This is a genomic window from Actinotalea caeni (genome assembly GCF_009733795.1).
GTDB lineage: Bacteria > Actinomycetota > Actinomycetes > Actinomycetales > Beutenbergiaceae > Pseudactinotalea > Pseudactinotalea caeni.
Genome location: NZ_WNXX01000005.1, coordinates 171,176 through 228,209 on the forward strand (window position 1 = coordinate 171,176; position 57,034 = coordinate 228,209).

The following is a 57,034-nucleotide window of genomic DNA, read 5'->3' on the forward strand; positions in this document are numbered from 1 at the left end:
CCCCGCGGTGCTGGCGCTCAGGTACTGCACGCCGAGGCCGGCCTGCCACGGTCCGATGCGGCGGTGCAGGTGGCCGTTGAGGACCAGCGGCACGCACCCGCCCGCGAGGGTCGCCTGCGCGGCGCGCGGGTTGTGGACCAGCAGGATGTCGACCGGGGTCTCGGTCCCCGCGGCCTCGCACGCGACGTCGGCGAGCCGTTGGCTCATCACGTCGAAGCCCTCGTCGCGCTCGGGGTGCGTCGGGGCACCGAGCGAGGTGAGCATGGGGTCGCGGTCGCCGAGGATCGACAGCCCGGCGACCTCGACGCGCTCGCCGCGCAGCACCTGCCAGCCGCGGTCGGCCTCCTGGCCCGCGGTGGTCTCGGAGTCGTGGTTGCCGTCGGCCACCACGACCGGGATCCCGGTGGGGATGCCGTCGGCGAAGGCGTTGACGCACACCGACTCCACCGACGTGCCGCCCATGACGGTGTCGCCCGCGTTGAGGACGAGCTCGCTGCCGGACAGCTCGACGACGGCGCCCACCACGGGTGCCATGCCGACGTTGCAGTGCAGGTCGGTCACGAGCGTGAACGTCACCGGGTCGGGCTCCAGCACCGCGGCGCCCGCGTCGGCGGGCTCGCCGTCGGTGGGGCTCGCGGTCTCCTCGGCCTGCTCCGCCCCCGGCTGGTCGGCGTCGTCGTCCGTCTCGGTCCCGTCGCCGGCCGGGTCGTCGGTGGTGACCGAGGCCGGGTCGATCGTCGGGACCATCGGCGGGTCGCCGAGCGGTGCGAGCGGCTCGGGGTCCTGCTCGTACGCGGTGCGCACGTTGGCCTCGACATCGGCGTAGAAGGTCTCGTTCTCCTGGATCGCGTCGACGACGTAGCCGCCGTAGAAGTCGACCAGGCCGCCGAGCCGGCCGGTGATCCGGGCGTCGGCGAGCGGCGTGCCGGCGAGCACCTCCGAGGTGCGCCCGACGCCGCCGGAGTCGCGCGTGGCCGAGACGATCACCGGTGCCAGCAGCGCGACGACGACACCGATCGTCATCGCCGGCACGCCCTGCTGCCGCCACGCGCTGCGCGCCGCCTCGCGGAGCACACCGTGGGAGGCGAGCCGGCCCAGCGCCGCCAGGCACAGCATGATCGACCACGCCAGGACCGCCCGTCCGACGGCGTCGCGCACCAGGCCGTTCGCGGCGTCCCTGATCGCCGCCTCCGGGTTGGCGAGGAACTGGCTGTAGCCCGAGAGGTCGGCGGTGAGCCCCGCGACGGGGTTGCTCGAGCCGGACGCGAGCTCGTCGGGGATCTCCTTGACGACGACGTCGGCACCGAGCCGCAACGGCAGCGGCGAGTCGATGATCAGCTGGCCGAGCGGTCCCATGTCGACGGTGACCTCGCCGTCGAGCGTCGTCGAGTACTCCGCGACGTGAGGGCCGAGCGAGCCGGTGAACTGCGCCGTCGTGACGCCGAAGACCAGCGCGAGCACGCCGGAGCCGAGGACCGCGACCGTCGCGCGCACGGTGCGGCGGAACGCCGTCGTGCGCTGGTGCCACCACTCCCAGCGGCGGCGCGGCGCAACCGCCTGCCCGGACGACGGCGCGTCGTCCGGGGCGGGATCGGTGCGGGGCTCCTCGGGGTCGGTCACGGACGGCTCACTGGTAGGAGACGAAGTCGGGCACCGGGTCGACCCCACGGTAGGTCTGCTCGGGCGTGAGCATCGGCGAGTCCTCGTCGACGAAGTTCTTCCAGCCCCACATCACGCCCTCGGGCGCGTCCTCGTGCAGCGTGCGCCACGTCGCCTGCTTGGCGCCCTGCGAGCCCTGCCCGTCGGCGTGGATGAGCAGCGCGACCTCGCTGCGGGTCATGTCGAGGTCCTGGCGGTCGGTGATCATCCGCAGCTGGAACTGGTGCAGCACGACGAGCTTCTGCGGCAGCCGGTTCTCGCGCACGTAGTCGGCGACGTACTCGATCACCTCGTTGACCTCGCTGGTGGCGACCGAGCCGATCTGCTGGAGGTGCACCTGGTCGGGCTTCAGCCGCCACTCGGGGTCGAGCGCGATACCGACGTGCGGGTAGGCGAGCAGCTCCTCGTACTCGCGCACCTGCTCGAGGAAGGAGCTGCGGCCGGGCTGGAAGTCGAGCACGACGTACTGCCCGGCGTCGGCCGCGGCCTCGACCAGCGGCACGAACGTCTCGGGGTCCCACTCGTTGGAGTAGTCGCCGTCGTCGCCCGCCGAGCTGCTGGCGACGGTCACGATGATCTCGAGCGCCGGCACGACGGTGTCCTCGGTCAGCGACCGGTAGCGCGCCGCGTAACGCTCGGCGCGGTCGATCGTCTCGTCGACCCCCTGCTCGCCGAGCAGGCCGAGCGACGGCGTCACCGGGCTGCCGTACAGCGCGACGTACCTCTTGCCGGTGACGAGCTGTGCGCCGCCGGGCAGCTGGGTGCCGGTCGCGGCGGTCTGCGCGCGCCAGGTGAACGTCTCCTCGTCGCCCATCGCAGTGCCGAGCCCGACCACCGAGCTGGGGTCCGAAGCGCCGAGGCTCTCCACGAGCGCCTCGTCGGCGCGCGGGTCGCCGGCCGTGCGCAGCACGTCCGCACCCACGGCGAGCGCGGTGCCGATCGCCGTCAGCTGGGCCTGGTCACGACCGGCGATGACGACGCTGTCCTCGACCGGCTCGGCGGCCGTCAGCGCCGGCAGCTCGCCGACCGCGGTCGGCTCCTGCGCGGGGCTCGTGCCGGTGACCGGCTCGGTCGAGGCGGCGGAGGCGTCGTCCGCGGGCTCGGTGGCGTCGGTCGCCTCCGAGGTCTCGGCGTCCTCGGTGCCCTCGGCGTCGGAGCCCTCCGTGCCCGCCTGGTCCTCGGTGCTCTCGCCCTCCGAGCCGTCCGAGCCGCCGGAGGCACCGGGAGCGAAGACCTCGCCATCGGCGAGGTCGAGCAGCGCTGCGACGTCGTCACCACCTGGCTCGGGCAGCGGCACGCCGGTCAGCGGGGTGCCGAGCATCTCGCCGAGCTCGGCGGCGTCGTCGGGCGCGGGCGCCACGATCAGGGAGGTGGTGTCGATCGCGTCGAGGTCGACGGCGCCGACCGTGACGACCCCGACGACCCCGAGCCGCAACAGCTCGACGTCGAGGGTGGCGTCGTCGGGGCTGCTGAGCAGCGCCGGGGCGCCGCTCGCCGCGGCGATCGAGGCCGCGCGCAGCACCGCGTCGCGGTCGTCCCGCGGCGCCAGCACCGCCACCTGCGCCCCGACGAGGTAGGCCCGGCTCAGACCGATCGCGAGCTCGGCGGGGTCGGTCGCGGGGATCAGCGAGTACGCGGCGTCGGGCGCACGGGCGTCGGCGATCGGTCGCGCCGGCTCCTCCGTCGGGGTGGGGCTGACGACGGGGTCCTCGGTGTCGAGGTCCACCGTGCCCGAGCAGCCGGCCACCAGCAGGACCAGTGCGAGGAGCGCTGCGAGCAGGGACACCGGTCCCCTCCGCGCGCGCGAGCCCACGGCCGCCGGGTCAGCAAGCATCGATCCACTCTAGACCGCGACGGCGGGCACGCCCGTCGTCAGCGCGCGCGGCCGGGGTCCTCGGTCGGCGCGGTCTCGGCGGTCGGCTGCACCTCGCCGGCTGCGGTCGTCTCGCCGGCCGCCGCCCGCTCCCGGCCGAGGGCGACGGCGCGCTCCTGCGCCGTCGCCAGCGCCCTCCGGTGGCGGCGGGTGAAGGCCCGGGCACCGAGGGGCGCCGCGACGAGCACCAGTGCCACGACGACGCCCACGACCGTCGCGCCGCGCAGGCCGGGCGCCTCGATCGCGAGCACGTGCCGGGCGTCGGAGGAACCGGCCGCCGTCGCGAGCGTCAGCACGGTCGGCAGCAGGAGCAGCAGCGCCACGACGACGAGCGCCACCCGGGCACGGACGGTCAGCCCGCTGCGCATCGCGAGCGCGGCGACGCCCAGCGGCAGCAGCGTGAACACCGCGCCGAGCACCAGTCCCAGCACGATGCCGCGGCCGTCCACCCCCTGCACGACGCTGCCGACGAGGTCGGCCCACCAGCCGGGCAGCACCGCGACCCCGAGCAGCACGACCAGCGCGAGCGCGAGGGCTCCGCCCACCCAGAGCGTGAGGGTGCCGAGCCACGCGGGCAGCCCCGAGGCCGTCCCGCGCCGCGGCTCCGGCACCCGGGTCGTCTCGCTCGGACCTGCCATCGTGCTCCCTCCCCCGGGCTCATCGAACCACGACGGACCGGGGCGCGCGGGTCAGACCAGCGAGTCCCGCCACGCGGCGTGCAGCGCCGAGAACCGGCCGTCGCCGCTGATGAGGTCCTCGGGCGTGCCGTCCTCGACGATCCGACCGTCCGCCATGACGAGCACGCGGTCGGCGATCGCGACCGTCGAGAGCCGGTGGGCGATGATCATCGCCGTGCGGTCGTGCAGCAGCGACTCCAGACCGCGCTGCACCAGCCGCTCGCCGGGGATGTCGAGCGAGCTCGTCGCCTCGTCGAGGATGAGCACCGCCGGGTCGGCGAGGAAGGCGCGCGCGAACGAGATCAGCTGCCGCTGGCCCGCGGAGACCCGCCCGCCACGCTTGTTGACGTCGGTGTCGTAGCCGTCGGGCATCGCCACGATGAAGTCGTGCGCGCCGACCGCCTGGGCGGCACGCTCGATCTCCTCGTCGGTGGCGTCCGGGCGCCCGAGCGCGATGTTGTCGCGCACGGTGCCGCTGAACAGGTACGCCTCCTGGGTGACCATGACGACCGCGCGCCGCAGGTCGGTGCGCGACAGGTCGCGCAGGTCGACGCCGTCGAGCCGGATCGCGCCGGTGCTGACGTCGTAGAAACGTGCGATGAGCTTCGCGAGCGTCGACTTGCCGGCACCGGTCGCGCCGACGAGCGCGACCGTCTGACCGGACGGCACGTGCAGGTCGAAGCGCGGCAGCACCAGCGGTCCGGAGCCGTACCCGAAGGTGACGCCCTCGAAGACGAGGTCGCCCTTCGGGTCCGGCAGCGGCACCGGGTCCTCGGCCGGGCGCACGGTCAACCGCTCCTCGAGCAGACCGGAGATCTTCTCCAGGGCTGCGGAGGCGGACTGGAACGAGTTGTAGAACATCGCCATCTGCTGCACCGGCTGGAAGAAGCGCTTGGTGTAGAGCAGCGTGGCGACGAGCACGCCGACCTCGAGGTCGCCGTGCAGCACGCGGTAGCCGCCGATCGCGAGCGCGATGACGACGGTCAGGTTGCCGATGAGCTGCAGCGCCGGGTCGAACACGCCGTTGAGGTTGAACGTGCGCATGTTGTTGCGCCGGTAGTCCTCGGCGAGGCCGGCGTACCGCTCGTCGTTGGCGCGCTCGCGCCGGAAGGCCTGCACGGCGCGCATGCCGGTCATCGTCTCGACGAAGTTGACGATCAGCCGGGCCGAGGCGACGCGGGACTCGCGGTAGAGCACCCGCGACCGGGTCGCGAACCAGCGCACGACGAGGAACACCGGCACGACGGCGACCGCGAGCACGGCGCCCGCCTGCACGTCGAGCAGGAACAGCGAGGTGCCGGTGAACAGCATGAACAGCATGCCCGAGGCCAGCGAGGTGATGCCGTTGTCGAGCAGCTCCCGCAGCGCCTCCAGGTCGGAGGTCTGCCGCGCGATGATGCGGCCCGAGGTGTAGGACTCGTGGAACTCCAGCGACAGCCGCTGGGTCTTGGCGAACACCCGCTGCCGCAGGTCGAGCAGCACCGCCTGGCTGACGCGCGCGGCGAGCCGGATGTAGGCGGCCGAGCCTGCGCCGGCGAGCACCGCGGCGGCGAGATAGGCGCCGCCGATCAGCCACACGCGGGTCCAGTCGCCCGCCTGCGCGGCCGGGATGCCGGTGTCGATCGCCGTCGCGATGATCGCCGGCCCCGCGACACGGGAGGCCTGCGCGACGACGACGAGCACGACGCACCACCAGAACGCCACCCGCTGCGGGCGCAGCAGGTCGACGAGCAGCACGCGCGAGCGCCGTCGGACCGCGCGGGAGGTCTCGCGGTCGAGGTCGATGCGCTCCTCGTCCTCGACGCCCCTGGGCCGGTCGAGCGCCGGCGCCGTCCCTCTCGTGCTCATGCGCGGACCCCCCGGGCGCGGTCGAACTCCTCGTCCTCGATGAGGCTCGAGATGACGAAGCGGTAGTGCAGGTGATCGGCGAGCAGCTCCGAGTGGGTGCCGACGCCGGTGACCTTGCCGTCCTGCAGCACGGCGACCCGGTCGGCCAGCGCGACCGTGGACGGACGGTGCGCGACCACGATGACCGTGGTGTCGGCGAGCTCCTCGCGGAGCCGTGCGGTCACCGCCTCCTCGGTCTCGACGTCGAGCGCCGAGAGCGGGTCGTCGAGCACGAGCACGCGCGGCCGGGCCGCGATCGCCCGGGCGAGCGCGAGCCGCTGCCGCTGCCCGCCGGAGAGGCTGAGCCCCTCCTCGCCGATCGTGGTCTCGACGCCGTCGGGCAGGTTGTGCACGAAGCCCGCCTGCGCGATCTCGAGGGCGCGCTCCAGGTCGTCGTCGCCGCTCGCGTCGGGCGGTGCGCCGAGCAGCACGTTCTCGCGCACCGACGCCGAGAACAGGGTCGCGTCCTCGAACGCGATCGCCACGTGCGTGCGCAGGTGGTGCCGAGTCATGCGGCGCACGTCGACGCCGTCGAGCAGCACCGCGCCCGCGGTGACGTCGAAGAGCCGCGGCACGAGGGCCGCCATCGTCGTCTTGCCCGACCCGGTGAGCCCGACGAGGGCGAGCGTCTCACCGGGACGCACGGTGAGGTCGACGCCGCACAGCACCTCGGCGCGCGGGGCCTCGTGCGGCACCTGGGAGTGCGCGCGGACGAGGTCCGCGGGCGGGGCGTCCGGGTAGTGGAAGCGGACGCCCTCGAACCGCACCTCGCCCCGCGGCTCGGCGATCTCGACGGGCTCCTCGGGGTCGGCGACGAGGTTGGGGCTGTCGAGCACCTCGAAGTAGCGGTCGACGGCGGTCTTGGCGTTGAGGCTCATCGACAGCAGGTGGCCCAGCTGCTCGACCGGCCCGTTGATGACGGCGGCGGTCGCGAAGAACGCGACGATCGCGCCGACCGTCAGGTCGCCCTGCGTGACCAGCCAGATGCCCCACAGCACGCAGGCGCCGAGCACGAGCTCCGGGATCGTGATGATCGAGAACGTGAAGGCCGACATCTGCCGGGCCTTGTTCATCTCGGTGCGGCGCAGCTGGTCCGCCTGCGCCGAGAAGCTGCGGTACGCCTCGGGCCCGCGGCCGTAGGCCTTGAGGACGCGGATGCCGTGCACCGACTCCTCGACCGTCGTCGCGAGGTCGCCCGCCTGGTCCTGGGACTGCCGCGAGATGCGCCGGAACCGGCGCGAGAAGCGGAAGCTGAGGAACGACATCGGGATCGCTCCCGCGAGGTAGACCCAGCCGAGCGGTCCGGCGGTGGCGACCATGAGACCGACACCGACGCTGACCGTCACGAGGTTGACGACGAGCATGACGATGCCGAACGCCATCCAGCGACGGAGCATGCTGAGGTCCGACATCGACCGCGACAGCAGCTGGCCGCCGGGCCACTGGTCGTGGAACGCGAGCGGCAGGTCCTGCAGGTGCCGGAACAGCGAGGTGCGCATCTGCGCCTCGACGTGCGTCGTCGGCGTCAGGATGAACCGGCGGCGGGCGAACACGAACAGGGCCTCCAGCAGCCCGAGCCCCAGCACCGCACCGACCGCCGTCCACAGACCGCGTGCGTCGCCCGACTCCGCGGCACCTGCGAGCGGCCCGTTGACGAGCGACTCCAGCACCTGCGGGATCGCCAGCGCGCACAGGCCGGCGCCCAGCGCGGCGAGCATGCCGGCGCCCATGCGCGGCAGGGCCGGCCGGACGAACGGCAGCAGCCGCGCGAGGGTAGCGATGGTGGGGGTGTCCGAGGTTGGCTGCCGCTGTGCGGAGGCCGTGGACACGCGCATCCCTCCTTTGCGATGCGACCCCTCGTCCGACAAGATCCGAAACGATTCGACCGGGCCGCTGTGGTCAGTCTACTCCTGTCCGGTAAGCGGTATCCAGGTCTCGCCCCTCGGACGGCGTCCCAGGAGCACCGCACCTGAGGCGGCAGGCGGGCGGGACGGACGTCGATCGCGCGTGTGCGACGGCGTGTCGCGCGGTGCGCTCCCCCGCTGTCCGGAGCGCCGGACGAGGCCCGGTTTCACCGCAGTTTGCAACACGGCCCGGTTTCACCGCAGTTTGCAACACGGCTCGGTTTCACCGCACTTTGCAACACAGCTCGGTCTCACCGCACTGTGCAACAAGGCTTGCATTCACCGCACCTCGTGCCGATCTGGGTTCGCCGTCGGTCGGGATCGTCGGGGTCGACGAGGGCACGGCAGGCGCGGCGGGCACGGCGGGCACGGCCCAGAGGACCACGCCCCGGAGGACACAGCGGGGGTGTCCCGCCTCAGGCCGACTTCTTGGTCTTCGTCGACTTCTTGCTCGTCGACTTCTTGGCGGTGCTCTTCTTGCCGGAGCCCGAGCCGGACTCCTTCGACGAGCTGCCGCCGGACCGCTTCGCACGGGTCTCCTCGACCGAGCGGCGCAGCGCCTCCATGAGGTCGAGCACCTCGGCCGGCTCCTCCTCGGTGGTGCCGAAGGTGGCCTCGGTGTCGATGGCGTCGCCCTGCTCGATCTTGGCCTCGATGAGCGTGCGGAGCTGCTCCTGGTACTCGTCGTGGTGCGCGTCGGGGTCGAAGTCGGCCTCGAAGCTCGACACCAGCGCGGAGCTCATCTCGAGCTCCTTGGCGCTGATGCGCACCTTCTCGTCGAGCTCGGGGAACTCGGCGGCGCGGACCTCGTCGGGCCACAGCATCGTCTGCAGGACGAGCACGTCGTCCTTGACGCGGAGCGCACCCAGCCGGGTCTTCTGCCGCAGGGCGAACGACACGATCGCGGTGCGGTCGGTCTCCTCGAGCGTGCGTCGCAGCAGAACGTAGGACTTCGTCGACGCCGAGTTCGGCGCCAGGTAGTAGGCGCCCTCGAACATCAGCGGGTCGATCTGCTCGCTCGGCACGAACTCGATGACGTCGATCTCGCGGCTCTTCTCCGCGGGCAGCGACTCCAGGTCCTCCTCGGTGAGCACGACCGTGGTCTCGCCCTCGGTGTAGGCCTTGTCGATGTGCTCGTAGGGCACGATCTCGCCGCAGACCTCGCACTTGCGCTGGTACCGGATCCGGCCGCCGTCGGCGTCGTGGACCTGGTGCAGCTTGACGTCGTGGCTCTCGGTCGCGCTGTACAGCGACACCGGGACGTTGACCAGCCCGAAGGTGATCGCGCCCTTCCAGATCGCACGCATGCGGCTCTCCTCTCCGCCGGGCGACGCCGGCGCGGACACTAGTCAAGCATCACCGTCCGACGCGCACGAGTGCTGCCGCAGGTAACGGCCTCGCGCGGGGATGTCCTCGACGATCTGTCCCCCGCGGGTGCGGGCGGGTGGGTAGCGTGCGAGACGTCGGCGCCCAGCCGCGGCGGGTGGCACACGTCGACGTCCGACGAGGAGGGCGGAGCATGAGCCTGCAGGTGTGGCACGTCGTCGCTCTCCTGGCCGCCGTCGCGGTCGTGGTCGCGGCAGTGCTGCTGCTGCGCGCCATGGTGCGCGGCTACCGCGAGGGCCGGCACGGGGACGAGCCGACCTCGGGTGCCGCGCTGCCCGACGAGCGCGACTAGCCCCGCCCCGGGCACCCGCACCCGCACCCGCACCGCACGCACGGCACCGGTGAACCCCAGCACCGCGCCCGCACGCTCGCCGAGTTCGCACCTTCGTGCCGAGTTCGCACGGTGCGCGGTACGAACTCGGCGCAACGGCGCGAACTCGACGTTGGGCGGGTTGCGGCGAGGCCGGCGCGGCGGGTCCAGGCGGGGTGACCGCCGCGACCCGATCCGGCGCGGCGCCACCTCGGCATGCGCGGTGCCCCACCAGCCCTCCGCGGCACCCGCCCCCACCAGTCCTCCGCGGCACCCGCCCCCACCAACCCGCCGCCGAGTTCGCACCGTCCCGCCGAGTTCGCACCGTGCGCAGTGCGAACTCGGCGCTCAGGTGCGAACTCGGCGCTGGGCCGGCCGTGGCGAGGCCGGCGCGGCGTGGCACCGCCACGCCACCAGCCCGCCCGCGAGACGGATCCGCGAGGATGGTGCCGTGGCAGCCGAGCAGACCGTCGCCGTCGACGGCATCCAGATGCGGGTGAGCAACCTCGACAAGGTGCTCTACCCCGCCACCGGCACCACCAAGGCCGACGTGCTGCGCTACTACGCGCAGATCGCCGACGTCATGGTCCCCCACTGCGCGGACCGGCCGGTCACGCGCAAGCGGTGGCCGAACGGCGTCGAGTCGGAGATGTTCTTCCAGAAGAACCTCGGCGGCGGCACGCCGCAGTGGGTGCACCGCGCGACGCTGCAGCACAGCGACGGCGACGTCACCTACCCGATCGCCAACGACCGCCCGACGCTGGCGTGGCTCGCCCAGATCGCGGCGCTCGAGATCCACGTCCCGCAGTGGCGGTTCGACGCCGATCTGCAGCCGATGAACCCCGACCGCATCGTGTTCGACCTCGACCCGGGGCCGGGGGTCGCGCTGCAGGAGGTCGCGCACGTCGCGCACCTGGTCAAGGAGATCCTCGACCAGATGGGCCTGCCCAGCTACCCGGTGACCAGCGGCAGCAAGGGCATCCATCTCTACGCGCCGGTCGACGGCAGCTACACCGCGGCGCAGACCTCGGCGCTCGCGAAGGAGCTCGCGCGCAGCCTCGAGGCCGACCACCCCGACCTCGTGGTCTCGGAGATGGCGAAGACCCTGCGCGCGGGCAAGGTGTTCCTCGACTGGTCGCAGAACAGCGCCAGCAAGACGACGATCTGCCCGTACTCGCTGCGCGGCACCGAGCGCCCACGCGTCGCCGCGCCGCGCACGTGGGAGGAGCTCACCGACCCCGAGCTGCGCCACCTCGAGCTCGACGAGGTGCTCGACCTCGTCGCCGAGCGCGGCGACCCGATGGGACCGATCGGCCGGCCACCGGGCATGGGTCCGGCCGGCGGTGACCGGCTCGCGACCTACCGCGCCAAGCGCGACCCGTCCCGCACGCCCGAGCCGGTGCCCGACGGCCACGGCCCGGACACCGCCGAGGAGACCCCGGACGGCGCCGCGCGCGAGTTCGTCATCCAGGAGCACCACGCCAGCCGGCTGCACTGGGACCTGCGGCTGGCCCGTCACGGGGTGCTGGTCAGCTGGGCGCTGCCCAAGGGTGTCCCCGACGACCCCGAGACCAACCACCTCGCGGTCCAGACCGAGGACCACCCGATGGAGTACGCGACGTTCTCCGGCACCATCCCGGCGGGCGAGTACGGCGCCGGCGAGATGACGATCTGGGACTCCGGCACCTACACGACCAGCAAGTGGCGCGACGGCAAGGAGGTCATCGTCACGCTGACCGGGCGCCCGGACGGCGGTCTCGCCTCCGGCCCGGGCCGCACCTCGACGTTCGCGCTCATCCGCACCGGTGAGAACTGGCTCATCCACCTCATGGACCCGGACAGGCCGAAGCGGCGTACGGCGGCCGGCGCGGCGGCACGCCCGGCCCGCGCGACCACGGGCACCCGTGCGCGGGGCCGGCTCCCGGCCCCGATGATGGCGACGCCGGCCGAGCAGGTCCCGGACGAGCCGGGCTGGGCGTTCGAGATGAAGTGGGACGGCGTGCGGTCGATCGTCGAGGTCGACGGCGACCAGGTGCGGCTGATGTCGCGCAGCGGCCGCGACCAGACCCAGCAGTACCCCGAGCTGGCGGCGGTCGCCGATCTCGTCGCCGCGCACCACGTGGTGCTCGACGGCGAGATCGTCGCGCTCGACGACGACGGCAAGCCGAGCTTCTCGCTGCTGCAGCCGCGCATGCAGGCGACCCGTGACGCCGAGATCGCGCGCGCCGCCCGGCGGCGCCCGGTCCACCTCATGCTGTTCGACGTGCTGCAGATCGAGGACACGTCGCTGGTCGAGGAGCCCTACGTCGACCGCCGCGAGGCGCTCGAGGCGCTGGTGAGCGAGCAGGGCATCGTGCACGTGCCGCCGTCGACCGACGACGGTGCTGCCGCGATGGCCACCAGTGCCGAGCTCGGGCTCGAGGGCGTGGTCGCCAAGCGGCGGGACTCCCGCTACCAGCCGGGCCGCCGCTCCCCCGCCTGGCGCAAGCTCAAGCACACCGCGACCCAGGAGGTCGTCGTGGTCGGCTGGCGCGAGGGCGGCGGCAGCCGCGCCGGCAGGGTCGGGTCGCTGCTGCTGGCGGTGCCCGACGACGACGGCGAGCTCCGCTACGTCGGCCGCGTCGGCTCGGGCTTCACCGAGAAGGAGACGGCGCAGTGGCTCGACCGGTTCGAGCCGCTGCGGCGGGAGGACCCACCGGTCGACGACGTGCCTGCGCTGGACCGGCGCGGCGCCGTCTGGCTGGAGCCGGTGCAGGTCGGCGAGGTCGCGTTCGGCGAGTGGTCGCCGGCGGGCCGGCTGCGCCACCCCCGCTGGCGGGGGTGGCGGCCGGACAAGTCGCCGGACGACGTCGTGCGCGAGTCCTGAGGTGGGTCAGTCCGTGGCGCCGCGCTGCTCGCGGTCCTTGTGCGCCCAGACGGCGTGCTCGACGGCGAGCCTGCCGAGCGTGAGGACGACGAACCCGGCAGCCGGGTACAGGAGGAGTTGCCCGATGCCGCCGAGCACCGCGCTGGTGCTGCTGCCGCCGAGGCCCGCGAGCGTCGCGGCGCTCGCGAACGACGCGATCGCCGACAGCAGACCGACCAGCGTGAGCGCGCCGGCGAGCACGGCGAGCGCGACGACGGCGAGGCGGGCGACCCTGGGCGTCGTCGGCGCGGCGAACGAGGTGTCGAGCAGCCCGCGAGCGGCCGGCCGCGGCGCGACGACACCCTGCTGGGGGTAGCCCGGCTGCTGACCCGGCTGCCCGAACGGCTGGCCGGCGCTCGCCTGACCGAACGGCTGCTGACCGACCGGCGCGGCCTGGCCCTGCTGTCCGTAGCCCTGCTGCCCGTGGCCCTGCTGCCCGTAGCCCTGCGGCGGCGGCCCGAACGGGCTCGGCTGCGGGGCGGGCTGCTGCCCCGGTGGCGGCGGCTGGTACTGGCTCATCGTGTGCTCCTCGCGGGCCCGGCGGGCGGGTCCCGGCGGGGCGCGTCGAGCCTAGGGCAGCCGCCGCGGCGCAGGCCGGGCGGGTCGGGGCAGATCTGCCCGGCCGTCCGCGGCGGGGCCGGACGCCACGAGCGTGCGCGAGGCGCCGCGGGTCGCTAGCGTCGTCGTCGACGACAGGACGTGAGAGAGGACCACGATGGCCGAGGGCACGGGTTTCCTGCGGACGACCGGTGACGGGCTCGAGCTCGTGCTGGTCCGGGAGTTCACCGCACCGCGCGAGGAGATCTGGGCGTGGGTGACCGAGTCGGAGAAGCTCGAGACGTGGTTCGGGCGCTGGACCGGTGAGGGCGGCACCGGCAACGTCGTCGAGCTGACGCTGATCGCCGAGGACAGCGACGAGCCCGAGCAGGTGACGATCATCGACTGCCAGCCGCCGAGTCGGCTGCAGGTCGTGATGAGCAGCGAGTCCGGCTCGTGGCAGCTGCAGGTCGACCTCCGGCCGCGTGCCGACCGCACGGTGCTGGAGTTCAACCAGCTGATCGAGCAGGGCGACGACATCAGCACGATCGGGCCGGGCTGGGAGTACTACCTCGACCGGCTCGTCGCGGCCCGGGCCGGCCTGGTGCCGCCGTCCTTCGACGAGTACTACCCCGCCCTCGTGGAGTACTACGCCGAGCTGGGCTGAGCCGGCCGGCTCAGCCGGTGATCTCGCCGTCCGCGGACACCTCGACGCTCACCTCGGGCAGCGGCTCGGACGCCGGGCCGCTCAGCACCTCGCCGGTCGAGAGGTCGAACCGCGAGCCGTGGCAGGGGCACTCCAGCTCCCCGGAACCCGGCTCGACGGCGCACCCCTGGTGGGTGCACACCGACGAGAACGCGCGGATCTCGTTCTCGGTGGGACGGGTCAGCAGGATGGCCTCGCCCGCCGCGGTGGTCGCGGCGATCGCGCCGCCGACGGGCACGTCGTCGAGGGAGGCGATCGCCCCGCCGCCGGCGCCGCCGTCCGTGCCGTCGGTGCCGCCCGAGGTGCCGTTGTCGGTGGCGGGCGGTGCCCCGCCGTCGTCGGGCCCGCACGCGGCGAGGGTGAGCGCGCCTGCGGTCGCGCCGCCGGCCGCGAGCACGGCGCGTCGGGTGAGGCAGGTGTGCGCTGACGAGGAGCATCGGTGCTGGGTGGTCGCCATACCCGAGAACTCAAGCGCAGTTTCCTGAGAACTGCCTGGCAGCTCACAGGCGGCTCCCAGGTAGCGTCGCCACCATGGTGACGTCCGCCGCCGCGCGAAGGGACCGGCCATGACTGGCACGTCGACCCGTACCGACCCCGCGACCGGGCTGCGCCGGGTCGCCGCCCTGGGCACGGCGGTCTCCGCCGTCGTGCACGGCTACCTGTTCCTGGACGGCTGGTCGGCCGTGGCGGTCACCGGCCCGCTGTTCGCGCTCAACGCCGTCGCCGGTGTGGTGATCGCCGTCGGGCTGCTCGTCAGCGCCCACTGGGTGTGGCGGTTCCTCGCGGTCGGCTTCAACGGCCTGTCGCTGCTCGCGCTGCTGATCTCGCACACGCCGAGCGGGTTCTTCGGCACCCGCGAGATGTTCTGGGACAGCTGGCAGATCACCGCGCTCGTGAGCGAGGCGGTCGCGCTCGTCGCCGCCGGGCTCGCGCTGCTGGCGTGGTGGCGGACCCGGCGATGACGACGCCGAACGCGCTGCCGAGCGGCATCGGCCGCCCGGCCGCGCGCACCCTGGAGCAGGCGGGACTGACGACGCTCGACGACGTCGCGCGGCTGAGCGACGACGAGCTCGCCGCGCTGCACGGGGTGTGGGCCCGCGGGCGATCCGCGTCCTTCGGGAGGCGATCGCCGCACGCGGGTGACGCCCCTGCGGCACAGTGGTCGGATGGACCGTGCCGACGAGCTGCCGCTGCCCGACCACACCGCGCCCGAGGGCGTGCCCGACGCGATCGTCGACGCCGTCGGCAAGGTGACGGAGGCGCTGGAGACGTGCGAGCGGGCCCGCGGCCACCTGTACTCGTTCCACCAGCTGACCGGCAGCGCGGACATCGAGCTGGGCGAGGCCGCCCGGATGCTGCGCGAGGCCGGCCGTGACGACGTCGCCGAGCGGATCGAGCGCGACCTGATCGGCCGCAACGTCATCGCCGGCCGCTGGACGTTCCAGATCGTCGAGGACTACGACGACGGCTACTGGAGCCTGTTCCGCCAGGTCGAGCGCGAGGTCCGCGAGCAGCTGGTCGGCGGCCGCCGCCACATCTTCGAGGCCCGCATGAAGCAGGACGAGCGCACCGAGGGCGAGCCGGGCCACGAGGCGACGCCCGGCCACCTCGGCGAGGAGACCTGAGCGGTCGGCGCCTGGGTCTCAGACCCGCTCGGGGAACTGCCCCTCGGCGCGGATGCGGGCGTTGAGCTCGCGCAGGTAGGTCTCGTCCTCGCCGTCGACGGCGACCTCGCGACCGAGCCACGCCGACAGGTGCGCGGCGTTGGCGAGCTTGACGCCGTTGATGCCGTCGGACCCGGGCGCGATGAGCGGCTCGCCGGTGCGGATGTTCGCGGCGAAGTTGCGCAGCACCTCCACGTGCTGCCCGCCCCACTGGGACGCGAACTCCAGCGTCTCGGTGCTGCTCTCGTAGAGCTGCTCGCCGCCGGTGACGACGCTGAACACCTGCTCCAGCGGCACCGAGGCCGAGATCTCCTGCTCGGTCCGGTCGAGTCGCGTGACCGTGGCGCGCGCGGAGCCGTCGACGACGATCTTGCCCTTGTCGCCCAGGATCTCGAAGCGGTCGGTGCCGACGATGTCGTGGGTGGCGGTGATGAAGGTGCCGGTGACGCCGTCGCCGTAGTCGGCGAGGATCGTCGCCTCGTCCTCGACGGCGATGTCGCGGCGGAAGCCGAAGCCGAGCTTCGCCGTCACGGTCGTCGGCATCCCGCAGATCCACTGCCACAGGTCGAGCTGGTGGGGCGACTGGTTGACCAGCACGCCGCCGCCCTCGCCGCCCCAGGTCGCGCGCCAGGCGCTCTGCTCGTAGTAGACCTGCGGCCGGTACCAGGTGGTGATCAGCCAGCTGGAGCGGCGGATCGCCCCGATCTCGCCGGCGTCGACGATCTCCTTGATGCGCCTGTAGAGCGGGTTCGTCCGCTGGTTGAACATGATCGCGTAGGTGAGCTCCGGGTGCGCGGCCGCGACCTCGTTGAGCTCACGGACCTGCGCCGCGTAGACGCCCGCGGGCTTCTCGACGAGCGCGTGCACGCCCGACTCCAGCGCGGCGATCGCCATCTCGGGGTGCAGGTAGTGCGGCACGGTCGTCACGATCGCGTCGACCTCGCCCGAGGCGAGCATCGCCCGGTAGTCGTCGTGGACGGGCACGCCGAGGTCGCGCGCCGCCTCGCGCCGCTGCGGGTCGATGTCGCAGACCGCCCCGAGGACCATGCCCTCGACGTCGCCCGCCTGGATGCGGCTCGCGTAGCTGCCGCCCTGCACACCGAACCCGATGATCCCGAGTCGTACCGGTCCCTGCTCCGTCATGTCTGACCTCCCGCGGTCAGGCTAGGGGGACGACGCGAGTCCCCCGCAGCCGTTGCCAGACCTTGCTGCGGCGCGTCCCTGCGGCACCGGGCGGGCGGGTGCAAGGATGTCGCCCATGATCGTCGTGACCACCAACGAGGTCCCCGGATACCGCATCGACGCCGTGCTCGGCGAGGTGATGGGGATGACCGTCCGCAGCGCCAACATCGGCCAGAACTTCGTCGCGAGCTTCCGGGCGGTCGGGGGCGGCGAGGTCAAGGAGTACACCCAGCTCGTCTACGCCTCCCGCGAGGAGGTGATGGCGCGGATGGTGGGGCAGGCGCAGCAGCGCGGCGCGAACGCCGTCATCGGCATGCGGTTCGACACCGGCGACATCGCGCAGGCCTTCAGCGAGGTCTGCGCCTACGGCACCGCCGTCGTCGTCAGCCCGCTCGGCGAGGGCGAGGAGGGCGCGACCAAGCAGTCGATCGAGCAGGCGCGCCAGCCGCAGCAGCCGCCCGCGCCGCAGCCCCAGCAGGGCTTCGGCGGTCAGGCGTCGTTCCCGCAGCAGCAGCCGCCGCCGGCCGCCGGGTACGGTGCGCAGCCGTTCCCGCCGCAGCAGCCGCCGACCGGCTACGGCCAGCAGCCGGGGTACCCGCAGCAGTAGGTCGCGCCCGCGCTCAGGCGTGCGGGCGCGGGTCGCCCGGCCGCACCATCCCGTGGTCGAACGCGAAGATGACGGCGGCCGCCCGGTCGCGCAGGTGCAGCTTGGTGAAGATGTGCCCGACGTGCGTCGTCACGGTGCCCTCGCCGAGCACCAGCGTGGCCGCGATCTCGGCGTTGGACAGCCCTGCTCCGACGAGCGCCAGCACCTCCTTCTCGCGGGGCGTCAGCCGGTCGACCTGCTCTCCTGGGGAGGCCGGCGGCACGCCTGCGCGGTAGCCGTCGAGCACGCGTGCGGTCACCGCCGGGTCGAGCCAGGCGCCGCCGTCGGCCAGGGTGCGCACGGCGCGCTGCAGCTCCTCGGCCGGGGCACCCTTGAGCAGGAACCCGGCCGCGCCGGCCCGCAGCGACCCGGCGAGCGCGTGGTCGTCGTCGAAGGTGGTGAGCACCAGCACGGGTGGGGCGCCCGGGCGCTCGGCGAGCGCGCGCGTGGCCGCGACGCCGTCGATGCCGGGCATCCGGACGTCCATCACGACGACGTCCGGCGCGGTCCGCTCGACCGCCGCGACGACGTCGGCGCCCGACGCCAGCTCGTCCACGACCGTGAAGCCGTAGCGCTCGCGCAGGATCCCGCGCACCCCTGTCCGGACCACCTCCTGGTCGTCGACGACGAGCACGCGCACCGGGTCCGCGCTCACGCGGGCACCACGGCCTCGACGCGCCAGCCGCCGTCGTCGGGTCCTGCCGTGAGCCGGCCGCCCTGCGCCTGCACGCGCGCCCCATCGCCACCAGCCCGGTGCCGGTGCCGGGCGCGTCGGAGCGCTGCGCCGCGTTGCGGACGACGACCCGCGCACGCCCGTGCGCGACCTCGACCTCGACGCGCACGGGCCCGCCGTCTCCGTGCCGCACCGCGTTGGTCAAGGACTCCTGCACCACCCGGTAGAGGGCGACGCGGCGCGCGGGCGGCAGGTCGGCGAGCTCGCCGCCCCGCACCCGCAGGTCCACCGGTGCGCCCGCGAGCCGGTAGGTCGCCACGAGCGAGGGCATGTCGGCGCCGGCGGCCGGGGTGTGTCGCCGTCCTCCGCACGCAGGGTCGCGACGGCGTCGCGCACGTCCTCGAGGCTGCCGCGCGCCGCACGCTCGGCCTCGGCGAGCGAGGCACCGACGGCGGCCGGGTCGTCCTCGAGGGCGAGCCGCGCGCTGCCCAGGTGCAGCAGCGTGACGGTCAGGCCGTGGCCGACGAGGTCGTGCATCTCGCGGGCGATCCGGTGCCGCTCGTCGGTGCGCGCCCACTCGGCGAGCTCGGCCTGGGCCGAGCGGAGCTCGTCGACGAGCTGCCGCTGGCGGCGCGCGAAGGCGCACGCCCCGGCCATGAACGCCGTGCCGACGGCCCAGGTGACCCACCCCGGCGCCGGCCCGAGCAGCAGCAGCTGTGCGACCAGCGTCGCCGCGACCAGGGCGACGACGCCCCCGACGACCGCCGGGCCGGACGTGAGGGCGACCCATCCGACGGCGACCAGCAGCCCGAACCAGCCCACGTTCCGTGGGTCGCCCGCGCACGCCACGATCGTCGCCGCCGCCGGCGCCAGCAGGGTCGCGAGCAGTCGCCAGCCCACCAGCCGATGTCGTGACGCGAGCGCACCGCCCGTCGCCGCGACGACGACGAGCGCCGCCGACGCCAGGACCGCCCGGGACGCCGTCGTCGCCCCGACCCAGGTGAGCAGGGCGAGTGCCGCCGGCGGCAGCGGCCACGGCACCCGGGGCGCGGACGGCTCGCTCACAGTCGGGTGCGTCGCACCGCGAGGACGAGCGCCACCACGGCCAGACCGGTCACGAGCAGCAGCGGCTCGGTGCCCGGCCCCAGCCCGAGCCACGGGTCCCGGATCGCGCGGTTCACGAGCGCGAGCGGGAGGTGCTCGACGACGGTGCGCAGCCCCGGCGGCATGATGAACGTCGGCGGCCCGCCGACGCCGAGCAGCAGCGACGGCACGTAGAGCAGCAGGCCCACCGCCTGCGCCGCGCGCGCCGAGGGCAGCAGCGTGCCGAGCAGCACCCCGATGCTGACGAAGGCGAGCGAGCCCGCCAGCAGCGCCACCGCGACGGGGAGCGGCGCACGGACGGCGGGGACGCCGTAGACCGGGGCCGCCACCACCAGCAGCACCGCGACGCCCGCCGCGATGCCGGCGAGCCCGAGGCCGATCTCGGCGACCGCGAACGACCACCGCGGGAACCCGGCCGCGGCGAAGCGGCGCAGCACGCCGCGCTCCCGGTAGGAGGCGACGTGCACGGGCAGCATGACCAGCCCGGTGGCACCGATCATCACCGTGACGTAGGACGCGATGTACCAGTGCGACGGGTTGATCGGGAAGCCGTGCGCGGGCTCGCTGCCGAACGCCCCACCGACGACGAGCATCGCGACGACCGGGAACGCGAGCGTGAAGCCCAGCGTGAACGGGTCCCGACCGACCAGACGCAGCTCCTCCGCGAGCAGCCGCCGGGTCACCGAGCGCACCGAGCGGCGACGACGCCCGGTCGGGCGCAGGGTCGCGGCGGTCACAACGCCTCCTCCTCGTCGTTGTCGTCGAGCAGCCTGAGCATGGCCGCCTCGAGATCGGGCAGGACGACGTCGAGGTCGTGCGGGACCGGGGCGGGCCGCGCGGTGAGCCATGCGCCGACGTGGGCGATGACGGCACGGTTGCCTCGCACGGTCACGGTGCGCCCGGAGCTGCTGAGCGCGCGGACCTCCGGCAACCGGTTGAGCTCCTGGAGCGCCGCGGCGGTGGTCGCGTCGTCGGCGGGCGGCAGGCTGAACCGCACCACGGCCTCTCCCGCGTGCCGCGCCACCAGCTCGGTGGGCGTGCCCTGGTCGACGACCCGACCCGACCGCATGACGAGGACGCGGTCGCAGAGCGCCTCGGCCTCGGTGACCTCGTGGGTGACGAGCAGCACGGTGACCCCGGTTCGACGCAGCCGGTCGACCGCACGCCAGACGTCGCGTCGCGCGGCCGGGTCGAGCCCCTGCGTCAGCTCGTCGAGGATCACCAGCCGCGGGCGGTTGAGCAGCGCGAGCACGAGGAACAGCCGTTGCCGCTCGCCACCGCTGAGCGACCCGAACGCGGCACGCCTGCGGTGGGCGATGCCGAACTGCTCCAGCAGCTTGGCGGGGTCGGCGGTGCGGGTGCCCGCGAACAGCTCGATCGCCTCCTGCACGCGCATCCGGTCGGGCAGGCCGGACTCCTGCAGCTGGCTGCCGACCTGCTCGCGCACCTTCTGGGCGTGGCGCCGCGGGTCGAGCCCGAGCACCTCGATGCTGCCCGCGTCGGGTCGGCGCAGGCCCTGCAGGCACTCGACGGCCGTCGTCTTCCCTGCGCCGTTCGCGCCGAGGATGCCGACCACCTCACCGGCGTGCACGTCGAGATCGAGGCCGTCGACGACGCGCCGGCCGCCGTAGGACTTCGTCAGGCCACGGACGGTGACGACCGGGTCGCCCATGAGGGAAGCGGTGGTGGGGCTCATGCGTCCCAGGGAACCCGGCGCCGGTGCGGGCACGCATCCGCTCAGCGGGAGATCCGTGCCTCCCCCCGGGGCAGGAGGTCGTGCGGTGACGTCGGCGTGCACAGGCGCCTCTTCCTCGCATCTCGAACATTCATGTACGAGATACGGTAGACGCCGTCACGCGAGCGCACAAGGCTCGCAGGCCTCGCGTTCGTCCGGGTCGCCCGTCGCACCGCACCCGGCGGCGCCACGCGAGCACGTGCACCGTGCGCACCACCCGATCACGACGGCGGCCCAGCAGGTCACGAGCATCATGCCGCCGGCGGTGTCGAGGTCCGGCGCCCGGACCGTGCCCCGGGCGAGGAGCATCGCCGCGGTGATGCCTGGGTGTGGCGGCGGGCTAGGCGGGGACGCCCGCCGCGGCGATGATCGACGCGAGAGCGGTCCGCGCCGACTCCAGCTCGGCGATGCGGGCGCCGATGCGGGCCTCCTCCTGCGCCAGCGCGTCGACCAGCTCGTCGCACTCCGGCACCAGCGCGTCGCCGTCGTCGCGCACGCACGGCAGCACCTCGCGGGCCATCTCGGTACCGATCCCGGCCGCGAGCAGGTACCGGATGCGCCGCACCTGCTCGACGGCGTCCTCGTCATAGCTGCGGTAGCCGTTCGGCAGCCGCCGGGGCGTCAGCAGGCCCTGCTCCTCGTAGTAGCGCAGGGTCCTGGTGCTCACGCCGGCCCGTCGCGCCAGCTCCCCGATCCTCATCCGCTCCCCCGGTCCGGGCTTGACCTTCACGTCGACGTCAACCTCTACGGTACCCCGGCGTGATGACGACGACCAGGCTCCCCGAGACCCCGGACCCCGGCGCCGTGACCGTCGTCGGGCTCGGTCCGATGGGCCGCACGCTCGCAGGTGCGCTGCTGCGCGCCGGGCACGACGTCACCGTCTGGAACCGCACGCTGGGCAAGGCGGCCGAGCTCGTGACGGCCGGCGCCCGCCTCGCCGACTCCCCCGCTGCCGCGCTGACCGCCGCACCGACGACGATCGCCTGCCTGGTCGACGACGACGCCGTCACCGCGGTCGTCCACCAGGCCGCCCAGCAGGCGGACCTGCGCGGCCGCACGCTGGTCAACCTCACCGCGGACAGCCCGGCGCGCACACGGGTGCTCGCGCGCGACCTCGCGACGCTCGGCGTCGACCTCGTGGACGGCGCCATCATGACGCCGGCGGCGGCGATCGGCACCGACGCGACCCGCATCCTGTACGCCGGCCCCCGGCCCGCCTACGAGGCGCGGCGCGACCTGCTGGCAGCGTTCGGCGGCGAGGCGTTCCACGTCGGCGAGGACGTCGCGGCCGCGGCGAGCCACGACGTCGCCCTCCTCACGCTGTTCTGGAGCGCGATCGCAGGTCTCGCGCAGGCGCTCGCGCTCACGCGCGCCGAGGACCTCGACGTCACCGCGCTGACGCCGCACGCCGTCGCGATGAGCCGGCTGGTCACCGACCTGCTGCCCGGTCTGGTCGCGGACGTGGCCGCGGGCCGCTGGTCCGGCGCCGAGAGCGCGAGCCTGGACTCGCTCGCCGCGAGCCTCGACCACCTGCGCACCGCCCACGCCGGCGCCGGGGTGTCGACCGAACTGCTCGACGCGCTCGCGGCGGCCGTGGGGCGCGCGATCGCCGCCGGGCACGGCGGCGACGCCCCGATCCGGCTGGTGGAGACGTTGGCGGACGGTGCCCACCGGCGCTGACCGGCGCGCTGTCGACGAGCTCGACGGACTGCGTCGCAGCTGTGCGGCGAACCCGTGGCCGTGGAGGCAGCGGCTGAGGTGGCGGAGCTCACCACGTTGCTCACGGCGTCGTCACTGCATCACAGCGCGAGGAGCGGGTACCGGGAGGCACCGGAGCCCCCCGGGACGCTCACGCGCGCGCACCCGCTGCGCACGGGCGCCACGTACCGAAGGAGTGACGATGAGCCAGGTTCAGAAGTCGATCGACGTCGACGTGCCGGTGTCCACCGCCTACAACCAGTGGACCCAGTTCGAGACCTTCCCGCAGTTCATGAGCGGCGTCGAGTCGGTCACGCAGATCGACGACACCCACCTGCACTGGGTCACCGACATCGCCGGTGTGGAGCGCGAGTTCGACGCCGAGATCACCGAGCAGCACCCGGACGAGCGTGTCGCGTGGCACAGTATCGGCGGCGACACCACGCACGCCGGGGTCGTCACGTTCCACCGTCTCGACTACACCACGAGCCGCGTGATGGTGCAGATCGACTGGCAGCCGTCCAGCCTGGTCGAGAAGGTCGGCTCGGCCATCAACGTCGACGACCGTCAGGTCGAGCGCGACCTGCAGCGGTTCAAGGAGCTCGTCGAGGCCGCGGGCCACGAGACCGGCGCCTGGCGCGGGGACGTCGAAGCACCCTGACCGTCGGCGGTCGGAGATGCCAGAAGGACCAGGGCGTGAAGCGTGCCCTGGTCCTTCTGTCTTGTGGAGCTAAGGGGATTCGAACCCCTGACCTCTTCCATGCCATGGAAGCGCGCTACCAACTGCGCCATAGCCCCGCGTTGCCGTGCGGCTCGAACGAGTGTAGACGATCCGGGCGGTCTCTCCCAACTCGGGCGCGTCGTGATCTGCGCCGCACCGCACGCCCGGCCCGGGCGCCGCCGCTGCCGGCCCCGACGTCAACCCGTGGCGCCCACGTTGTGCTGCGCCAGACGCCACGCGGGTCGCCCCGAGCGGGCGGCGTGCAGCACCGACCAGTGGCAGTTCCCGACGCCCGTGACGCCGTTCCACTCGCCCGCGTCCAGCCCCAGCAGCGCGCTGATCCCGGCGCCGATCGCGGCGCCGTGCGTGACGACGACGAGGGTGTCCTCCTCGTCGAGCGCCGCCGCGTGCTCGACGACGGCCGCGGCCACCCGAGCGCCGACGTCACCGCGCGGCTCGAGCCCGACGCCGTCGGGCTGGCCGTTGCCGTTCCACACCCGGAACTCCTCGGGCCAGCCCGCCTCGATCTGCTCGCGGTCCAGCCCCTCCCAGACGCCGAACGACCGTTCGCGCAGCCGCGTGTCGAGCACCGCGGTCAGGCCGGTCAGGTCGACGAGCGCCTGCGCCGTGCGGGCGGCGCGCACCAGGTCGGAGGACACGATCGCCGTCGGGCGGGAGCGCACGAGCACCTCGGCGGCGCGGGCGGCCTGCTCGACCCCGGTCGGGTCGAGCTCGACGTCCGACTGGCCTTGCAGCCGCCGCACCCGGTTCCACTCGGTCTGGCCGTGACGCCAGAGCAGCACCGTGCCGGCGGTCACCCGCGGTCGGCCCAGGTCTCGCCCTCGTCACCGGGCTCGTCCGGCCCGGCCGCCGTCACGACGTCCTCCGGCATCTCGACGGCGGGGCAGTCCTTCCAGAGCCGCTCGAGCGCGTAGAACTCGCGGTCCTCGTCGTGCTGCACGTGGACGACGATGTCGCCGTAGTCGAGCAGCACCCAGCGCGACTCCGCCACACCCTCCTTGCGGAGGGCCTTGACGCCCTCGTCGTGCATCGCCTCGTCGACGGCGTCGACGATCGCGCGCACCTGTCGCTCGCTGGCGCCGGAGGTCACGACGAACACGTCGGTGAGGACCAGCCGTTCGGACACGTCCAACGCGATGACCTGCCTGGCCTTCTTGTCGGCGGCGGCTCGGCCGGCGCGCACGGCCAGCTCGACGGATCTGGGGTCGGCCGTCACGCGGCTCCTCCTCGGCTCACGTCCACCATCCAACCAGAGCGGTGCCGACCGCCGCGGCAGCACCGGCGTCGCCCTCGCCCATCATCAGCCGCCACACCAGAGCACCGAGCACCAGACCGATCACCACGAGCACGAGGATCATCAGGGCGGTGAGCCAGCGCGGCGTGCGGTGCTCGTCGCGGTCGTCCTCGCCAGGGACGGCGCCGATCACCTCGGTGAAGCTGGGGTCATCGGCCCGGGACTCGGCGGGCGCCGTCGCGGGCGTGGGCGCGGCCGGGCGCTGCCCCTCGACCGCGCGCAGCGGCGCCGCGGGCGTGGGCGGCGGCAGCTCGGCCCAGCTGGGTGTCGCCGCGAACGGCTCGGGCTCCTCGGTGGTGCCCTCGATCACCTCGTCGAGCGACGCCGGCGGCTCCGTCGCCGGCACGTTCTCGGCGGCGAGCCTGCGCGAGCGACGAGTCGTCGGGAGCGGGCCGGGGTCGGCGACGATCGTCGGCACGACACGCGCCGGCGCGGCCGGCTTGACCGGCTCGGCGGACCCCGCCGGCTCAGCCGGTTCGGCGGGCGCCGGCGTTGCGTCGTCCGGCGTCTCCGGGGCGATCGCGCGCAGCGCGGCGTCCGTGACGTCGACCGACGCGCGGTCCGCAGGCGCCCAGGCGCTCTGGGGCTGGGTGCGCTGGACCGGCAGCAGCCCGGTCCCGTCCTGCGCGAGCCCACGCACACCCGCGGCCCCGGCAGGCGGGCGGACGACCGGGCGGCGCACCGGTGCAGGAGGCGACGACGGCGGGCCGGCCGTCGGCGCTGGCGGCGCGGCCGGTCCCGCCGGCGGGCGCGCTGCCGACGTTGCGGACGGCGCGGAGGCCGCCGACGCGGATGACGGGGCCGACGTACCGGAGGCGCCGGAGGGCGTCGGACCAGTCGGAGCCGACGGCGCCGCGCTCGGCGCGGGGCGCGAGGTCGGCTCGGCCGCCGACGATGCGGACGCCGCGGACGGCGCGGAGCCGCCGGTCGCGCCCGAGCCGGCGCTCGACGGCGTCGCACCGGTCCCTGACGCCGAGGGCTCGCCACGCGCGGCGGCCTCCTGCTGCTCGCGCAGCGCGCGCAGCTGGCGGCGGGTCAGGCCGATGTGGCCGGTCGCGGGCTGGTCGAGCGGGTCGGGGGCGGGCCGCGGCGTCGGCTCCGGCCGTTCGACGACCCGCATCTCACCGGTGGAGTCGACCTGGAGCGCACCCGACTGCAGCGCGGCCTCGCGTGCCCGCAGCTCGCGGCGCGTCAGGGGACGGTCGGTCGCACCCGCGGCCTCGCGCGCGGCCCGCTCGGCCTCGCGGCGGCGGCGGCGCTCGCCGATCGCGCTCTGCTGCTCCTCGCTCATGCCGCTCCCCCGCGCGCGCCCGTCAGCGGCGCTCGACCGCCGACCGTGAAGGTCGAGGGGTCGCGGTACAGGCCGTGCTTGCCGATGTACTGCACGACGCCGTCCGGCACGAGGTACCAGACCGGCTTGTCGGCGACGACGCGCGCCCGGCAGTCGGTCGAGGAGATCGCCATGGCGGGGATCTCCAGCAGCGAGTACTCCCCCGGCGGCAGCTCGGCCGTGTCCATGTCGTGGCCGGGCCGGGTGACGCCCACGAAGTGGGCGAGCTGCCACAGCTCGTCGGCGTCCTTCCACTGCAGGATCTGGCTGAGTGCGTCGGCGCCGGTGATGAAGAACAGCTCGGCGTCGGGGTGCTGCCGGCGCAGGTCGCGCAGCGTGTCGATCGTGTAGGTGACGCCCGGGCGGTCGATGTCGACGCGGGAGACGGAGAACCGCGGGTTGGACGCCGTCGCGATCACCGCCATGAGGTAGCGGTGCTCGGCGACCGTCACCTGCTGGTCCGCCTTGAAGGGCTGCTCACCGGTCGGGACGAACAGCACCTCGTCGAGCTCGAAGACGTCGGCGACCTCGCTGGCCGCCACGAGGTGCCCGTGGTGGATGGGGTCGAACGTGCCGCCCATGATCCCGATGCGGGCGGGCGAGGACGAGGCAGCGATCATCGAGCGGCCACCCCGTGGGAGCTGGGGTGAGTCGCCATGTCAGCGGTCGCGGTAACGGGTTCCGACGTTCCGGAAGGCGAACGTGACGACCAGGAGCGCGAGCAGCACGACGATCGCGATGATGCCATAACCGATCGGCATCAGCTCACCGGCCTGCTCGGGGCCGTGCTCGCTGGCGAGGACCACCAGGGAACTCCTCATCGGCGTCTACCTCTCTCTGTGCTCGGGACCCCCGCCATTCTGGCACGCCCCAGCAGGCCTGGCGCTCAGGCGCGGACGTGCCCGTCGCCCTCGACGACCCACGTGGACGTCGTCAGCTCGGCGAGGCCCATCGGGCCGCGCGCGTGCAGCTTCTGCGTCGAGATCCCGATCTCGGCGCCGAGACCGAGCTGGCCGCCGTCGGTGAACCGCGTGGAGGCGTTCACCATGATCGCGGCGGAGTCCAGCTCGGTGGTGAAGCGTCGCACGGCGGTGGTGTCGCGCGTGAGGATCGCCTCGGTGTGGCCGGAGCTGTAGGTGCGGATGTGCTCGAGCGCCTCGTCGAGGTCCGCCACCACGCGCACCGCGATGTCGAGCGAGAGGTACTCGGTGTACCAGTCGTCCTCGGTCGCGGGCACGACGGACGCACCCGCGGGCGCGTAGGCCGCGCTGGCCTCGTCGGCGTGCAGGGTGACACCGGCGTCGGCGAGTGCCGACAGCACCGGCGGCATCACGGTGGCCGCGGCGTCGGCGTGCACGAGCAGCGTCTCGGCCGCGTTGCACACGCCGGTGCGCTGCGTCTTGGCGTTGAGCACGATCGCGACCGCCTGCTCGACGTCGGCGCTCGCGTCGACGTAGACGTGGCAGTTGCCGACACCGGTCTCGATGACCGGCACGGTCGAGGTGCGCACGACGGTCTGGATGAGGTCGGCGCCGCCGCGCGGCACGAGCACGTCGACGAGCCCGCGCGCCTGCATGAGCGCGCGAGCGCCCGCGCGGCCGTGCGCGTCGATCGACTGCACGAGGTCGCGGGGCAGCCCCACGCCGTCGAGCGCGTCCTGGAGCACCGCGACGATCGCGGTGTTGGACTCCAGGGCGGCCGAGCCGCCCCGCAGCACGACGGCGTTGCCCGACTTGAGCGCGAGGCCGGCGGCGTCGACCGTCACGTTGGGGCGGGCCTCGTAGATCATGCCGACGACACCCATCGGCACCCGCACCTGGCGCACCGTGAGCCCGTTGGGCAGCCGCTCGCCGCGGATCACCTCGCCGACGGGGTCGGGCAGGGCCGCGAGCTCGCGCAGCGCGTCGGCGATCGCGTGGATGCGGCCGGCGCCGAGCCGGAGCCGGTCGACCAGCGCGGGCGACATGCCCGCGGCGCTCTCCCGCTCGCAGTCGATCGCGTTGGCCCGCACGATCTCGGCCTGGTGCGCGACGAGCGCGTCGGCCATGGCGTGCAGCGCGCGGTCCTTGGTGGCACGCGTCGCAGTCGCCAGCGGGCGTGCCGCGACCTTCGCCGCGCGCGCCACCGCGTGCACGGCCGCCACCACGTCCGCCTCGGAGGCGCCGTGCGACGCCTCCGCCCCGGACACCTGGGACACCTCCGCTGCCGTCATGCCTCGCTCCTGTCAGGACCGCTACGACCGACCTCCGATGCTACCGCCGTGGCCGCTGCTCCCCCCCGGGGCCGCTCAGACGGCGGCGGGGACGCGGTGGTCGGCGCCGCGCCGGGCGCGGACCGGGCGGGCGGTGCGCGGGGCAGGAGCCGCCGTGGCCGGGGCGCCGCGCAGGCCGCGGGCCTCGAGCTCGGGCACCAGCTCGGTGACGACCGCGAGCACGTCGGTGGGCACCGACGCCGGGATGACGGTGAAGCCGTCCGCCGCACCGGCGGCGACCCACTCCTGCCAGAGGTCGGCGAGACCCTCGGCGGTGCCGACGAACGAGAGCAGGTCGGTCTGCTGCGGGACGCCGTCGTTCTCCTCGTCGAGCAGCGCGATCAGCTCGGCGCGCGCGCGGGCGCCCTCGTCGTCGGCGCCGATCACGGCGCGGACGTCGACGAGCACCTTGACGTCCTGCGGGTCGCGGCCCCAGTCACGGGCGGCCTGGTGGATGGCGGCGCGGGCGGCGACGGCCTCCTCCAGGGTGGCGACACGGATGCGGGCGATGTCGGCGCGGGCGGCCGCCAGCTCGAGGTCGAGCGGGCGGCGCACGTCGACGACGACCTGCGGCGGGCGGCCGTTGGCGTCGCTGCCGGTGCGGCGGCTGATCCGCGGCGCGGACAGCGCGGTGACGACGTCGTCGACGGCGCGGGCGGACAGTCCGCGGCTGCCGCCCTCGACCTGCCAGGCCGCGCGGGCCTGGGTGGCCTTGTGCACGCTCGCGACGGCGCTGGCCACGTGGCCGGCGTCGGTGATGCCGAGCGGCACCGAGACCGCGATGGTGAGCGTCTTGGTGTGGCGGCCGAGCCGGCTGGCGGCGAGGGCGCCGTCGAGCCAGTCGTCGCGGCGGCGGCCGCTGCCGAGACGGAACCGGGCGTCAAGGGCGAGGACGTCGACCCCGCCCTTGTCGGCGAGCGACGCGAGGCCGGCGAGCCGACCCATGATGAACGCCTCCGCCTCGCTGTCGCCCTGGCCGGCCCAGCTGCGGGGAGCGCCGGTGCCGGAGAGGTCGAGGCCGAGGAGGGAGACGGGGACACGCTGAGAAGCCATGAGGTTTGCCTTCGGTGAGCAAGGAAGTAGGGACCAGCTCGGCGGTCGCTCACCGCGCCCTTGTCGTGTCACTCGACGACGTCGGGAGCGCTACCTGCCGAGGTCGGCAACCGAAGGGGTCGCGCGACGGCGTGGATCACGCCGTCGGCAGCCCGAGGGTGCCTGCTGTGTGCCCGGTCTGAACTCCGGTGTTCAGGCCATCGTGCACAGACACATGCACATGCAGCAGGTGCCGGTGGTCGTACGCGTCGAGCGACCGAATCCGGGGACCTGGGCCTGCGCCATGTCTGTGCTTCCTTCTCTCCTGCGCCTGCTGGCGACGGTGCGCTTGTCCGCACCTGGCGGTGCGGACCTGGTCGTCACCCGGGGCACCCCACCGCATCTGGAGGGTTGCCGGTCAGCGAGCCGGGGCTTGACGCTGACACTCAAGACCTGGGACGAAGGTACGTCGCCCGGCCGCGGGGTGTCAACCAGCGGGACCGGATCTCATCGCGCGGACGGAACGTCTCGGGAATCGCGAGAGTGTGCGGGTGTCCGGTTCGGGGTGGGCCGGTTCGGGGCGGGCGCGGGATCGGGGCGCTTGGCGGCGGTCGAGTGCGGCGACGGCGTCAGGGTGCACGCCCCGTACCCGCGTCCGTCTCGGCAGCCGCGCCGGACCCAGCGCACCGGTGGAGACGGGGTGTCCACCACATCGGACCCGGCGCACCCGTGAAGACAGGTTTGTCCACAGGTTCGTCGTGGGTGTGGTGCGATGTCGGTGGTCGCACGTATGTTCGATGCATGACGACGACGGTGCCACCTCTCCCCCGGGTCTCCGGGGTGGATGCCCGGTGCGCGCTGTCGACCGCGCGGGCGGCGCGGCTGGCCGCTGACGCCGCGGAGGTGCAGGTGCTGCGCTCGGTGCTGGCGTGGGCGCTGGCCAACCCGCCGCTGGTGGCCGAGGACGCCGCGGTCGAGCACGTGGTCGCGGGCGCGGGGGCGAGGCCTACCCAGGTGCCGCTTTCGGCGCAGGGCGTGCCGCAGGTGGACCGGGCCGCGGTGGCCGAGCTCGGGCTCGCGCTGGGCTGCTCGACCCAGGCCGCGCAGGGCCTGGTCGCCGACACCCTGGAGATCGCCTACCGGCTGCCCGGCCTGTGGGTGCGGGTGGAGGCCGGCGAGGTCGCGGTGTGGCGAGCCCGCCGCGTCGCCCAAGCCACCCGGGCGCTACCGAACGCCGCGGTCGGGTTCGTGGACCGGCAGGTCACCCCGGCCGCGCACCACCTCGGTGCCGCGCAGCTGGAACGACTGGTCGAGACCGCCCTGGCGAGGGTCGACCCGACGACGGCGCACCGGTTGGCCGAGGAACGCCGCGAGACCCGGCGCGTCGATGTCGACCTGGACAGCACCAGCCTGTCCGGCCTCACCCCCGTCACTGGCCGCATCGACCTCCCGGACGCCCTCGACCTGGAAGCCGCCCTCGCCCACGCCGCCGAACAGCTCGCCGCCTGGGGCTCCGCCGACAGCATCGACGTTCGCCGCGCCCGGGCGCTGGGTGACCTCGCCCGCGCACACCTGGCCTGGCACGGCGAGCAGACACCACCGATGCCCATCGGGACCACCACCCTCGCCCACCGTGGGGAGCCGACCCAGCCCGCTGGGTCGAGTGCTGATAGCGCCGACGCCGCAGGTGAGGGTGGTCCCCGGTGGCGGGTGCCACCGCGACGGCAGGTCGTGCTCTACGTGCACCTGGACCGGTCCGCGCTCGACCCGACCAACGCCTGCGACAGCGGCGGGCTTGCGGTGGGGCGGGTGGAGAACACCGGCACCCCGGTCACCGCCGACACCATCCGCGACTGGTGCGGCGAGGGCGCCACCCGCCTCTCGGTCCGCCCCGTGCTCGACCTCGACCAACCACAACGAGCCGACACCTACCAGGTCCCCGACCGGATCCGCGAACAGGTCCGGCTACGCGACGGCACCTGCGTCTTCCCCGGCTGCCACGCACCCGGGCTGCGCTGCCAGCACGACCACATCGACCCCTACGACCACGACCACCCCGACACCGGCGGACAGACCCAGAGCACCAACCTGGCCCTGCTCTGCCAACGCCACCACACCCTCAAGACCCACCACGGCTTCACCTACACCCTCCTGGCCTCCGGCACCGTCCTGTGGCGCACACCCCACGGCCTGCGCATCCACCGCCACCCCGACGGCACCACCCACATCGACGGCCTACCTGCGCCCGCGGACCTCGACCGTGCCACCGCCGACCCGCCAGCCACCGCTGAGGTCCTGCGCACGCTCGGAGAGTCTCCCCCGGGCGAGGTCTGCGACCCACCCGAACCCTGACCACCCCGCCCCGCACCCCGACACCACGGAGTCGGGGTCGCAGGCATGTGCTCTGCCGGATCAGCGCGGCGCCTCATCTCGCCGAGGCCGACCCCGCTGCGCGAGGACCGGTAGGGGACACGCGACCGACCGGATCGCGCACCCGCGCCGCCCACCCCCGGCAAGACAGACGCCGCACTCCCCGCCCGCGGGCACACCCGCCCAGCACCCCCGACGGGGCGCAGTCCCTCCGACCCTCAGCTCCAGTCCGGCAGGTAGGCGCGGGTGGCCTCGTCGAGCGCGACGGCGTAGGTCCAGTCCAGCCGGCGGGTGGCGCCCCAGGCGTGCCACCCCGAGCGGGGCGAGTGCGCGAGGAGGTGCACGCCGTCGGGCACCCACGGCATCGTGATCGGCGCGAAGAACGGCACCGGCGCCACCGTCTGGCAGAACTGCACCCAGCGCCGCCGCAGCGACGTCAGCGGCCACGGCCCCAGCACCACCAGCACCCGCTGGTGGCCGATGCGGTTCGCGATCAGGTCCAGCTCCCAGCCGTACCCCGGCCGGATCTCGCCCGGCGTCGCCGACAGCACCACCGCCCGCGCCGTCTCCGCGTACCGCGTCACGTGCTGCTGCCACTCGTCGTTGCTGAAGCTCGCCCGCGCCGCACCGATCGGCGGCAGCGACGAGCCCGGCGGCGCGATCGCGATCACCGGCCCGGTCGCCGACAGCTGCCGCACCATCACCTCCTCGAACCGCACCCGCCGCATCATCGACAGCGCCGACACCAGCCCGCGCCGCCGCAGGTGCGCCGTCAGCGTCAGCCGGTCCTCGTCGAAGCTGCGCAGGTACAGGTAGTGCGGCCGGTCGTCCTGCGCCAGGGCGTCGTCCAGCGACGCCGTCCGCAGCCGCTGCCCCAGTGCGTCCACCGCGGCCGCCCCCACCAGCAGCGGCAGCGCCGCCAGCACCGACACCAGCGCGGCGTCCGACCCCATCGACCGCAGCAGCGGCCGCAGCCCGGCCAGCAGCGGCAGGTCCATCCGCTCCAGGTCCCCACCGGTCAAGGACGGCCACCCCGGGAACATCCCGGCGTAGGCGAACAGCAGCACATGCACGAGCAGCACCAGCACCGCCAGCGCCACGGCCAGCACCGACAGCGTCGTCCCCAGCGCCGCCTCGGCCCCCAGACCCGTCACCGACCGCCGCCCGCGCTCCACCGGGTGCGGTCGCAGGAACGTCCACCGACCCACCAGCACCAGGATCAGCGGCAGCAGCGCCAGCACCAGCGCTCCCCCGGCGAGGCTCGGGTCCCTCGTCGTCACCGCCGTGAGCCCGATGAACACCAGCCCCGCGACCACCCACCACAGCAGCCGCCGCACCCGGCGCCGCCACCGCGCCCGCGACACCACCGGCGTCACGTCGTGGTAGCGGTCCGCGCTCGAGGAGCTCGCGAACCGCGGCCGCGCGAGCGCCCGCGCCAGTCGCACCGGCGCCACGACGATCGCGATGATCACCACCGGTACCACGAGCGACAGCCCGATCGACTCGACCGTGAACCCCGGTGTGTTCACCCCGGCGGCCCCGCCCGGCAGCGCCGCGATCGCGGCCTCCGCCACCGGCTCGCCGGCCGACACGCATGCGTCGCGCCCCGCGCCCCCGCACGTCGTCGTCAGCACCGCCAGCTGCACCTCGGCGCCCTGCTCGGCGATCCACGCCCGGACGACGCGACCGCCGTCCCACAGCACCAGCTCGTCGTGCTCGGAGGCCCCCGGCACGACGTCGCCCGCCACGGCCAGCCACTCCCACATGCCCGACGCCGGGTCGCGGTCCTCGCACGGGACGACGTACAGCGTCAGCCCCTGCTCCCCCGCCTCCCACGCCCACTCCGACGCCGTCCCGCACTCCGGCGCCGGGTCGGTCGTCGGGTCCTCGCGCGAGGAGACCAGCACCCACTCCCCGCCCAGGTCGAACGGCGGGTCACCGGCCTCGGCCGCCGCCGGAGCGCCGAGCACGACCGCCGCCACGAGCAGGAGCCACGACACGGCGAGGCCGCGTCGCCACCACGACCCGACCTGCACGCGACCCACGCCCGCAGCGTAGGGGAGCACGCGCACCCGCCACCGTGCAACCGCACGGCCGCGCCGTGCGTAGACACGTCGATAGCCTGCCTCGGACCGAGGAGAGCCCGTGGACGCCACCGAGTTCGACGACCTGTACGCCAGGTCGTTCCGGCCGCTGGTGCGCCAGCTCTACGCCGTCACCGGCGACGCGGAGGAAGCCCGCGACTGCGTGCAGGAAGCCTTCGTGCGCGCCTGGTCCCGCCGGCACTCCATCCGCGTCGACGAGCAGCCGGAGGCCTGGGTCCGCACGACCGCCTACCGCCTCGCCGTCAGCCGCTGGCGGCGCGTGCTGCGCGGCCGCCGCGCACCCGACCGAGCGCTCTCCCCCGCCGCCGTCACCGCCCCGGTCGACGAGACCCGTGTGGCACTCGTCGCCGCCCTGCGGCAGCTTCCCCACGCCCAGCGCGAGGCCCTCGTGCTGCACCACCTCGCCGACCTCCCGGTCGCGGCCGTCGCCACCCAGACCGGCGTGCCCGAAGGAACCGTCAAGGCCCGGCTGTCACGAGGGCGGGCCGCCCTCGCCCTGCTGCTGTCCGACACCGTCGTGGAAGGGGCTCACCGTGCGTGACCCGATCGACCTCCTCACCACCCTCGAGGCCCCCGAGCACGAGCCGCTGCCCGCCGCCGAGCTGCGCCGCCGCGGCGACCAGCGACGCCGCCGCCGCACCGCCGGCGTCGGGGTCGCCGCCGCGCTGCTGCTCGCCGCGGCCGTCACCGTCCCGAACCTGCTCGCCGACCCGGTGGTCCCCGCCGGCACTCCGACCAGCGACCCGACCACCGCACCGACGCCGACCGCCGACCCCACCACCCCGGACGGCACCGACGACCAGCCCGACCCGGCCGCCACCCCGATCCCCACCGACTTCCCGCTGGCTCGTCACCTGCCCACGGGTCCGGACTACCAGCAGGTCGACCCGGCCGAGGCGGCCGGTATCGAAGTGTGCGGCCACGTGCTCTGGCCGGCCGCGGCGGCACAGTCGCGTGCCGCGATGGTGGTCGGGCCCGAGCACACTGAGCTGCGCTGGCTCGGCGTCCTCGCCGACGCAGACCAGGCAGTCGCGCTCCTCGCCGACACCCGCGCCGCGCTCGCCGGATGCGCCACGACCGGCACCGGCGACGCCCTCGCCGTCGTCCCTCTCACGGGCGGCACCGGCTACGACGAGGTCACCGTCGCACTCGTCCAGGCCGACGGCTCGCTCGGCGGCGAGGTCGTCCAGCTGATCCGCGTCGGCAGCGCCGTGCTGCTCTCGGTCTCCGGCGGCGAGCTGACCGCGGAGAGCGCCCAGGGCACCGCCGACCTGCTCACCGCGCAGAGCGCCGACCTGGCCGCCGCGATGTGCGTCTTCACCGCCGCCGGCTGCTGACCGCTCCCCCGCGGTCGCTCAGCGACGCGTGAGCACGAGGTCGTCGCGGTGCACGACCTCCCGGTCGTGGCCGTCGCCGAAGATGCGTCGCAGCTCCTCGGAGCTGCGCCCCAGCCGCTCGGGCAGCTCGTCGGAGGAGTACGCAACGAGACCGCGCGCCACCACCACGCCGTCCGGGCCGACCAGCTCCACCGGGTCACCGGCCTCGAACGTGCCCTCGACGCCGGTGACGCCGGCGGCGAGCAGCGACTTCTTGCCGTGCGTGATCGCCCGCACCGCGCCGGCGTCGAGCGCGACCCGGCCGCGGGTGTCGGCGGCGTGCGCCAGCCACAGCCGACGCGTCGTCGCCCGCCGGGCGGCCGGCGCGAACCACGTACCGACGTCCTCCCCCGCCAGCGCCGCGCCCAGCGTGTCGGCCCGCGTGAGCACGACCGGCACCCCGGCACCCGACGCGACCGTCGCGGCCGCCACCTTGGTGAGCATGCCGCCGGTGCCGACGTGGCTGCCGCTCGCGGTCACCTCGAGCCCGGCCAGCTCGTCCGGGTGCTCGACGACGGCGATCCGCCGCGACCCCGGCCGGTTCGGCGGCGCGGTGTACAGCGAGTCGACGTCGGTGAGCAGCACCAGCGCGTCGGCGTGCACCAGGTGGCTGACCAGCGCCGCCAGCCGGTCGTTGTCACCGAACCGGATCTCCTGCGTCGCTACCGCGTCGTTCTCGTTGACGACCGGCACGACGCCGAGCTCCAGCAGCCGGGTCAGCGACCGCTGCGCGTTGCGGTAGTGGCCGCGCCGGATCACGTCCTCGACCGTGAGCAGCACCTGCCCGACCCGGAGGCCGTGCGCGGCGAAGGCGCGCGTGTAGTGCGCGACCAGCAGCCCCTGGCCGACGCTGGCCGCGGCCTGCTGGGTCGCCAGGTCCCGCGGCCGGCGCGGCAGCCCGAGCACCGGCAGCGCCGCGGCGATCGCACCCGAGGAGACCAGCACGACCTCGCCGCCGGCCGCACGCCGCTGGGCGAGCGTGTTGACGAGCGCGGTCAGCCGCGCGACGTCGAGGTGCCCCTCGGCGTCGGTCAGCGAGGACGAGCCGATCTTCACGACGACGCGCCGCGCGAGCGCCGTGTCGGCGAGAGCGGCGCGGTCGAGCACGCGCGCGGCGGTGGCCTGGCTCATCGGAGCGCCTACTCCTCCTCGGTACCGCGCTCGGTCCACAGCTCGGCACGTGCCGCGGCCTTCGCGTCCATCCGGTCGTGGAACTGCTCGCGCTTCTCGGCGCGCGTGGGCCGGTGCCGGTCCTCCAGCCGCAGGTCGCTGCCGCGCGACCCCAGCAGCTCGGGCCCGGTCATCATCGTGGGCTCCCAGTCGAAGACGACGCCGTTGGGCCCGTCACCGATGACCACCTCGTCGCCCGCGACCGCCCCGGCCTGCAGCAGGGCGTCCTCGACGCCGAGCGCCGCCAGCCGGTCGGCCAGGTAGCCGACCGCCTCGTCGTTGGCGAAGTCGGTCTGCTTGACCCACCGCTCGGGCTTGTCGCCCGTGACGAGGTAGTAGACGTGGTCGGTCTCGCGCCGCGTCACCGCGAACTCGCGTCCGGACCGCTTGCGGTCGACGGCGCGGGGCCGCAGCACCGGCGCGGCCGGCTCGGGCGCGGGCGTCGCGGCACGTGCCTGCCGCACGAGGTCCGCGAGCGCGAACGTGAGCGGGCGCAGGCCCTCGTGGGACGCCGTCGACACCTCGAAGACGCGCAGCCCGCGCGCCTCGATGTCGGGCCGCACCAGCTCGGCGAGCTCGCGCGCCTCCGGCACGTCGATCTTGTTGAGCACGACGAGCCGGGGCCGCTCGGCGAGCGGCACCTGGCCGCCGACGATGCCGAGGTCGGCGGAGTACGCGCGCAGCTCGGCCTCGATGACGTCGAGGTCCGACAGCGGGTCGCGACCGGGCTCCAGGGTGGCGCAGTCGAGCACGTGCACCAGCACCGCGCAGCGCTCGATGTGACGCAGGAACTCCAGACCGAGTCCCTTGCCCTCGCTCGCGCCGGGGATGAGGCCGGGCACGTCGGCGACCGTGAACCGCTCGTCGCCCGCCTGCACCACGCCCAGGTTGGGCACCAGCGTCGTGAACGGGTAGTCGGCGATCTTCGGGCGTGCGGCCGAGAGCGCCGCGACGAGCGAGGACTTGCCGGCCGAGGGGAACCCGATCAGCGCGACGTCGGCGATCGTCTTGAGCTCGAGGACGACGTCGGCCTCCTCGCCCTCCTCGCCCAGCAGCGCGAAGCCAGGTGCCTTCCGCTTCGGGGAGGCCAGTGCCGCGTTGCCGAGGCCGCCGTGCCCGCCGCGCGCGACGACGAACCGGGTGCCTGCGCCCACGAGGTCGGCGATCACCTCGCCGTCGCGCGTCTTGACGACGGTGCCGTCCGGCACGCCGACGACGAGGTCCTCGCCGTTCTTGCCGGCGCGCATGTCGCCCGCGCCGGGGCCGCCGTTGGCGGCGCGGCGGTGCGGTGCGTAGGAGATGTCGAGCAGGGTCGTGACGCCGGGCTCCACCTGCAGCACGACGTCGCCGCCGTTGCCGCCGTTGGCGCCGTCGGGGCCGCCCAGGGGCTTGAACTTCTCGCGCCGGACGGAGGCGCACCCGTGCCCGCCGTCACCGCCGCGCGCGTGCAGCACCACGCGGTCGACGAACGTGGTCATGGTGGTCCCTTTCCCGGCGCGACGGCCCGGACAGCACGAAGGGCGGAACGGCCCTTGCCGCCCCGCCCTCGCGCAGTGTGTGTCTCTGTGGTCCCGGGCTCAGACGGTCTGGAGCTCGGCCGGGACGATGTCGACGACCTTGCGGCCGCGACGCGTCGCGAACTGGACCGAGCCGGCCGCGAGCGCGAACAGGGTGTCGTCGCCGCCGCGGCCCACGTTCTCACCGGGGTGGAAGTGCGTGCCGCGCTGACGGACGAGGATCTCGCCGGCCTTGACGACCTGGCCGCCGAAGCGCTTGACGCCGAGGCGCTGCGCGCGAGAGTCGCGGCCGTTGCGGGAGGAGCTGGCGCCCTTCTTGTGTGCCATGTCTGGTGTCCTTCAGGCTCGGGAGGTCGGTGCTACTTGATGCCGGTGATCTTCACGCGCGTCAGGTCCTGACGGTGGCCCTGGCGCTTGCGGTAACCGGTCTTGTTCTTGAACTTGAGGATGGTGATCTTCGGACCGCGCTCCTCGCGCACGATCTCGGCCGTCACCTTGACCTTCGCGAGGTCGGACGCGGCAGAGGTCACCTTGTCGCCGTCGACGAGCAGGACCGGGGTCAGCTCGATCTCGGCACCGGCGTCACCGGCCACCCGGTCCATGACGACGATGTCGCCGACGGACACCTTCTCCTGCCGGCCGCCGGCCTTGACGATCGCGTACACCACGGTTCAGCTCATCTCTCGCATCGGACGTTTACCTGCGTGCGTCAGCCGCGCGCACCCGGATCGACCCGTACGGGTCGTGCGGGTGGCCCAGCCCGGGAACCCGGGCAGTCGTGCGGGCATGGCGCAGCGCACCGAGGAACTACTGTACGCGAGTCCACGGCACCCCGGCAAACCCGGACGCCCCCCGCGCGGCGAGGCGTCCGTCACGTCCCGGCCGGCCCCGGCGCGGCGTCGGCCTCCTGCATGCGACCGCGGTCGCGCGGCATCAGCGCCACGAACGTCAGCAGCAGCAGCGCGGCGATGGTCCCGCCCCAGAACACCTGCTGCAGCGCGGGCGCGAGCAACCAACCCGGCAGCCGCTCCAGGTCATCGGCTCCCCCGACCGCGGTGTTCACCACGGCGCCGTAGACCGCGACCCCGAACGCGCTGCCCACCGAACGGGCGAACATGTTCGCGCCCGTGACGACCCCGCGCGTCGAGAAGTCGGCGGACGCCTGCGCCGCGATGAGCGTCGGCGTCGCGACCAGCCCCATGCCCAGGCCGATCACGAAGCACGCCGCCGCGACCGCGACGACCGACGAGCCGCGCGCCGCGACGTCGAGCAGGCCCGTGCCGACCAGCGCGACCGAGGCGCCGATCAGCCCGGTGGTGCGGAACCCGACCCGCAGGTACACCTTGCCCGCCTGCGACGCCGAGATCGGCCAGCCGAGGGTGAGCGCGGCGAGCGCGAACCCGGCGACCAGCGGATCGGCGCCGAGCACGGTCTGGGCGAAGATCGGCACGTACGCGGTCAGGCCGATGAGCAGCGCGCCGATGACGAGGCTCGCACCGTTGGTGGTCGTGAGCAGGCGGGCACGGAACAGCCAGCCGGGCAGCACCGGGTCGGCGACGCGACGCTGCTGCGCGGCGAACCCGACGAGCGCCACGAGGCCGCCGACCACGAGCGCGACGCTCGGCACCGACACCCACGCCCAGCTGACGCCGCCCTCGAGCAGCCACAGGATCAGCGCGGCGCTGCCGAGCGTCAGCAGCCCGGCGCCGACGACGTCGATGCGGCGCGAGGTGCGCTCGTGGCTCTCGTGGAACCGTCGCAGCAGCACGAGCGCGACGAGACCGAGCGGCAGGTTGACCCAGAAGATCCAGCGCCAGTCGAGGAAGGTCGTGAAGACCCCGCCCAGCGTCGGCCCGACGACCGAGGAGATCGCCCACACGCTCGCCATGTAGCCCTGCACCTTGGCGCGCTCGACGACGGTGTAGACGTCGCCGATGATCGTCTGCGACATCGGCATCACCGCACCGGCGCCGAGGCCCTGCACCGCACGGGCCGCGATGAGGAGCAGCATCGAGGGCGCGAGAGCGCACAGCACCGAGCCGACGAGGAACGCCACCACCCCGGCGACCATGACGGGCTTGCGCCCGACGACGTCGGCGAGCTTGCCGTAGATCGGCACCGTGGCCGCCTGCGCCAGCAGGTACACGCTGAACAGCCACGGCGCCTGCGTGAAGCCACCGAGGTCGTTGACGATCGCGGGCACCGCGGTCGCGAGGATGGTCGCGTCGATCGCGACCAGACCGGTCGAGAGCATGGTCGCCAGCAGCACCGGGCCGCGCTCGGAGCGCAGCCCGACGCCCGCCGTTCGTGTCGTCACCACAAGCACCCCCAACCACGGGCACCGCCGCTGTCGTCCCGACCGATCGATCTTCTCGCATCGTGGACCCGGCGGCGGGCGGCGGCGGTCACGTAGCCTGCGCACGTGCCTGCCGACTCCCCCACCGTCCTCGCCACCTCCGGCGGCTACCGCCGCGGCGACCGCACCCCGCTCGCGTTCGACGCGCTGGTGCGCCACGCGCTCGACCTGTCCGGCGCGACCGGCCGGCCGCGGCTGGCCTACCTCGGCACCGCCCACGGCGACCAGACGCACCGGCTCGCGCTGGTGCAGGAGGCCGCCCGCGAGACCGGCGTCGACCTCGTGCCCGTCACGCTGTTCACGATGCCCAACCACGCCGACCCGGCGGCGGCGCTGCTCTCGGTCGACGCCGTGTGGGTCGACGGCGGCTCGGTCGCCAACCTGCTCGCGCTGTGGCGGCTGCACGGCCTCGACGACGCGCTGCGGGAGGCCTGGCAGGCGGGCGTGGTGCTCGCAGGCGTGAGCGCGGGCTCGATCTGCTGGTTCACCGGCGGCACCACCGACTCCTTCGGGCCCGAGCTGCGCCCGGTGACGAACGGTCTCGGCCTGCTCCCCTACGCCAACGGCGTGCACTACGACACCGAGGAGCGCCGCCGTCCGCTCGTGCACCGGCTCGTCGGCGAGGGCGTGCTCGGCGAGACCCACTGCACCGACGACGGCGTGGGTCTCGTGTACTCCGGCACCACCCTCGTCGAGGCGGTCACCGAGCGCGACGGCCCGGCCGCCGCGTACCGGGTCGTGCGCGAGGGCGGCGAGGGCGGCACCGTGATCGAGGAGCGCATCGAGCCGCGCCGGCTGCCCTGAGGCCGCCGCCGGCGGCCGCTCGTGCCGGCGGTGACGGTGGTGAGGACTGCCCGCCCCGGCGGCCCGGGCTCGCGCACGCGTGCCACTAGCCTGGGCGGCGACATGCCACGACCTCCCGCGCTGCCCGCCGCGACCCCGCGCACGACGACCCAGCTGCTGCTCGCACGTGGTGGCGACCCCTTCGAGCACACCCGCGCGATCGTGGGCTCGGCGCGGCAGTCGGTCGCCGAGCTGCTGTCGTTCCTGCCCGAGGACCAGAAGGTGCTGCGGCGGCGGTTCGAGGACGTCGAGCGGCTGCTCAGCGGGGCCGAGCCGTCGATCCCGGCGAGCATGGCCGCCTCCGGGCCGGCTGCGACGGCGGCCGGTGCGCTGGCCTCGCTCGGCTGGGGCGAGCCGGTGGTCGTCTCCGGTGCCCCCGTCGGGCGGCAGCCGGTGGACCCCGACCCGGCGGCCGAGCCGGTGTACGGCTTCCACGAGGCGCTCGACGGCGCCCGCCGGTACCTCAAGGAGTCCTGCGACCAGCTCCGGATGGGCTCGCAGACCTGGGGGGCGCAGCGTGTCGTCCAGGCCGGCGCCGTCGCGCACGCCGCGGCCGCGATCGACCACCTCGCGAGCGTGTTCACGGCGGCCATGTGGGACTTCGAGCGGCCGGCCATGCCGAGCCTGCCCGCCACGTCGGGCCGCATCGAGCTGCGGGCGTCCCCCCGCGCGATCCCGATGACGAGGTGGGCGCGCTACGCGCGGGCGATGTTCCTCACCGACCGCGTCGAGCTGACGACGGCGTCGGGACGCCGCGTCATCGGTGCCGACGAGCCGATCGCCTACCTGCTGCACGTGGTGCCGCCGTCGCCGACGAGCGTCGTCGTGCCGTACGACCCCGCCGAGCCCTACGCGCCGGTCCCGCTGTACGACGAGCTCGGCGTCGTGCACCTGTGCACCGCGGACGGCCGCAGCATGGGAGCCATCGCCGTCGCCGACTGGCTGGCGCAGCCCGAGCTCACGGTCGCGCAGGGGGCCGTCGTGCAGCCGGCCGAGCGGCTGCGCGCCTACGACCGGCTCGTGTGGGCGCTCGAGGCGTCGGGCATCGCGGCGGGCGCCGCGACCCTGCGGGTCCCGATCCGACGCGGCGTGCAGCACCCGCCGCACGTCGACCCCGGCGTGCTCACCGGCACCGCCGGCGCGGCCGTCCCGGCGGGCACCGTGCCCGCCGCGCTGCCGGCGCCGCTCGCCGCCGACGTGATCCGGCCCGCACCGCACGTCGTGCCGTACGAGGGCTGGGCCGCCCACCCGGCCCGCGCGCTGCTGCGGCGGCAGCGCCGCCACCGTGCGCGGCAGATCGACCTGGGCCCGTCGACGAAGGTCACCGAGCCGCTCCGTGCCCTCTACCCGACCGCGCTCTGGGCCGGGTCGCTGTTCACGGCGTTCCTGCTGGAGGGGCAGTGGTGGGTGCGGCTGCTGGTGCTGCTCGCGTTCGTGACCGTGCTCGAGCCGTGGGTGACGTGGGTGGCGCGCTGGCTGGGCGACCGCGACATGCGGCGCATGACCGCCGTCTACCGCCCGGGGGCGTCGGAGCGCACCGACCGCGCCTTCCAGATGCACGCCCGCCTCATGTACGACGGCGCCAACATCGGCGTCCGGACCGGCACCCGTCACGAGGCCTGGCTCGCCGCCTCCAGCGACGGCGACCTCGGCGTCGTCGGCATGCGTCGACTGGTGCACGAGGACCGCGCGTGGGGCATCGCGCTCGTCGACCGGCTCGGCCGGTGGCGGCTGGTGCTGCCCGCCGACACGTGGGCGCCGCGCGGCGACCTCACCGGGCTCGCCGGCTTCGCCGGCGCGGCCGGGCTCGAGCTCGGCGACGAGCAGGCGGCACCGCCGGTCGTGTCCGACGACCTCATGATCGAGGGCTCGCCGAGCACCCGGGTCCGCTCGCGCGGGCCGCTCACGCGCGGCATGGTCATCGCCGGCATCCACGCGCTCGCGGCGTTCGTGATCACGCTGCCGGGCTCGACGACCGCCTCGATCTACACGCTGTCGATCGCGGGCATCTGCTTCGTGCCCGTGCTGCTGCGGTGGCTGTGGACCACCTGGTACGCCGGCAGGTCCGTGACCCGCGCGAGCTAGCACGACCCGCGCCGGCGGTCGCCCGCCGGCGCGACGGCGTCAGCCGGTCGTGGCCTCCTCGGCCGGCTCCAGCGGGATCTCCGCCGTCACCGGGCTGGTGGCCTCCTCGGGCGTCACCGCCGTCTCCGGCGTCACCGCCGTCTCCGGCGTCTCCGCCGTCTCGCTGCTCGCGGCCTCCGCCTGCTCGGGCGCCTCGTCCGACGTCGCAGCTGCCTCGGTCCGTGCAGCGCCGTCGGCGTCCGGCTCGGCCGCTGCCGGCTGCGCGGTCTCACCGGCGTCGGTCGCGGGCTCACCGCGGCGCTCCTCGTCGAGGTGCGTCTCCTCGTGGGCGTGCGCCGCCGCCGCGGCGATCGCCGCGAGCGTCGCACGCACCTGGGCGCGCTGCACCGGGTCCTCGACGGACTCGACCACCGGCACCTGCGGCTGGCTGCCACCACCGCCGCCGCCGCGGCGACGCCCGCGACCGCCACGACCCGACCGGGGCGTGTCGTCGCTGCTCTCCGCCGGGGTGCTGCCGTTCTCGACCGGGTGGTCGTGCAGCACGTAGCCGCGGCCGTGGCAGTGCTCGCAGGTGGTGCTGAACGCCTCGACCAGGCCCTGGCCGACGCGCTTGCGGGTCATCTGCACCAGGCCCAGCGAGGTCACCTCGGCCACCTGGTGGCGGGTGCGGTCGCGGCCGAGGCACTCGACGAGCCGGCGCAGCACCAGGTCCCGGTTGGACTCGAGCACCATGTCGATGAAGTCGATGACGATGATGCCGCCGATGTCGCGCAGCCGCAGCTGGCGCACGATCTCCTCGGCCGCCTCGAGGTTGTTCCGGGTGACCGTCTCCTCGAGCGTGCCACCGGTCCCGGTGAACTTGCCGGTGTTGACGTCGATGACGGTCATCGCCTCGGTGCGGTCGATGACCAGCGAGCCGCCCGAGGGCAGCCACACCTTGCGGTCGAGCCCCTTGGCGAGCTGCTCGTCGATGCGGTGCGCGCTGAACACGTCCTCGGCGGCCGTCCAGTGGTGCAGCCGGTCGGCCAGGTCCGGCGCGACCGAGGAGACGTACGACGAGATCGTCTTCCACGCCTCGTCGCCCTGCACGGTCAGCGACCGGAAGTCCTCGTTGAACACGTCGCGCACGACCCGGGTCGCGAGCTCCGGCTCACCCTTGAGGAGCACCGGTGCCGTCGTCGAGGACTTGCCGACCTTCTTCTGGATGTCGTCCCAGGTCTTGGTCAGCCGCTCGACGTCGCGGCGCAGCTCCTCCTCCGATGCGCCCTCGGCGGCCGTGCGGACGATGACGCCCTGACCGTCGGGGACGATCTCCTTGAGGAGCTTCTTGAGCCGGTTGCGCTCGGTGTCGGGGAGCTTGCGCGAGATGCCGGTCATCGCGCCCGAGGGCACGAGCACGAGGTAGCGGCCCGCGAGCGTGATCTGGGAGGTGAGCCGGGCGCCCTTGTGGCCGATCGGGTCCTTGGTGACCTGCACCATGACCGAGTCGCCCGCGGACAGCGCCTGCTCGATGCGTCGCGGCTGGCCCTCCAGGCCCGCCGCGTCCCAGTTGACCTCGCCTGCGTACAGGACCGCGTTGCGGCCGCGGCCGAGGTCGACGAAGGCCGCCTCCATCGACGGCAGCACGTTCTGGACCCGGCCCAGGTAGACGTTGCCCACCATCGAGGTCTGGGTCTTGCGGGCCACGTAGTGCTCGACGAGGACGTCGTCCTCGAGCACCGCGATCTGGGTGCGGCCGTCGCGCTCGCGCACGACCATCGCGCGGTCGACCGACTCGCGGCGGGCCAGGAACTCGGCCTCGGTGATGATCGCGCGGCGGCGGTTGGCGTCGCGGCCCTCGCGACGGCGCTGACGCTTGGCCTCCAGCCGGGTCGACCCCTTGAGCGCGGTCACCTCGTCGCGGGAGCCGCGGCCGGAGTCCTCCGAGCGCGAGCGCGACCGGCGGCGGCGCCGGCGTCGCGACCCGCCGCCCTCGGCGGACTGGTCGCCGTCGTTGTCGCTCGAGGACTCCTCGGTGCCCTCGGCCCCATCGGCACCGTCGGCGGCGTCGTCGCCGTTCTCGGCGTCGGACGAGCCGTCGGAGTCGTCGTTGTCGTCGCTGTCGTCGTTGCCGTTCTCGGCGTCGTCCTCGCGGTTGGCCTTGGCACGACGGCGGCCACGGCCGCCCCGGCGGCGCCGACGACGTGGGGCGCTCTCGCGGTCCTCCGCGCCCTCGCCACCCTCGCCGTCGTCGTTGTCGGTGCTCTCGCCGTCCGCGGTGGCGTCGGCGGTGTCGGATGCGTCCGACGCGTCGGAGGCGCCGGCGTCGGAGGTGCCGGTGTCGTCACTCGCGTCCTGCTGCTTCTTCCGGCGAGACCGGGACCGCGGCGCCTGGGCGGGTGCCTCCTGCGCCTGCTCCGGCGCGACGGGGTCCTGGCCGTCCTCGTTGCCCGTGCCGTCCCCGGCCTCGTCGGGCTCCGGCGGGCCCGCGGGCGCCGACGCCCGGCGCCGCGACCGGCGCGGCGTCAGGTCCGGCGGCTGGAACAGCAGCGCGGTCGCGGGCAGCCGCAACGACTCGCCGTCGTCGTCCTGCACGTCGCTGTCGGACTGGTCGCCGTCCTGCTCGTCGCTGTCGGACGGCGCGTCCTCGGCCTCGGCCCGCTCCTCGGTCTCGGCCTGCTCCTCGGTCTCGGCCTGCTCCTCGGTCTCGGCCTGCTCCTCGGTCTCGGCCTGCTCCTCGGGCTCGTCCTGCTCCTCGGGCTCGTCCTCGACGACGCCGGCGGACGCGGCAGCGGCCTCGGCCTGCTCGTCGGCGGGCTGCGCCTCGTCGGAGGGCGTGCCGTCCGTCTCGGGCTGCGGGTCGCGCAGACCCAGCTCGGCGAGGACGTCGAGCGTGGGCCGCTCCTCGGGGGTCATCGCGGGCCGGGTCGCACGGCGCGAGCGCCGAGCCCTCCCACCGCTCCCCTGTCGCTCGGCCGGTCGATCGTCTCTCGTGGCGTCGTCGCTCTGCTCGTCCTGGGTGCCGTCGTAGCTGTCCACGTAGCTCCGCCGAGGGTGCCGCGCCGTACCACCGGGGCCTCTCGGGTTCTCTCGTCGGCCCGCGTCGCGGGTCGGGGATGTCTGGAAGTCTTCGTGTGCCGATTCCCTCGCGAGTGTGTCGCGTCGAGGATCCGCCGCCGTCACCACGTGCCATGTGGGCACGTGCACAGGTGCGGCCCGGGGCTCAGCGCCTTGCCTGGGATGGCGGCGCAGCGGCCCGCGAACCTCATCGACCGTGCTGGTTCCAACGGGTCGGACGACGGGTACGGAACTCGCCGACCAACCGCGTTCAGTATGTCACAAGCCGGTCTCGGGAGCCGGTCAGGACACCCGGGACCTGGGCCCAAGGTCCCGGGTCTCGCCGTCGCGCCGTCCCTAGCCTGACCGGGACGGAGGGAGCCTGGGTATGGATGCGGTCGACGCTGCTCGGTGGCAGTTCGCCATCGTCACGGTGTACCACTTCATCTTCGTGCCGCTGACGATCGGCCTGTCGCCGCTCGTGGCGATCATGCAGACGGCGTGGCTCGTCACGGGCAAGGACCACTGGCTGCGGCTGACGAAGTTCTTCGGCAAGCTGCTGCTGGTCAACTTCGCGATCGGCGTCGCGACCGGCATCGTGCAGGAGTTCCAGTTCGGGATGAACTGGAGCGAGTACTCGCGGTTCGTCGGCGACATCTTCGGCGCGCCGCTCGCGATCGAGGGGCTCGCGGCGTTCTTCGTCGAGTCGACCTTCCTCGGGCTGTGGATCTTCGGCTGGGACCGGCTGCCGCGGCTGCTGCACCTCGCCTCGATCTGGCTCGTCGCGCTCGCGACGAACCTGTCGGCGTTCTTCATCCTGGCCGCCAACTCCTGGATGCAGCACCCGGTCGGGGCGATCTACAACCCCGAGACCGGGCGCGCCGAGCTCGACGACTTCGGCGCCGTCCTCCTCAACAACACCCTGTGGGCCGCCTACACGCACACGATCGCGACGGCGCTGCTCGTGGCTGGCACCTTCGTCACCGGAGTGGCGGGCTGGCTGATGGTGCGCGAGGTCCGCGCCGGGCGGGTCGACCTCGCCCGCGCCGTCTACCGCCCGGCCGCGCTCATCGGGCTCGTCACGATCGTCGCCAGCGGTGCCGGCGTCGCCGTCTCGGGCGACTGGCAGGCCAAGCTGATGTTCGAGCAGCAGCCGATGAAGATGGCCGCCGCGGAAGGCCTGTGCGAGACGCAGACCGGCGCCGGGTTCTCGATCCTCACCGTCGGCGACCTGTCGAACTCGTGCGAGGGCGTCATCCACCTCATCGAGGTGCCCGGGCTCACCAGCTACCTGGCGACCGGCGACTTCGCCGGCGAGGTGCAGGGCGTGCCCGAGCTGCAGGAGTACATGGAGGAGCGCTACGGCGACACCGACGCGGCCGGCGAGCCGGTGAGCTACTCCCCCAACCTGGCGCTCACCTACTGGTCGTTCCGGCTGATGATCGGGTTCGCGATCTTCTCGGCCGCGCTGGCGGTGGCCGCGCTGTACCTGCTGCGCCGGAAGGGGGCGGTGACCGGCAACCGCTGGTTCGCCCGGCTGTGCCTGGTCGCGATCCCGATGCCGTTCGTCGCGGCGTCCTTCGGCTGGATCTTCACCGAGACCGGTCGGCAGCCCTGGGTGGTGGTGCCGAACCCGACCGGTGTCGACATGGTCCGCATGCTCACCAGCGACGGCGTCTCCGGCGTCGTCGGGCTGGGGAAGGTGATCACCTCGCTCGCCGTGTTCACCCTCATCTACGGCGTCCTGGCGGTCGTCTGGGTCAAGCTCATGAGCCGCTACGCGAGCCACGGCGCGGTCGAGGTGGCGCCGCCGCCGGACCCCGAGGACGCCGACAGCGACCGCCCCCTGTCCTTCGCCTACTGAGCCCGCCTGGAGACGCGCTGATGGAACCCCACACCCTCGCCATCGTCTGGTTCGTGCTCATCGCCGTGCTCTGGGCCGGCTACCTCGTGCTCGAGGGCTTCGACTTCGGCGTCGGGATGCTGCTGCGCCCGCTGTCGCGCGACGACACCGAGCGGCGGCTGGTCATCAACACGATCGGGCCGGTCTGGGACGGCAACGAGGTCTGGCTGCTCGTCGCCGGCGGCGCCACGTTCGCGGCGTTCCCGGAGTGGTACGCGACGATGTTCTCCGGCTTCTACCTGCCGCTGCTGCTCATCCTCGTCGCGCTGATCATCCGGGCGGTCGCCTTCGAGTACCGCGGCAAGATCGACGACGACACGTGGCGCAACCGGTGGGACTGGGCGATCACGTTCGGCTCGTGGTTGCCGGCCGTGCTCTGGGGTGTCGCGTTCGGCAACCTCGTGCGCGGCGTCGAGCTCGACGCCGACCACCAGATGACGTCGGCCTTCGTCGACCTCCTCAACCCCTACGCGCTGCTCGGCGGCGCCACCACCGCGCTGCTGTTCCTCACCCACGGCGCGATCTTCCTGGCGCTCAAGACCGACGGCGAGTTCCGCCACCGTGCGCGTCGCCTCGCCCAGCGGCTCGCCGTCGCGAGCGCAGGGGTCGCGGCGGTGTTCGTGCTCTGGACCCAGCTCGCGCACTCGGGCAAGACCTGGACCTGGGGCGCCGTCGCGCTCGCGGCCGCCGGCGTGGTCGCCGCGCTGCTCGCGATCCGGGCAGGTCGCGAGGGCTGGGCGTTCGCGGCGTCGACGGCGGCGGTGATCGGCGCCGTCGTGCTGATCTTCGGCTCGATGTACCCCGACGTGATGCCGGCGATCAACGACCCGGCGAACTCGCTCACGGTCGCCAACGCGTCCGCGACCCCGAAGACGCTGACGATCATGACCTGGGTCGCGGGCTTCCTCACCCCGCTGGTGCTCGCCTACCAGGGCTGGACCTACTGGGTGTTCCGCAAGCGGCTCACCGCCGACCGGATCCCCGCGCCGGTCGGGCTGCCGCTGCGGGCCGAGGCGGGGCGGCGGTAGCCGGTGGCCAAGCCGCTCGACCCCGCGCTGCTGCGCTCGGTGCGCAGCGCGCGGTCCACCGTGCTTGCGACCGCGGCGCTGGTCGTGGCGCAGACGGCGGCGCTCGTCGTCGCGGCGCTGCTGCTCGCCCGCGCGCTCGGCCGGCTGGTCGAGGGCAGCGCGGCCTGGTCGGAGGTGGCAGGCGAGGCCCTCGGGGTGCTCGTCGCGCTCGCCGTGCGAGCGGCGCTGACGACCGCGACCGAGTGGCGCGCCCACCGCGGCGCCACCCGCGTCGTCGCCGAGATGCGTGACGCGACGCTGCGGCACGTCGCGCGGCTCGGGCCGCGGTGGCTCGAGGCGCACCGCGCCGAGGTCGCCACGCTGGTCACGCGCGGCCTGGACGCGCTCGAGCCCTACCTCGTGCGCTACCTGCCGCAGCTGCTGCAGACCGCGCTGCTGACACCCGCGATCCTCGTCGTCATCGCCACCCAGGACCTGCTGTCCGCCGCCACGCTCGCGATCACGTTGCCCCTGATCCCGGTGTTCATGTGGCTGATCGGGCTGGCGACCGAGCGCACCACCCGGCGCCGACTGGCCGCGCAGCAGCGGCTCGACGCGCGGGTCCTCGACCTCGTCGCCGGGCTGGGGACGCTGCGCGCGCTCGGCCGGGCGCGCGGCACGGTCGCACGCGTGCGCGAGCTCGCCGACGCCGAGCGTCGCGGCACGATGTCGACCCTGCGGGTGGCGTTCCTCTCCGGTGCCGCGCTCGAGCTGCTCGCGACGCTCTCGGTCGCGGTCGTCGCGGTGGGTGTCGGGCTGCGGCTGGTCACCGGCGAGGTCGGTCTGGTCACGGGGCTCGCGGTGCTGGTCCTGGCGCCCGAGGTGCTCGCACCGCTGCGTCACGTCGGCACCCACTTCCACGCCTCCGCCGACGGCGTCGCCGCGGTCGAGCGGTGCCTGGATATCCTTCGCGAGCCGGTGCCGGTCGCCGGCACCGCCGATCTCGGCCCGGTCGAGGAGGTCGAGTGGGACGGTGTCGACGTCCTGCCGCCCGGGCGCACGCTGCCGGCCCCCGCCGGCCTGCACGGCCGGGTGCGCCGCGGCGGCATCACGGTGCTGCGGGGCCCGAGCGGTGCCGGCAAGACCTCCGCGGCGCTGGCGCTGCTCGGCCTGCTGGCCCCGGACGCGGGCGTCGTGCGGCTGCGCGTCGGCGACCGCAGGCTCGACCTGCGCGACGTCGACCTCGCGGCGTGGCACGCCCAGGTCGCCTGGGTGCCGCAGCACCCCGTGCTCGAGCCCGGCACGCTCCGCGAGGTCGCGCTCGCCGGCGTCGACGCCGACGACGAGGCGCTGCGAGGTGCGGCCGAGCGTTCCGGCTTCGCCGAGGTCGTCGCCGCGCTGCCGCTGGGGTGGGACACCCCGGTGGGCGGTCGCGCCCGCGGGCTCTCCGCCGGGCAGCGGCAGCGGCTGGCGACCACCCGCGCACTGCTCTCCCCCGCCCGGTTCCTCGTCCTCGACGAGCCGACGGCGCACCTGGACTCCGCGAGCAGCGCCCAGGTGCTGCGGCTGGTCACCGAGGCGGCCCGGGACGGCGTCGGCGTCCTCGTCCTCACCCACGCACCCGAGCTGGTCGCCGCCGCCGACGAGGTCGTCACGGTCGCCGCCGGGGCCGCCGAGCCGCTCGCCGCGGAGGTGCTCGCATGAGCACACGCGACGCGCTGCTCGCCGACCTGCGGGCGCTGCGGCGGATCTGGCCGCTGCTCGGCGTCTCCCGGCGCCGCCTCGCGGTCGCGGTCGCCTGGGGCACCCTGGCGCTGAGCGCCGCGGTCGGGCTCGCCGCGGTGTCCGCCTGGCTGATCGCCCGCGCGAGCCAGATGCCGCCGGTGCTCGACCTCACGATCGCCGTCGTCGCGGTGCGCGCGCTGGGTATCGGTCGCGGCCTGTTCCGCTACCTCGACCGGCTCGCCTCCCACGACGTCGCGCTCCGTGGCGCCGCCCACCTGCGCGAGCGGCTCTACTCCGCGCTGGCCCACGGTCGCACCGACGCCGTCGCCACGCTGCGGCGCGGCGAGGTGCTCCGCCGGTGGGGCGCCGACGTCGACGACGTCGGCGACCTGGTCGTGCGCGCCGTGGTGCCCGCCCTGGTGGCGCTCGTCGTGTCGCTCGTCGCGGTCGGGATCGTCGGCGCGCTGTCGCCCCTCGCGGGTCTCGTGCTCGCCGCGTGCCTGCTCCTGGCCGGTCTCGGCGCCCCGCTGCTGGCCGCGCGCGCGGTGCGCGCCGCCGAGCTGGACGGCGCCGCCCAGCGCGGGCGGGTCGCCGCCCAGGCGATGACCGTGCTCGACGGCGCAGCCGAGCTGCGGGTGGGCGGCCGCCTCGACCCGCTGCTGGGCGAGCTCGCCGACGCCGAGGACGCACTGCGACGCACGCGCGACCGTGCGGCCCGGCCGGCGGCCCTCGCGCAGGGCGTCACGGCGGCGGCGACCGGCCTGGCCGTCGTCGCGGCGCTCGCGATCGGTGCCGCGCAGCTCGCCGCGGGCTCGCTCGCGCCGGTCGAGCTCGCCGTCGTCGTGCTCACCCCGCTCGCGGCCTTCGAGGGCGTGGGCATGCTCGCGGGTGCCTCGGTGCACGCGGTGCGGGCCGCCGACGCCGCACGACGCCTCACCGACCTGCTCGACCGCGCGCGGCGACCCGCCACCGGCGCCGCGGACCCCGCCGTCGGGGCACCCGCTGTCGTCGCCGCCGGACTGGCGGTCGGCTGGCCCGGCCGCGAGCCGCTGCTGCGAGGCCTCGACCTCACGCTGGCACCCGGCCGGGCCGTCGCGGTCGTCGGCCCCAACGGCTCCGGCAAGACGACGCTGCTGCTCACACTGGCCGGCCTGCTGCCGCCCGCGGCCGGCGAGGTGCGCATCGGCGGCGTGCCGAGCACCGCGCTCGCCGACGGGGCGCCGTCGGTCGTCACGATGACCGCCGAGGACGCCCACGTCTTCGACACGACGATCCTGGAGAACCTGCGGGTCGCCCGTGGCGACGTCACCGAGGACGAGGCCCGCGAGGTGCTCGCCCTCGCCGGGCTCGGGGCGTTCCTCGATCGGCTGCCCGACGGGTTGGACACCGTCGTCGGCGCGGGCGGGGCGTGCATCTCGGGCGGTGAGCGCCGGCGGCTGCTGGTCGCGCGCGCGCTGCTGTCCCCCGCGCCGCTGCTGCTGCTCGACGAGCCCGACGAGCACCTCGACCCCGAGACCGCCGAGCGGCTGCTGCAGGACGTGCTCGCGCTGCGTGAGGCGGGGCGGGGCGTGCTGCTCGTGACGCACCGCGGCGCGGCGTCGCTCGCCGCGGCGGACGACGTCGTCGACCTGGGCGCCGTCGCCGCGGCGCCGGGCGTCGTCCCTATGCTGGAACGGTCGGCGTGACCACGACGGCCGCCGCGGACCCACGGAGCAGCCGATGAGCATCGTCACCCGGTTCACGTCGGCGGGCCGACAGCTGTCGTCGCGCGCCGCGCAGGCGATCCGGTCGCTCGCGGCGCGCATCGACCTGGCCGACACCGCCCGCCCGCTGCGCAACGCCCTCACCCGGGGCGAGTGGCTCGCGGTCGGCCAGGAGGTCACGACCGCGATGCTCGAGGGCGCCGACGTCGAGGACGCGCTCGCGCTCATCGCCTCCCGGCTGTGCGAGGTCGCCGAGGCCGACGCCGCCTGCCTGGTGCTGCAGGGCGTCGGCGACGACTGGGTGATCGAGTTCGCCGACGGCGAGGACGCCGAGGACCTCGTCGGTCTCGTCATGCCCGAGGGCGGTCGCGCGCGTCAGGTGCTCGCCGACCGCGCCGGCATGATCGTGCCCTCGTTCGCGCGGCTCTCCAGCGTCCGGCTGCCGCAGTTCGGCCGCTTCGGGCCCGCGCTGTACGCACCGCTCGTCGCCGACCAGCAGAGCATCGGCGTCATCATCCTGCTGCGCCGACCCGACGCCGCCGAGTTCACGCCCGACGAGCTGAAGATCGCCGAGTCCTTCGCGCGCCAGGCCGCGCTCGCGCTCAAGCTCGCCGAGGCCCGCGACGCCGAGGACCGCGCCGCGCTGCTCGACGAGCGCGCGCGGATCGCGCGCGACCTGCACGACCTGGCGATCCAGCACCTGTTCGCGACCGGTCTCTCGATCGCCCGCGCCCGGGACGCGCTCGAGGGCGAGCCCGCGCAGCTGCTCGACGAGGCGCTCGGCGGGCTCGACGAGGCGGTCGCGCAGATCCGCTCGATCGTGCACGCGCTGCAGCGCGACGCGATCCCGTCGCGTCCGATGGAGCGGCTGGAGCGTGAGATCGCGCTCGCGCGCCACGGCCTCGGCTTCCTGCCCGAGCTCGAGGTGCTGCCCTCGGCGCCCGCGGTCGAGACCTGGGCCGACGGCGCCGACGAGGACCTGGTCGACGACGTCGTCGCGGTCGTGCGGGAGGGGCTGTCGAACGCCTCCCGGCACGCGCGCGCCGACCACGTCACCGTGCGGCTCACGCTGACCGAGGGTGCGTTCACGGTGACGACGTCCGACGACGGCATCGGCATCCCGCCCGACCGCACCCGGTCCTCCGGGCTGCGCAACATCGCCGAGCGCGCCGAGCGGTGGGGCGGCACGCTCGAGATCGACACCGGCTCCTCCGGCACGACCCTGGTGTGGACGGTGCCGGTGTCGCGCGCGGCCTACCGGCTGGCGACCGCGCCGTAGCCGGCACGCCGGCTCACTCGTGCCGGTACCGCGTCAGCAGCAGCGCCTCCGCGAGCGCCATCCGCTCGATCTCGCCCGGGTCCACGCTCTCGTCCGAGGAGTGCATCCGGCTCGCGGGCTCGGAGACGCCGATCATCACGACCGAGGCGTCGGGGTGTGCGGCGGCGATCGCCGCCGTCAGCGGGATCGAGCCGCCCTGCCCGGCGGTCTGCACCGGCGCGCCGAACGCGTCGGCCATCGCCTCGCTGAGCACCTCGAAGCCGCGGGTGTCCTGGCGGGCGGCGAACGGCTGCCCGATCCCCTCGCGCTCGAACGACACCTGCACGCCCCACGGCGCGGCCGCGCGCAGGTGCTCGATCAGCGCCTGCTCCGCGGCGGCGGCGTCGGTGCCCGGCGGCACCCGGAGGCTGACGGTGGCGGCCGCGGTGCCCTGGATCGCCGGCAGCGCACCGACGACCGGTGGTGCGTCGATGCCGATGATCGTGACGGCAGGCCGCGCCCACAGGTGGTCGGCGACCGACCCGGACCCGATGACACGGGCACCCTCGACGATGCCGGCGTCGCGCGCGAGCTGCTCCGCGGGGTAGGGCGCACCGTCCCAGGTGCCGGTCGCGTCCAGACCGTCGATCGTCGTGTTCCCCTCGGCGTCGCGCAGCGACGCGAGCATCGCGACCAGCGCAGCGAGCGCGTCCGGCGTCGGACCCCCGAACGCGCCGGAGTGCCGGTTGCCGTCGAGCGCCGTCACGCGCACGGTCACCTGCACCATGCCGCGCAGCGCGACCGTGAGCGTCGGCACCCCGACGGCCACGTTGCCGACGTCACCGATGACGACGACGTCGGCCGCGACGTCCTCGGGGTGCTGCTCGACGTGGCGCTCCAGCCCGCCGGTCCCCTGCTCCTCCGAGCCCTCCACCACCACGGTGAGCGAGACCGGGTACGGCGGCGCGTCGGCGCCGGCGGTCGCCGCCTGCCGGGCTCGGACCGCGCGCAGCGCGGCGAGGTGCGCGACGATGCTGCCCTTGCAGTCCGCAGCGCCGCGGCCGTACCAGCGGCCGTCGCGCTCGGTCAGCTCGAACGGCGGGGTGGTCCACTCGGACGCGGGCGCGGGCTGCACGTCGTAGTGCGCGTACAGGAGCACCCGCGGCGCTCCCGCGGGCCCGTCGTGGGTCGCGATGACGGCGTCGCTGCCGTCGGGTGTCGTCACCAGCCGCGCGTCGAGGCCCTCGGCGGCGAAGGCGTCGCGCACCCAGCGCGCCGCCAGCCGGCACTGCTCGGGGTCCTCGACCGCCGGGTCGGCCACCGAGCGGTAGCCGACGAGCGTCGCGAGCTCCTCACGGGCCTGCGGCATGAGGCGGGCGACGGCGTCGCGCAGCTCCTGGACGTCGGTGCGGTCCTCGTTCGCGGGCATGGCTGTCCTCTCGAGTCGGGTGCGCGCTCGCTACCAGGTGCGCGGCGTGTGCTGGTCGCCGGACCGGGACCGCCAGGCGCCGCGGTGGCCCGCGACCCAGGCCGCGGCCTGGGTGCGGCGCTGCAGCCCCATCTTGGCGAGCAGGCCGGTGACGTGGTTCTTGACGGTCTTCTCGGCCACGCCCAGCTCCTCGCCGATCTCACGGTTCGACAGGCCGTCCCCGATCAGCTCGAGCACGCGCCGCTCGCTGGGCGTCAGGCGCGCCGTGGGGTCGTCGTCGCGGTGCCCCACGCTCGCGCGCCCCATGAGCGAGCGTCCCGCGGCGACCGCCCGCACCGCCTCGACGATGTCGTCGCCGCGGACGGTCTTGAGCAGGAAGCCGCGCGCGCCGGCCTCGGCGGCCGCCTCGAGCGCGTCGGGGTCCTCGAACGAGGTGAGCACGACGGCGTGGCAGGTCCCCGACGAGCGGCTGGCCGTGATGACGTCGATGCCGGTGCCGTCGGGCAGCTGCAGGTCGACGAGCAGCACCTGCGGCGTGACGAGCGGCAGCCGGCGCAACGCCTCGGCGACGCTGGCGGCCTCGGCGACCACGGTGAGACCGTCGGCGCGCTCGATGACCTCGGCGACGCCGCGCCTGACGACCTCGTGGTCGTCGACGACCATCACCGTGATGTCCGTGCCCACGCCGCGAGCCTAGGGCACGCGGGCCGTCCGCGCGGCCGCCACGCGCGGCGCGCGCGTGGGCGGCGTCACCGCGCGGGCTCGCCCGTCGAGCGGCGCACCTGCAGCTCGACCGGGAGCGTCCGCAGGCCCGGTTCGGGGCGCTCGCCGTCGAGGAGGAGCTCGACGGCGGTGCGGCCCAGCTCGCCCGCCGGCACCGCGACCGACGTCAGCGACGGCGCGAGCAGCCGCGCCACCGGGATGTCGTCGAACCCGACCACGCTGAGCCGGTCCGGCACGGCGACGCCGCGGTCGGCGAGCCGGCCCAGGACACCGAGCGCCAGCTGGTCGTTGAAGGCGAGCACCGCCGTCACGCCGGCGGCGAGCGCGAGATCGGCCGCCTGCACGCCGCCACCGGCCCCCGGTCGGAACGCCCCGAGGTCGACGACCTCCAGCCCGGGCGGCGCGGCCGCCAGCCCGCGCCGGCGCGCGGCGTCGGACCAGGACGTGGCGGGCCCGCCCGCGTACCCGACACGGCGGTGCCCCAGCGCGTGCAGGTGCACGAGCGCCTGCCGGACGCCGTCGGCGTTGTCCCCGGTGACGGCGGGCAGCCCGTCGGCCTCGCGGTTGACGAGCACCACGCGGGCGCGGGCGGCCACCTCGCGGATCGCGTCGTCGTCCAGCCGTGGCGACGCGAGCACCAGCCGTGCCGCCACCGGCGCCATCTGGGCGAGCACCGACCGCTCGGTGCGCGGGTCCTCGTCGGTGTCGGCGAAGACCGCCGTGAGCCCCTCGGCCCGCACACGCTGCTGCATGCCCTTGGCGACGCCCGCGTAGAAGGGGTTGGCGATGTCCGGCAGCACCAGTGCGATCGCCTGCCCCTGCCCCGTGACGAGCTGTCGCGCCGCGAGGTTGGGCTCGTAGCCGAGCTCCACCGCGGCGCGGCGCACCCGCTCCCGGGTCGCGGTCGCGACGACGGCGGCGCCGGCGAGCGCGCGGGACGCCGTCGACACCGACACGCCCGCAGCGCGTGCGACGTCGGCCAGCGTCGTCTCGGGGAGCATGCGCCCAGGCTAGCGCCGATGCAAACGCTTGCGCACTCCTTGATCCCGGTGCGGCAGGGCTGCTAGGGTCGTGACCTCACCGCCATGCAAGCGTTTGCAGGCTGGGGCGACCGGAGCGCGCCGGTCGCCGTCGTCGTCAGGAGGAGCACACGTGACCGAGACCCTCGAACGCATCGGAGCGGCGCGGCTCGTGCCGGTCGTCGTCCTCGACGACGCCGCGTCCGCGGCCCCG

General features: G+C 74.5%; 50 protein-coding genes, 1 tRNA gene and 1 riboswitch (2 of these 52 cut by a window edge). Of the genes, 19 read left to right on the forward strand and 32 right to left on the reverse strand.

Annotation, left to right across the window (positions count from 1 at the left end):
• The 6 genes from GPA02_RS06525 to ku all read right to left on the reverse strand — a co-directional run.
• On the reverse strand, positions 1-1,620 hold the 5' portion of the coding sequence (locus GPA02_RS06525; protein ID WP_156199103.1) for a metallophosphoesterase family protein. The gene continues 231 nt to the left of window position 1, outside the view; only the first 1,620 of its 1,851 coding nucleotides appear in the window; the start codon lies at positions 1,618-1,620; the stop codon falls past the left edge of the window.
• A gap of 7 nt (positions 1,621-1,627) precedes the next feature.
• Positions 1,628-3,493, reverse strand: a complete 1,866-nt coding sequence (locus tag GPA02_RS06530; protein ID WP_156199104.1) for a hypothetical protein — start codon at positions 3,491-3,493, stop codon at positions 1,628-1,630.
• A 38-nt stretch (positions 3,494-3,531) separates the two neighbouring features.
• A complete protein-coding gene (locus tag GPA02_RS06535) occupies positions 3,532-4,170 on the reverse strand; it encodes a hypothetical protein (protein WP_156199105.1) in 639 nt (212 codons plus the stop codon).
• 51 nt (positions 4,171-4,221) lie between these two features.
• A complete protein-coding gene (locus GPA02_RS06540) occupies positions 4,222-6,057 on the reverse strand; it encodes an ABC transporter ATP-binding protein (RefSeq protein ID WP_156199106.1) in 1,836 nt (611 codons plus the stop codon).
• Positions 6,054-7,931, reverse strand: a complete 1,878-nt coding sequence (locus GPA02_RS06545; protein WP_156199107.1) for an ABC transporter ATP-binding protein — start codon at positions 7,929-7,931, stop codon at positions 6,054-6,056. Before GPA02_RS06545 ends, GPA02_RS06540 begins: the two co-directional genes overlap by 4 nt.
• A gap of 485 nt (positions 7,932-8,416) precedes the next feature.
• Entirely contained in the window at positions 8,417-9,307 is an 891-nt protein-coding gene (gene ku / locus GPA02_RS06550) for a non-homologous end joining protein Ku (protein ID WP_156199108.1), read from the reverse strand.
• Between the two features lie 212 nt (positions 9,308-9,519).
• On the opposite strand from ku, the gene GPA02_RS06555 reads away from it, so the two are divergent.
• Together GPA02_RS06555 and GPA02_RS06560 are read left to right on the forward strand one after the other, a co-directional pair.
• Positions 9,520-9,678 (forward strand): hypothetical protein, encoded by a 159-nt coding sequence (locus GPA02_RS06555; RefSeq protein ID WP_156199109.1) that lies wholly within the window; start codon positions 9,520-9,522, stop codon positions 9,676-9,678.
• Between the two features lie 469 nt (positions 9,679-10,147).
• Complete coding sequence (locus GPA02_RS06560) at positions 10,148-12,562, forward strand: ATP-dependent DNA ligase (protein WP_156199110.1); 2,415 nt, start codon at positions 10,148-10,150, stop codon at positions 12,560-12,562.
• A 6-nt stretch (positions 12,563-12,568) separates the two neighbouring features.
• On the opposite strand, the gene GPA02_RS06565 is transcribed toward GPA02_RS06560, so the two are convergent.
• Entirely contained in the window at positions 12,569-13,120 is a 552-nt protein-coding gene (locus GPA02_RS06565; RefSeq protein ID WP_156199111.1) for a hypothetical protein, read from the reverse strand.
• Between the two features lie 196 nt (positions 13,121-13,316).
• Here GPA02_RS06565 and GPA02_RS06570 point away from each other — a divergent pair, with 196 nt between their 5' ends.
• Positions 13,317-13,805, forward strand: coding sequence for an SRPBCC domain-containing protein (locus GPA02_RS06570; RefSeq protein ID WP_156199112.1), 489 nt, complete (start codon positions 13,317-13,319; stop codon positions 13,803-13,805).
• A gap of 10 nt (positions 13,806-13,815) precedes the next feature.
• Here GPA02_RS06570 and GPA02_RS06575 read toward each other — a convergent pair whose 3' ends face one another.
• Positions 13,816-14,241: a Rieske (2Fe-2S) protein gene (locus GPA02_RS06575; protein WP_240133922.1), complete on the reverse strand. Its 426-nt coding sequence runs from the start codon at positions 14,239-14,241 to the stop codon at positions 13,816-13,818.
• A 169-nt stretch (positions 14,242-14,410) separates the two neighbouring features.
• Here GPA02_RS06575 and GPA02_RS06580 point away from each other — a divergent pair, with 169 nt between their 5' ends.
• Together GPA02_RS06580 and GPA02_RS06585 are read left to right on the forward strand one after the other, a co-directional pair.
• Positions 14,411-14,806: a hypothetical protein gene (locus GPA02_RS06580; protein ID WP_156199114.1), complete on the forward strand. Its 396-nt coding sequence runs from the start codon at positions 14,411-14,413 to the stop codon at positions 14,804-14,806.
• A 204-nt stretch (positions 14,807-15,010) separates the two neighbouring features.
• Positions 15,011-15,469, forward strand: coding sequence for a hypothetical protein (locus GPA02_RS06585; RefSeq protein ID WP_156199115.1), 459 nt, complete (start codon positions 15,011-15,013; stop codon positions 15,467-15,469).
• An 18-nt stretch (positions 15,470-15,487) separates the two neighbouring features.
• Here GPA02_RS06585 and GPA02_RS06590 read toward each other — a convergent pair whose 3' ends face one another.
• Positions 15,488-16,651, reverse strand: a complete 1,164-nt coding sequence (locus tag GPA02_RS06590; RefSeq protein ID WP_156199116.1) for a Gfo/Idh/MocA family protein — start codon at positions 16,649-16,651, stop codon at positions 15,488-15,490.
• 115 nt (positions 16,652-16,766) lie between these two features.
• Between GPA02_RS06590 and GPA02_RS06595 the strand changes: the two genes are divergently transcribed.
• Positions 16,767-17,297: a YbjQ family protein gene (locus tag GPA02_RS06595; RefSeq protein WP_156199117.1), complete on the forward strand. Its 531-nt coding sequence runs from the start codon at positions 16,767-16,769 to the stop codon at positions 17,295-17,297.
• Positions 17,298-17,310: 13 nt separating this feature from the next.
• On the opposite strand, the gene GPA02_RS06600 is transcribed toward GPA02_RS06595, so the two are convergent.
• From GPA02_RS06600 to GPA02_RS06620, 5 genes are all read right to left on the reverse strand, one after another.
• The gene (locus tag GPA02_RS06600) at positions 17,311-17,991 is read right to left on the reverse strand and encodes a response regulator (protein WP_156199118.1); all 681 of its coding nucleotides are present in this window, start codon (positions 17,989-17,991) and stop codon (positions 17,311-17,313) included.
• Positions 17,992-18,210: 219 nt separating this feature from the next.
• Positions 18,211-19,074, reverse strand: coding sequence for a sensor histidine kinase (locus GPA02_RS06605; protein WP_156199119.1), 864 nt, complete (start codon positions 19,072-19,074; stop codon positions 18,211-18,213).
• Positions 19,071-19,850 carry an ABC transporter permease gene (locus tag GPA02_RS06610; protein WP_162457717.1) on the reverse strand — a complete coding sequence of 260 codons (780 nt, stop codon included), beginning with the start codon at positions 19,848-19,850 and terminating at the stop codon, positions 19,071-19,073. Before GPA02_RS06610 ends, GPA02_RS06605 begins: the two co-directional genes overlap by 4 nt.
• The gene (locus GPA02_RS06615) at positions 19,847-20,809 is read right to left on the reverse strand and encodes an ABC transporter ATP-binding protein (RefSeq protein WP_240133923.1); all 963 of its coding nucleotides are present in this window, start codon (positions 20,807-20,809) and stop codon (positions 19,847-19,849) included. The genes GPA02_RS06610 and GPA02_RS06615 overlap by 4 nt, the downstream gene beginning before the upstream one ends.
• Before the next feature lie 379 nt (positions 20,810-21,188).
• Positions 21,189-21,515 carry a MerR family transcriptional regulator gene (locus GPA02_RS06620; RefSeq protein WP_240133924.1) on the reverse strand — a complete coding sequence of 109 codons (327 nt, stop codon included), beginning with the start codon at positions 21,513-21,515 and terminating at the stop codon, positions 21,189-21,191.
• A 95-nt stretch (positions 21,516-21,610) separates the two neighbouring features.
• Between GPA02_RS06620 and GPA02_RS06625 the strand changes: the two genes are divergently transcribed.
• Together GPA02_RS06625 and GPA02_RS06630 are read left to right on the forward strand one after the other, a co-directional pair.
• Positions 21,611-22,528 (forward strand): NAD(P)-dependent oxidoreductase, encoded by a 918-nt coding sequence (locus GPA02_RS06625; protein WP_156199121.1) that lies wholly within the window; start codon positions 21,611-21,613, stop codon positions 22,526-22,528.
• A gap of 220 nt (positions 22,529-22,748) precedes the next feature.
• Positions 22,749-23,207: an SRPBCC family protein gene (locus GPA02_RS06630; RefSeq protein ID WP_156199122.1), complete on the forward strand. Its 459-nt coding sequence runs from the start codon at positions 22,749-22,751 to the stop codon at positions 23,205-23,207.
• 64 nt (positions 23,208-23,271) lie between these two features.
• Here the strand turns inward: GPA02_RS06630 and GPA02_RS06635 are convergent.
• The 8 genes from GPA02_RS06635 to GPA02_RS06665 form a co-directional block, all read right to left on the reverse strand.
• Positions 23,272-23,344 (reverse strand) — tRNA-Ala (locus tag GPA02_RS06635).
• A 120-nt stretch (positions 23,345-23,464) separates the two neighbouring features.
• Complete coding sequence (locus tag GPA02_RS06640; protein WP_193567839.1) at positions 23,465-24,085, reverse strand: histidine phosphatase family protein; 621 nt, start codon at positions 24,083-24,085, stop codon at positions 23,465-23,467.
• Positions 24,082-24,504, reverse strand: a complete 423-nt coding sequence (rsfS, locus tag GPA02_RS06645) for a ribosome silencing factor (RefSeq protein WP_156199123.1) — start codon at positions 24,502-24,504, stop codon at positions 24,082-24,084. Before rsfS ends, GPA02_RS06640 begins: the two co-directional genes overlap by 4 nt.
• Before the next feature lie 16 nt (positions 24,505-24,520).
• Complete coding sequence (locus GPA02_RS06650) at positions 24,521-25,873, reverse strand: hypothetical protein (protein ID WP_156199124.1); 1,353 nt, start codon at positions 25,871-25,873, stop codon at positions 24,521-24,523.
• Positions 25,870-26,532 carry a nicotinate-nucleotide adenylyltransferase gene (nadD, locus tag GPA02_RS06655; protein ID WP_156199125.1) on the reverse strand — a complete coding sequence of 221 codons (663 nt, stop codon included), beginning with the start codon at positions 26,530-26,532 and terminating at the stop codon, positions 25,870-25,872. Before nadD ends, GPA02_RS06650 begins: the two co-directional genes overlap by 4 nt.
• Before the next feature lie 39 nt (positions 26,533-26,571).
• Positions 26,572-26,733, reverse strand: coding sequence for a hypothetical protein (locus GPA02_RS18925; RefSeq protein WP_170296833.1), 162 nt, complete (start codon positions 26,731-26,733; stop codon positions 26,572-26,574).
• Positions 26,734-26,798: 65 nt separating this feature from the next.
• Entirely contained in the window at positions 26,799-28,124 is a 1,326-nt protein-coding gene (locus GPA02_RS06660; RefSeq protein WP_156199126.1) for a glutamate-5-semialdehyde dehydrogenase, read from the reverse strand.
• 75 nt (positions 28,125-28,199) lie between these two features.
• On the reverse strand, positions 28,200-29,216 hold the full coding sequence (locus GPA02_RS06665) for an LLM class oxidoreductase (RefSeq protein ID WP_156199127.1): 1,017 nt from the start codon (positions 29,214-29,216) through the stop codon (positions 28,200-28,202).
• Between the two features lie 319 nt (positions 29,217-29,535).
• Positions 29,536-29,649: riboswitch (SAM riboswitch) on the reverse strand.
• Positions 29,650-29,996: 347 nt separating this feature from the next.
• On the opposite strand from GPA02_RS06665, the gene GPA02_RS06670 reads away from it, so the two are divergent.
• A complete protein-coding gene (locus GPA02_RS06670) occupies positions 29,997-31,547 on the forward strand; it encodes an HNH endonuclease signature motif containing protein (protein ID WP_156199128.1) in 1,551 nt (516 codons plus the stop codon).
• Between the two features lie 236 nt (positions 31,548-31,783).
• Here GPA02_RS06670 and GPA02_RS19440 read toward each other — a convergent pair whose 3' ends face one another.
• Positions 31,784-33,610, reverse strand: a complete 1,827-nt coding sequence (locus GPA02_RS19440) for a hypothetical protein (RefSeq protein WP_156199129.1) — start codon at positions 33,608-33,610, stop codon at positions 31,784-31,786.
• A 100-nt stretch (positions 33,611-33,710) separates the two neighbouring features.
• Here GPA02_RS19440 and GPA02_RS06680 point away from each other — a divergent pair, with 100 nt between their 5' ends.
• Both GPA02_RS06680 and GPA02_RS06685 read left to right on the forward strand, forming a co-directional pair.
• The gene (locus GPA02_RS06680) at positions 33,711-34,211 is read left to right on the forward strand and encodes an RNA polymerase sigma factor (protein ID WP_156199130.1); all 501 of its coding nucleotides are present in this window, start codon (positions 33,711-33,713) and stop codon (positions 34,209-34,211) included.
• Positions 34,204-35,007 (forward strand): hypothetical protein, encoded by an 804-nt coding sequence (locus GPA02_RS06685; RefSeq protein ID WP_156199131.1) that lies wholly within the window; start codon positions 34,204-34,206, stop codon positions 35,005-35,007. Before GPA02_RS06680 ends, GPA02_RS06685 begins: the two co-directional genes overlap by 8 nt.
• 18 nt (positions 35,008-35,025) lie before the next feature.
• On the opposite strand, the gene proB is transcribed toward GPA02_RS06685, so the two are convergent.
• From proB to GPA02_RS06710, 5 genes are all read right to left on the reverse strand, one after another.
• Complete coding sequence (gene proB / locus GPA02_RS06690) at positions 35,026-36,177, reverse strand: glutamate 5-kinase (protein WP_156199132.1); 1,152 nt, start codon at positions 36,175-36,177, stop codon at positions 35,026-35,028.
• A gap of 8 nt (positions 36,178-36,185) precedes the next feature.
• Positions 36,186-37,694: a GTPase ObgE gene (gene obgE, locus GPA02_RS06695; RefSeq protein ID WP_156199133.1), complete on the reverse strand. Its 1,509-nt coding sequence runs from the start codon at positions 37,692-37,694 to the stop codon at positions 36,186-36,188.
• A 99-nt stretch (positions 37,695-37,793) separates the two neighbouring features.
• Positions 37,794-38,060, reverse strand: coding sequence for a 50S ribosomal protein L27 (rpmA, locus tag GPA02_RS06700; RefSeq protein WP_156199134.1), 267 nt, complete (start codon positions 38,058-38,060; stop codon positions 37,794-37,796).
• A 32-nt stretch (positions 38,061-38,092) separates the two neighbouring features.
• The gene (rplU, locus tag GPA02_RS06705) at positions 38,093-38,401 is read right to left on the reverse strand and encodes a 50S ribosomal protein L21 (RefSeq protein ID WP_156199135.1); all 309 of its coding nucleotides are present in this window, start codon (positions 38,399-38,401) and stop codon (positions 38,093-38,095) included.
• A 203-nt stretch (positions 38,402-38,604) separates the two neighbouring features.
• Positions 38,605-40,053, reverse strand: coding sequence for an MDR family MFS transporter (locus tag GPA02_RS06710; RefSeq protein ID WP_420809354.1), 1,449 nt, complete (start codon positions 40,051-40,053; stop codon positions 38,605-38,607).
• 102 nt (positions 40,054-40,155) lie between these two features.
• On the opposite strand from GPA02_RS06710, the gene GPA02_RS06715 reads away from it, so the two are divergent.
• Positions 40,156-40,893, forward strand: coding sequence for a Type 1 glutamine amidotransferase-like domain-containing protein (locus tag GPA02_RS06715; protein ID WP_156199136.1), 738 nt, complete (start codon positions 40,156-40,158; stop codon positions 40,891-40,893).
• Between the two features lie 102 nt (positions 40,894-40,995).
• Positions 40,996-43,017, forward strand: coding sequence for a hypothetical protein (locus GPA02_RS06720; RefSeq protein ID WP_156199137.1), 2,022 nt, complete (start codon positions 40,996-40,998; stop codon positions 43,015-43,017).
• Between the two features lie 39 nt (positions 43,018-43,056).
• Here the strand turns inward: GPA02_RS06720 and GPA02_RS06725 are convergent, their stop codons facing one another.
• Positions 43,057-45,912, reverse strand: coding sequence for an Rne/Rng family ribonuclease (locus GPA02_RS06725; protein ID WP_156199138.1), 2,856 nt, complete (start codon positions 45,910-45,912; stop codon positions 43,057-43,059).
• A 529-nt stretch (positions 45,913-46,441) separates the two neighbouring features.
• On the opposite strand from GPA02_RS06725, the gene GPA02_RS06730 reads away from it, so the two are divergent.
• From GPA02_RS06730 to GPA02_RS06750, 5 genes are read left to right on the forward strand one after another with little or no spacing between them, the layout of a single operon-like run.
• Positions 46,442-47,917 (forward strand): cytochrome ubiquinol oxidase subunit I, encoded by a 1,476-nt coding sequence (locus GPA02_RS06730; RefSeq protein ID WP_156199139.1) that lies wholly within the window; start codon positions 46,442-46,444, stop codon positions 47,915-47,917.
• Positions 47,918-47,937: 20 nt separating this feature from the next.
• Entirely contained in the window at positions 47,938-48,984 is a 1,047-nt protein-coding gene (gene cydB, locus GPA02_RS06735) for a cytochrome d ubiquinol oxidase subunit II (protein ID WP_156199140.1), read from the forward strand.
• Positions 48,985-48,987: 3 nt separating this feature from the next.
• Complete coding sequence (gene cydD, locus GPA02_RS06740; RefSeq protein ID WP_156199141.1) at positions 48,988-50,667, forward strand: thiol reductant ABC exporter subunit CydD; 1,680 nt, start codon at positions 48,988-48,990, stop codon at positions 50,665-50,667.
• Entirely contained in the window at positions 50,664-52,373 is a 1,710-nt protein-coding gene (gene cydC / locus GPA02_RS06745; RefSeq protein WP_156199142.1) for a thiol reductant ABC exporter subunit CydC, read from the forward strand. The genes cydD and cydC overlap by 4 nt, the downstream gene beginning before the upstream one ends.
• A gap of 34 nt (positions 52,374-52,407) precedes the next feature.
• Positions 52,408-53,670, forward strand: a complete 1,263-nt coding sequence (locus GPA02_RS06750) for a GAF domain-containing sensor histidine kinase (protein WP_156199143.1) — start codon at positions 52,408-52,410, stop codon at positions 53,668-53,670.
• Positions 53,671-53,683: 13 nt separating this feature from the next.
• Here the strand turns inward: GPA02_RS06750 and GPA02_RS06755 are convergent, their stop codons facing one another.
• The 3 genes from GPA02_RS06755 to GPA02_RS06765 all read right to left on the reverse strand — a co-directional run bounded on the left by GPA02_RS06755 (position 53,684) and on the right by GPA02_RS06765 (position 56,802).
• Positions 53,684-55,078, reverse strand: coding sequence for a M20/M25/M40 family metallo-hydrolase (locus tag GPA02_RS06755; RefSeq protein ID WP_156199144.1), 1,395 nt, complete (start codon positions 55,076-55,078; stop codon positions 53,684-53,686).
• A gap of 30 nt (positions 55,079-55,108) precedes the next feature.
• Entirely contained in the window at positions 55,109-55,741 is a 633-nt protein-coding gene (locus tag GPA02_RS06760; protein ID WP_156199175.1) for a response regulator, read from the reverse strand.
• Between the two features lie 86 nt (positions 55,742-55,827).
• The gene (locus GPA02_RS06765) at positions 55,828-56,802 is read right to left on the reverse strand and encodes a LacI family DNA-binding transcriptional regulator (protein WP_156199145.1); all 975 of its coding nucleotides are present in this window, start codon (positions 56,800-56,802) and stop codon (positions 55,828-55,830) included.
• Between the two features lie 151 nt (positions 56,803-56,953).
• Between GPA02_RS06765 and eda the strand changes: the two genes are divergently transcribed.
• Positions 56,954-57,034, forward strand: the 5' end (the start) of a protein-coding gene (gene eda, locus GPA02_RS06770) for a bifunctional 4-hydroxy-2-oxoglutarate aldolase/2-dehydro-3-deoxy-phosphogluconate aldolase (protein WP_156199146.1). It continues 546 nt past the right edge of the window; only the first 81 of its 627 coding nucleotides appear in the window; it begins with the start codon at positions 56,954-56,956; its stop codon lies off the right edge, out of view.

Coding starts and splice junctions, on each gene's coding strand:
- nadD (WP_156199125.1), bottom strand. CDS start 26,532: ATGATCGCTGCCTCGTCCTCGCCCGCCCGCATCGGGATCATGGGCGGC.
- GPA02_RS06665 (WP_156199127.1), bottom strand. CDS start 29,216: ATGGCTTCTCAGCGTGTCCCCGTCTCCCTCCTCGGCCTCGACCTCTCC.
- GPA02_RS06565 (WP_156199111.1), bottom strand. CDS start 13,120: ATGAGCCAGTACCAGCCGCCGCCACCGGGGCAGCAGCCCGCCCCGCAG.
- GPA02_RS06755 (WP_156199144.1), bottom strand. CDS start 55,078: ATGCCCGCGAACGAGGACCGCACCGACGTCCAGGAGCTGCGCGACGCC.
- GPA02_RS06585 (WP_156199115.1), top strand. CDS start 15,011: ATGGACCGTGCCGACGAGCTGCCGCTGCCCGACCACACCGCGCCCGAG.
- GPA02_RS06750 (WP_156199143.1), top strand. CDS start 52,408: ATGAGCATCGTCACCCGGTTCACGTCGGCGGGCCGACAGCTGTCGTCG.
- GPA02_RS06535 (WP_156199105.1), bottom strand. CDS start 4,170: ATGGCAGGTCCGAGCGAGACGACCCGGGTGCCGGAGCCGCGGCGCGGG.
- cydB (WP_156199140.1), top strand. CDS start 47,938: ATGGAACCCCACACCCTCGCCATCGTCTGGTTCGTGCTCATCGCCGTG.
- GPA02_RS06570 (WP_156199112.1), top strand. CDS start 13,317: ATGGCCGAGGGCACGGGTTTCCTGCGGACGACCGGTGACGGGCTCGAG.
- obgE (WP_156199133.1), bottom strand. CDS start 37,694: ATGACCACGTTCGTCGACCGCGTGGTGCTGCACGCGCGCGGCGGTGAC.
- GPA02_RS06555 (WP_156199109.1), top strand. CDS start 9,520: ATGAGCCTGCAGGTGTGGCACGTCGTCGCTCTCCTGGCCGCCGTCGCG.
- GPA02_RS06540 (WP_156199106.1), bottom strand. CDS start 6,057: ATGAGCACGAGAGGGACGGCGCCGGCGCTCGACCGGCCCAGGGGCGTC.
- GPA02_RS06530 (WP_156199104.1), bottom strand. CDS start 3,493: ATGCTTGCTGACCCGGCGGCCGTGGGCTCGCGCGCGCGGAGGGGACCG.
- GPA02_RS06580 (WP_156199114.1), top strand. CDS start 14,411: ATGACTGGCACGTCGACCCGTACCGACCCCGCGACCGGGCTGCGCCGG.
- rpmA (WP_156199134.1), bottom strand. CDS start 38,060: ATGGCACACAAGAAGGGCGCCAGCTCCTCCCGCAACGGCCGCGACTCT.
- GPA02_RS06630 (WP_156199122.1), top strand. CDS start 22,749: ATGAGCCAGGTTCAGAAGTCGATCGACGTCGACGTGCCGGTGTCCACC.
- GPA02_RS06590 (WP_156199116.1), bottom strand. CDS start 16,651: ATGACGGAGCAGGGACCGGTACGACTCGGGATCATCGGGTTCGGTGTG.
- GPA02_RS06730 (WP_156199139.1), top strand. CDS start 46,442: ATGGATGCGGTCGACGCTGCTCGGTGGCAGTTCGCCATCGTCACGGTG.
- GPA02_RS06720 (WP_156199137.1), top strand. CDS start 40,996: ATGCCACGACCTCCCGCGCTGCCCGCCGCGACCCCGCGCACGACGACC.
- cydC (WP_156199142.1), top strand. CDS start 50,664: ATGAGCACACGCGACGCGCTGCTCGCCGACCTGCGGGCGCTGCGGCGG.
- GPA02_RS06595 (WP_156199117.1), top strand. CDS start 16,767: ATGATCGTCGTGACCACCAACGAGGTCCCCGGATACCGCATCGACGCC.
- GPA02_RS06765 (WP_156199145.1), bottom strand. CDS start 56,802: ATGCTCCCCGAGACGACGCTGGCCGACGTCGCACGCGCTGCGGGCGTG.
- GPA02_RS06725 (WP_156199138.1), bottom strand. CDS start 45,912: ATGACCCCCGAGGAGCGGCCCACGCTCGACGTCCTCGCCGAGCTGGGT.
- GPA02_RS18925 (WP_170296833.1), bottom strand. CDS start 26,733: ATGAGGAGTTCCCTGGTGGTCCTCGCCAGCGAGCACGGCCCCGAGCAG.
- GPA02_RS06650 (WP_156199124.1), bottom strand. CDS start 25,873: ATGAGCGAGGAGCAGCAGAGCGCGATCGGCGAGCGCCGCCGCCGCCGC.
- GPA02_RS06660 (WP_156199126.1), bottom strand. CDS start 28,124: ATGACGGCAGCGGAGGTGTCCCAGGTGTCCGGGGCGGAGGCGTCGCAC.
- GPA02_RS06760 (WP_156199175.1), bottom strand. CDS start 55,741: ATGGTCGTCGACGACCACGAGGTCGTCAGGCGCGGCGTCGCCGAGGTC.
- GPA02_RS06615 (WP_240133923.1), bottom strand. CDS start 20,809: ATGAGCCCCACCACCGCTTCCCTCATGGGCGACCCGGTCGTCACCGTC.
- GPA02_RS06545 (WP_156199107.1), bottom strand. CDS start 7,931: ATGCGCGTGTCCACGGCCTCCGCACAGCGGCAGCCAACCTCGGACACC.
- GPA02_RS06670 (WP_156199128.1), top strand. CDS start 29,997: ATGACGACGACGGTGCCACCTCTCCCCCGGGTCTCCGGGGTGGATGCC.
- GPA02_RS06625 (WP_156199121.1), top strand. CDS start 21,611: ATGACGACGACCAGGCTCCCCGAGACCCCGGACCCCGGCGCCGTGACC.
- proB (WP_156199132.1), bottom strand. CDS start 36,177: ATGAGCCAGGCCACCGCCGCGCGCGTGCTCGACCGCGCCGCTCTCGCC.
- ku (WP_156199108.1), bottom strand. CDS start 9,307: ATGCGTGCGATCTGGAAGGGCGCGATCACCTTCGGGCTGGTCAACGTC.